The organism is Gilliamella sp. Occ3-1 (assembly GCF_001690655.1).
Classification (GTDB): domain Bacteria; phylum Pseudomonadota; class Gammaproteobacteria; order Enterobacterales; family Orbaceae; genus Gilliamella; species Gilliamella apicola_P.
The window spans coordinates 1-57,671 of record NZ_LZHQ01000027.1; the positions used below are offsets into that span (position 1 = coordinate 1).

General features: G+C 33.6%; 54 protein-coding genes, 4 tRNA genes and 1 pseudogene (1 of these 59 running past the window's edge). 20 read left to right on the top strand and 39 right to left on the bottom strand.

All coding sequences use genetic code 11. The annotated features are described in order from the left end of the window. Window positions 1-62: 62 nt before the first annotated feature. From A9G43_RS07435 to A9G43_RS07530, 20 genes and pseudogenes are all read right to left on the bottom strand, one after another. A pseudogene (locus A9G43_RS07435) lies at window positions 63-314 on the bottom strand (transposase); the annotation flags it as partial. A gap of 268 nt (window positions 315-582) precedes the next feature. Then, window positions 583-810, bottom strand: coding sequence for a ChaB family protein (locus A9G43_RS07440; protein WP_065607926.1), 228 nt, complete (start codon window positions 808-810; stop codon window positions 583-585). A gap of 278 nt (window positions 811-1,088) precedes the next feature. After that, the gene (gene acuI / locus A9G43_RS07445) at window positions 1,089-2,090 is read right to left on the bottom strand and encodes an acrylyl-CoA reductase (NADPH) (protein WP_065607928.1); all 1,002 of its coding nucleotides are present in this window, start codon (window positions 2,088-2,090) and stop codon (window positions 1,089-1,091) included. Between the two features lie 208 nt (window positions 2,091-2,298). Further along, window positions 2,299-3,555: a serine/threonine transporter SstT gene (gene sstT / locus A9G43_RS07450; protein ID WP_065607930.1), complete on the bottom strand. Its 1,257-nt coding sequence runs from the start codon at window positions 3,553-3,555 to the stop codon at window positions 2,299-2,301. 834 nt (window positions 3,556-4,389) lie between these two features. After that, entirely contained in the window at window positions 4,390-5,649 is a 1,260-nt protein-coding gene (locus tag A9G43_RS07455; protein ID WP_065607932.1) for an RCC1 domain-containing protein, read from the bottom strand. Window positions 5,650-6,331: 682 nt separating this feature from the next. Then, on the bottom strand, window positions 6,332-7,612 hold the full coding sequence (locus tag A9G43_RS07460; protein WP_065607934.1) for an RCC1 domain-containing protein: 1,281 nt from the start codon (window positions 7,610-7,612) through the stop codon (window positions 6,332-6,334). A gap of 230 nt (window positions 7,613-7,842) precedes the next feature. Further along, window positions 7,843-8,286, bottom strand: a complete 444-nt coding sequence (locus A9G43_RS07465; protein WP_065607936.1) for an A24 family peptidase — start codon at window positions 8,284-8,286, stop codon at window positions 7,843-7,845. Continuing rightward, on the bottom strand, window positions 8,286-9,545 hold the full coding sequence (locus tag A9G43_RS07470; protein WP_065607938.1) for an RCC1 domain-containing protein: 1,260 nt from the start codon (window positions 9,543-9,545) through the stop codon (window positions 8,286-8,288). Before A9G43_RS07470 ends, A9G43_RS07465 begins: the two co-directional genes overlap by 1 nt. Window positions 9,546-9,567: 22 nt before the next feature. Next, window positions 9,568-11,538, bottom strand: coding sequence for a VWA domain-containing protein (locus A9G43_RS07475; RefSeq protein ID WP_065607940.1), 1,971 nt, complete (start codon window positions 11,536-11,538; stop codon window positions 9,568-9,570). Between the two features lie 24 nt (window positions 11,539-11,562). Continuing rightward, a complete protein-coding gene (gene tadF, locus A9G43_RS07480; RefSeq protein WP_065607942.1) occupies window positions 11,563-12,336 on the bottom strand; it encodes a tight adherence pilus pseudopilin TadF in 774 nt (257 codons plus the stop codon). A 32-nt stretch (window positions 12,337-12,368) separates the two neighbouring features. Continuing rightward, window positions 12,369-12,833 carry a TadE/TadG family type IV pilus assembly protein gene (locus A9G43_RS07485; RefSeq protein ID WP_065607943.1) on the bottom strand — a complete coding sequence of 155 codons (465 nt, stop codon included), beginning with the start codon at window positions 12,831-12,833 and terminating at the stop codon, window positions 12,369-12,371. Between the two features lie 20 nt (window positions 12,834-12,853). Further along, on the bottom strand, window positions 12,854-14,023 hold the full coding sequence (locus A9G43_RS07490) for a hypothetical protein (RefSeq protein WP_065607945.1): 1,170 nt from the start codon (window positions 14,021-14,023) through the stop codon (window positions 12,854-12,856). 18 nt (window positions 14,024-14,041) lie between these two features. Then, window positions 14,042-15,466 (bottom strand): type II and III secretion system protein family protein, encoded by a 1,425-nt coding sequence (locus tag A9G43_RS07495; RefSeq protein WP_065607947.1) that lies wholly within the window; start codon window positions 15,464-15,466, stop codon window positions 14,042-14,044. A gap of 2 nt (window positions 15,467-15,468) precedes the next feature. Beyond that, the gene (locus tag A9G43_RS07500; RefSeq protein WP_065607949.1) at window positions 15,469-16,320 is read right to left on the bottom strand and encodes a hypothetical protein; all 852 of its coding nucleotides are present in this window, start codon (window positions 16,318-16,320) and stop codon (window positions 15,469-15,471) included. Between the two features lie 34 nt (window positions 16,321-16,354). Next, entirely contained in the window at window positions 16,355-17,770 is a 1,416-nt protein-coding gene (locus tag A9G43_RS07505; RefSeq protein WP_141674047.1) for a tetratricopeptide repeat protein, read from the bottom strand. A gap of 21 nt (window positions 17,771-17,791) precedes the next feature. Next, window positions 17,792-18,667, bottom strand: a complete 876-nt coding sequence (locus A9G43_RS07510) for a type II secretion system F family protein (RefSeq protein ID WP_065607953.1) — start codon at window positions 18,665-18,667, stop codon at window positions 17,792-17,794. A gap of 3 nt (window positions 18,668-18,670) precedes the next feature. Then, window positions 18,671-19,612: a type II secretion system F family protein gene (locus tag A9G43_RS07515; protein WP_065607955.1), complete on the bottom strand. Its 942-nt coding sequence runs from the start codon at window positions 19,610-19,612 to the stop codon at window positions 18,671-18,673. Continuing rightward, the gene (locus A9G43_RS07520) at window positions 19,609-20,916 is read right to left on the bottom strand and encodes a CpaF family protein (RefSeq protein WP_081298072.1); all 1,308 of its coding nucleotides are present in this window, start codon (window positions 20,914-20,916) and stop codon (window positions 19,609-19,611) included. The genes A9G43_RS07515 and A9G43_RS07520 overlap by 4 nt, the downstream gene beginning before the upstream one ends. 162 nt (window positions 20,917-21,078) lie before the next feature. Then, window positions 21,079-21,306: a Flp family type IVb pilin gene (locus A9G43_RS07525; RefSeq protein WP_218058636.1), complete on the bottom strand. Its 228-nt coding sequence runs from the start codon at window positions 21,304-21,306 to the stop codon at window positions 21,079-21,081. A 716-nt stretch (window positions 21,307-22,022) separates the two neighbouring features. Beyond that, window positions 22,023-22,907 (bottom strand): LysR family transcriptional regulator, encoded by an 885-nt coding sequence (locus tag A9G43_RS07530; RefSeq protein WP_065607957.1) that lies wholly within the window; start codon window positions 22,905-22,907, stop codon window positions 22,023-22,025. A 198-nt stretch (window positions 22,908-23,105) separates the two neighbouring features. Here A9G43_RS07530 and A9G43_RS07535 point away from each other — a divergent pair, with 198 nt between their 5' ends. The 3 genes from A9G43_RS07535 to A9G43_RS11150 all read left to right on the top strand — a co-directional run bounded on the left by A9G43_RS07535 (window position 23,106) and on the right by A9G43_RS11150 (window position 25,420). After that, complete coding sequence (locus A9G43_RS07535) at window positions 23,106-23,918, top strand: SDR family oxidoreductase (protein WP_065607959.1); 813 nt, start codon at window positions 23,106-23,108, stop codon at window positions 23,916-23,918. Between the two features lie 34 nt (window positions 23,919-23,952). Next, the gene (locus A9G43_RS07540; RefSeq protein ID WP_065607961.1) at window positions 23,953-25,098 is read left to right on the top strand and encodes an iron-containing alcohol dehydrogenase; all 1,146 of its coding nucleotides are present in this window, start codon (window positions 23,953-23,955) and stop codon (window positions 25,096-25,098) included. Between the two features lie 67 nt (window positions 25,099-25,165). Then, window positions 25,166-25,420, top strand: coding sequence for an aldo/keto reductase (locus A9G43_RS11150; protein ID WP_218058637.1), 255 nt, complete (start codon window positions 25,166-25,168; stop codon window positions 25,418-25,420). Between the two features lie 217 nt (window positions 25,421-25,637). On the opposite strand, the gene A9G43_RS07550 is transcribed toward A9G43_RS11150, so the two are convergent. Both A9G43_RS07550 and gap read right to left on the bottom strand, forming a co-directional pair. Beyond that, entirely contained in the window at window positions 25,638-26,222 is a 585-nt protein-coding gene (locus A9G43_RS07550; protein WP_065607966.1) for a TetR/AcrR family transcriptional regulator, read from the bottom strand. 50 nt (window positions 26,223-26,272) lie between these two features. Further along, entirely contained in the window at window positions 26,273-27,274 is a 1,002-nt protein-coding gene (gap, locus tag A9G43_RS07555; RefSeq protein WP_065608191.1) for a type I glyceraldehyde-3-phosphate dehydrogenase, read from the bottom strand. A 301-nt stretch (window positions 27,275-27,575) separates the two neighbouring features. Between gap and A9G43_RS07560 the strand changes: the two genes are divergently transcribed. Together A9G43_RS07560 and A9G43_RS07565 are read left to right on the top strand one after the other, a co-directional pair. Beyond that, the gene (locus A9G43_RS07560) at window positions 27,576-28,196 is read left to right on the top strand and encodes an MFS transporter (protein WP_065607968.1); all 621 of its coding nucleotides are present in this window, start codon (window positions 27,576-27,578) and stop codon (window positions 28,194-28,196) included. After that, window positions 28,144-28,695, top strand: a complete 552-nt coding sequence (locus tag A9G43_RS07565; RefSeq protein ID WP_081298073.1) for an MFS transporter — start codon at window positions 28,144-28,146, stop codon at window positions 28,693-28,695. Before A9G43_RS07560 ends, A9G43_RS07565 begins: the two co-directional genes overlap by 53 nt. 298 nt (window positions 28,696-28,993) lie before the next feature. On the opposite strand, the gene A9G43_RS07570 is transcribed toward A9G43_RS07565, so the two are convergent. The 4 genes from A9G43_RS07570 to A9G43_RS07585 all read right to left on the bottom strand — a co-directional run bounded on the left by A9G43_RS07570 (window position 28,994) and on the right by A9G43_RS07585 (window position 32,511). Next, window positions 28,994-29,069, bottom strand: a tRNA-Gly gene (locus A9G43_RS07570). Between the two features lie 72 nt (window positions 29,070-29,141). Then, window positions 29,142-29,399 (bottom strand): DUF1145 domain-containing protein, encoded by a 258-nt coding sequence (locus A9G43_RS07575; RefSeq protein ID WP_065607972.1) that lies wholly within the window; start codon window positions 29,397-29,399, stop codon window positions 29,142-29,144. A 3-nt stretch (window positions 29,400-29,402) separates the two neighbouring features. Further along, window positions 29,403-29,963 (bottom strand): 16S rRNA (guanine(966)-N(2))-methyltransferase RsmD, encoded by a 561-nt coding sequence (rsmD, locus tag A9G43_RS07580; RefSeq protein ID WP_065607974.1) that lies wholly within the window; start codon window positions 29,961-29,963, stop codon window positions 29,403-29,405. A 13-nt stretch (window positions 29,964-29,976) separates the two neighbouring features. After that, entirely contained in the window at window positions 29,977-32,511 is a 2,535-nt protein-coding gene (locus A9G43_RS07585) for a PBP1A family penicillin-binding protein (protein WP_218058638.1), read from the bottom strand. A 245-nt stretch (window positions 32,512-32,756) separates the two neighbouring features. Here A9G43_RS07585 and A9G43_RS11395 point away from each other — a divergent pair, with 245 nt between their 5' ends. Beyond that, entirely contained in the window at window positions 32,757-33,161 is a 405-nt protein-coding gene (locus A9G43_RS11395) for a protein YgfX (protein WP_081298074.1), read from the top strand. A 47-nt stretch (window positions 33,162-33,208) separates the two neighbouring features. On the opposite strand, the gene tusA is transcribed toward A9G43_RS11395, so the two are convergent. The 6 genes from tusA to A9G43_RS07615 form a co-directional block, all read right to left on the bottom strand. Then, complete coding sequence (tusA, locus tag A9G43_RS07590) at window positions 33,209-33,445, bottom strand: sulfurtransferase TusA (RefSeq protein ID WP_065589573.1); 237 nt, start codon at window positions 33,443-33,445, stop codon at window positions 33,209-33,211. Between the two features lie 20 nt (window positions 33,446-33,465). Next, window positions 33,466-34,272 carry a Cof-type HAD-IIB family hydrolase gene (locus A9G43_RS07595; protein ID WP_065607976.1) on the bottom strand — a complete coding sequence of 269 codons (807 nt, stop codon included), beginning with the start codon at window positions 34,270-34,272 and terminating at the stop codon, window positions 33,466-33,468. Window positions 34,273-34,391: 119 nt separating this feature from the next. Then, window positions 34,392-35,588, bottom strand: coding sequence for a secretin N-terminal domain-containing protein (locus tag A9G43_RS07600; protein WP_081298087.1), 1,197 nt, complete (start codon window positions 35,586-35,588; stop codon window positions 34,392-34,394). A gap of 133 nt (window positions 35,589-35,721) precedes the next feature. Next, window positions 35,722-36,093 (bottom strand): hypothetical protein, encoded by a 372-nt coding sequence (locus A9G43_RS07605; protein WP_065607979.1) that lies wholly within the window; start codon window positions 36,091-36,093, stop codon window positions 35,722-35,724. Then, window positions 36,090-36,563 (bottom strand): hypothetical protein, encoded by a 474-nt coding sequence (locus A9G43_RS07610; protein WP_065607981.1) that lies wholly within the window; start codon window positions 36,561-36,563, stop codon window positions 36,090-36,092. The genes A9G43_RS07605 and A9G43_RS07610 overlap by 4 nt, the downstream gene beginning before the upstream one ends. Beyond that, the gene (locus tag A9G43_RS07615; protein ID WP_065607983.1) at window positions 36,553-37,503 is read right to left on the bottom strand and encodes a PilN domain-containing protein; all 951 of its coding nucleotides are present in this window, start codon (window positions 37,501-37,503) and stop codon (window positions 36,553-36,555) included. The genes A9G43_RS07610 and A9G43_RS07615 overlap by 11 nt, the downstream gene beginning before the upstream one ends. A gap of 203 nt (window positions 37,504-37,706) precedes the next feature. Here A9G43_RS07615 and A9G43_RS07620 point away from each other — a divergent pair. The 3 genes from A9G43_RS07620 (at window position 37,707) to A9G43_RS07630 (ending at window position 37,977) form a co-directional block, all read left to right on the top strand. After that, window positions 37,707-37,782, top strand: a tRNA-Val gene (locus tag A9G43_RS07620). A gap of 34 nt (window positions 37,783-37,816) precedes the next feature. Next, window positions 37,817-37,892 (top strand) — tRNA-Val (locus A9G43_RS07625). Window positions 37,893-37,901: 9 nt separating this feature from the next. Continuing rightward, window positions 37,902-37,977, top strand: a tRNA-Lys gene (locus A9G43_RS07630). A 140-nt stretch (window positions 37,978-38,117) separates the two neighbouring features. On the opposite strand, the gene A9G43_RS07635 is transcribed toward A9G43_RS07630, so the two are convergent. The 6 genes from A9G43_RS07635 to A9G43_RS07660 all read right to left on the bottom strand — a co-directional run bounded on the left by A9G43_RS07635 (window position 38,118) and on the right by A9G43_RS07660 (window position 45,754). After that, window positions 38,118-40,073 (bottom strand): glycoside hydrolase family 3 protein, encoded by a 1,956-nt coding sequence (locus A9G43_RS07635; RefSeq protein WP_065607985.1) that lies wholly within the window; start codon window positions 40,071-40,073, stop codon window positions 38,118-38,120. Window positions 40,074-40,590: 517 nt separating this feature from the next. After that, entirely contained in the window at window positions 40,591-41,058 is a 468-nt protein-coding gene (locus tag A9G43_RS07640; protein ID WP_218058640.1) for a LysE/ArgO family amino acid transporter, read from the bottom strand. 118 nt (window positions 41,059-41,176) lie between these two features. Then, window positions 41,177-42,526: an APC family permease gene (locus tag A9G43_RS07645; protein ID WP_218058641.1), complete on the bottom strand. Its 1,350-nt coding sequence runs from the start codon at window positions 42,524-42,526 to the stop codon at window positions 41,177-41,179. Window positions 42,527-42,638: 112 nt separating this feature from the next. Further along, window positions 42,639-43,058, bottom strand: a complete 420-nt coding sequence (locus tag A9G43_RS07650) for an OsmC family protein (RefSeq protein WP_065607987.1) — start codon at window positions 43,056-43,058, stop codon at window positions 42,639-42,641. Window positions 43,059-43,635: 577 nt separating this feature from the next. Then, complete coding sequence (mltB, locus tag A9G43_RS07655; RefSeq protein WP_065607989.1) at window positions 43,636-44,709, bottom strand: lytic murein transglycosylase B; 1,074 nt, start codon at window positions 44,707-44,709, stop codon at window positions 43,636-43,638. A gap of 55 nt (window positions 44,710-44,764) precedes the next feature. After that, window positions 44,765-45,754 (bottom strand): 2-hydroxyacid dehydrogenase, encoded by a 990-nt coding sequence (locus A9G43_RS07660; RefSeq protein ID WP_065608197.1) that lies wholly within the window; start codon window positions 45,752-45,754, stop codon window positions 44,765-44,767. Window positions 45,755-46,028: 274 nt separating this feature from the next. On the opposite strand from A9G43_RS07660, the gene A9G43_RS07665 reads away from it, so the two are divergent. Together A9G43_RS07665 and A9G43_RS07670 are read left to right on the top strand one after the other, a co-directional pair. Further along, entirely contained in the window at window positions 46,029-47,291 is a 1,263-nt protein-coding gene (locus A9G43_RS07665) for an AmpG family muropeptide MFS transporter (protein WP_065607991.1), read from the top strand. 8 nt (window positions 47,292-47,299) lie between these two features. Continuing rightward, window positions 47,300-47,971 carry an NAD(P)H-dependent oxidoreductase gene (locus A9G43_RS07670; RefSeq protein WP_065607993.1) on the top strand — a complete coding sequence of 224 codons (672 nt, stop codon included), beginning with the start codon at window positions 47,300-47,302 and terminating at the stop codon, window positions 47,969-47,971. Window positions 47,972-48,035: 64 nt separating this feature from the next. On the opposite strand, the gene A9G43_RS07675 is transcribed toward A9G43_RS07670, so the two are convergent. After that, complete coding sequence (locus tag A9G43_RS07675; RefSeq protein ID WP_065607995.1) at window positions 48,036-48,221, bottom strand: hypothetical protein; 186 nt, start codon at window positions 48,219-48,221, stop codon at window positions 48,036-48,038. A gap of 363 nt (window positions 48,222-48,584) precedes the next feature. Here A9G43_RS07675 and trxB point away from each other — a divergent pair, with 363 nt between their 5' ends. From trxB to A9G43_RS07720, 9 genes are all read left to right on the top strand, one after another. Next, complete coding sequence (gene trxB / locus A9G43_RS07680) at window positions 48,585-49,538, top strand: thioredoxin-disulfide reductase (RefSeq protein ID WP_065607997.1); 954 nt, start codon at window positions 48,585-48,587, stop codon at window positions 49,536-49,538. A 15-nt stretch (window positions 49,539-49,553) separates the two neighbouring features. Then, entirely contained in the window at window positions 49,554-51,269 is a 1,716-nt protein-coding gene (gene cydD, locus A9G43_RS07685; protein WP_065607999.1) for a heme ABC transporter permease/ATP-binding protein CydD, read from the top strand. Further along, window positions 51,263-52,894: a heme ABC transporter ATP-binding protein/permease CydC gene (gene cydC, locus A9G43_RS07690; protein WP_065608001.1), complete on the top strand. Its 1,632-nt coding sequence runs from the start codon at window positions 51,263-51,265 to the stop codon at window positions 52,892-52,894. Before cydD ends, cydC begins: the two co-directional genes overlap by 7 nt. A 644-nt stretch (window positions 52,895-53,538) precedes the next feature. After that, entirely contained in the window at window positions 53,539-53,856 is a 318-nt protein-coding gene (gene rsfS, locus A9G43_RS07695) for a ribosome silencing factor (RefSeq protein WP_034909992.1), read from the top strand. A 4-nt stretch (window positions 53,857-53,860) separates the two neighbouring features. Continuing rightward, window positions 53,861-54,331: a 23S rRNA (pseudouridine(1915)-N(3))-methyltransferase RlmH gene (gene rlmH / locus A9G43_RS07700; RefSeq protein WP_065608003.1), complete on the top strand. Its 471-nt coding sequence runs from the start codon at window positions 53,861-53,863 to the stop codon at window positions 54,329-54,331. Window positions 54,332-54,349: 18 nt separating this feature from the next. After that, window positions 54,350-54,817 (top strand): rRNA maturation RNase YbeY, encoded by a 468-nt coding sequence (gene ybeY / locus A9G43_RS07705; protein ID WP_065608005.1) that lies wholly within the window; start codon window positions 54,350-54,352, stop codon window positions 54,815-54,817. Between the two features lie 101 nt (window positions 54,818-54,918). Then, entirely contained in the window at window positions 54,919-55,791 is an 873-nt protein-coding gene (corC, locus tag A9G43_RS07710) for a CNNM family magnesium/cobalt transport protein CorC (RefSeq protein WP_065608007.1), read from the top strand. Next, on the top strand, window positions 55,784-57,325 hold the full coding sequence (lnt, locus tag A9G43_RS07715) for an apolipoprotein N-acyltransferase (protein ID WP_065608009.1): 1,542 nt from the start codon (window positions 55,784-55,786) through the stop codon (window positions 57,323-57,325). Before corC ends, lnt begins: the two co-directional genes overlap by 8 nt. A gap of 226 nt (window positions 57,326-57,551) precedes the next feature. Continuing rightward, window positions 57,552-57,671, top strand: the 5' end (the start) of a protein-coding gene (locus A9G43_RS07720) for a glutamate/aspartate ABC transporter substrate-binding protein (RefSeq protein ID WP_065608011.1). The gene runs 789 nt beyond the window's last position; the window shows 120 of its 909 coding nt (coding positions 1-120); the start codon lies at window positions 57,552-57,554; its stop codon lies beyond the right edge, outside the window.

The window sequence follows — 57,671 nt, forward strand, 5'->3', positions numbered from 1 at the left end:
AACCGAATGATTTTGTTGTAGTTGCTGTGCCCACGTTTTACGTGCTTTTGTGGGCACTACAGCTTTTTTATGATTTCTTCCTGAAGCTGGGATTTTAAGCTCAGTTCGGCAAACATCTGTTTAAGCTTACGGTTTTCAGCCTCCAGCTCCTTTAAGCGTTTGATATCCGAAGTTTCCATTCCGCCGTATTTTTCCCGCCATTTATAGAAAGTTGAATTACCCATGCCATATTTACGACAGAGTTCTTTAACCGGAATACCCGCTTCAGCTTCTTTTAAAATAGCGACGATTTGATGTTCAGTCATTTTTTTCATGTTTAAATCCTCTTTACTTTTATCATAGAGAATTTTCTACTTTTTTGCTGTATTATTTTAGGGGAGAGTTACAGATACAATAAAGTGTCCTGACTTATAATATTTTTAAAAATAATCAATATGTTGTGATGAATATTTTTCTACTTCATTAATGGGTTTTACATAAGTAAGTGTATAAATAAACATAATATAGATCCTTAATAAATATACAAAAAATAAATTTTTCAAAATGTTAAGCTGTGTTGCTCAACTTAAACCATTTAAATATCTATTTAGCTACCCATTTACCATCTTCACCTTTGTGATAAACCTTTTCGACAGCAGCCCAAGCTACTTTAAAAGCAATAGTTTCTGGTGCACTATTATCACGCCGTTTATGCGAATCTTGATATTCCTTAATTGCACTATTAAACGCTTCTTTAAAAATATCTTGCGCATGTTCAGGCAAGACATGGCGTACTGAATCAGGTAAATCTGCACGTGTTTTATATGGCATATCACATCCCCTCATAAATTAATTTTGATGGCTGAAAATTTAAAATGGTAATAGTAAAAATAATACCCCACCTAACCAGGTTTCAGATATTATTCCGTTTACAAAATATTTGATTTTAAAATCAATAGTTATAACAATATATATTTATTAAATAATTTTATTTAACTTGCAAATTCAACAATAAAAATATTTGTATATAAACACCGCTAAATATTTAATAATGCATTTCTATCTAGCATTCTTTTAATTAAGCTAACAACAAAAATTGGACGTAAACGTTAAATTCGTTTGTTTACATCAACAACAAATCGCCCTTTTATTTGCCCTGCAATCATTTTATTTGCCACCTCAACACAATCATTTAGTGTGATTGTATTACTAATATGAGATAACACTTTTTCATCCAGATTGTGTGCCAATAAATTCCATGCTGCCACACGTTTATCATAATTTGCCATCACACTATCCACCCCAGCTAACGAAACACCTCTTAAAATAAACGGCGCGACCGTTGCTGGTAAGTCCATGCCTTGAGCAAGACCACAACACGCCACAATGCCGCCATATTGAGTTTGGGCACAAGCATTTGCTAAAGTGTGCGAACCAACCGCATCGACAACAGCTGACCACAGTTCTTTTTGTAATGGTTTACCTGTTTCTTTTAAGGTTTGACCATCAATAATATTTACTGCGCCAAGTTGTCGTAAATAATGATCTTCTTCAATTTTACTCGTTGATACGGTGACTTGATAACCAAGTTTAGTAAGTAATGCAACGGCAATTGAGCCAACTCCACCACTAGCACCTGTTACCAAAACCATACCATCTTGTGGTTTTACACCGAAATCAACAATACGTTGGACACAAAGGCCTGCTGTATAACCTGCCGTACCAATTGCCATTGCTTGATAATCTGTAAGTTTGTTGGGCAAGGGTATTAGCCAATCAGATTTTAAATAAGCATATTGTGACAAACATCCCCAATGAGTCTCGCCACACCCCCATCCATTTAATATAACTATATCGCCTTTTTGATAGCGACCACTACGACACTCTAGCACAATACCAACACCATCAATACCTGGTATCATTGGCCACTGTCTAACAACAGGACTTTTATTAGTTAAAGCTAGCGCATCTTTATAGTTAATACTTGAATAGGTTATTTGGATTAAGGTATCACCTTCTTGGGCTAATAACTGCTGTTTACTAATACTCTTTAAGGAGCATGAAAACCCCGTTTTTTCTTCTTTCGATAAAACAATGGCATTAAATGGCATAGTGTCTCCTCATCACATATAGTATCGGAACATCTAAATAATATAAGAAACCGCTTAAATATTAGATGTTTTTTAATAATAAAGAACCATTCAAGAAAAAGCAATGTGATATGTTTGGTTGTGAGGAATAAATAAAAACTGAGCTGATAATAACAAATTACCATGCTCAGTTATAAATCAGAGTTACCAATTAAATAGGCTTGAATACTTAATTTTTAATCGTATTATTTTGCTTTTTCTGCGCGGCTGATGAAACCGCACCAATAAACACAACATCACTTGATGAGTTCAATGCGGTTTCAACCGAATCTTGAATAACGCCAATTGCAATTCCAATCCCAATCACTTTAGCTGAAATTTCGTTTGGTATACCAAACATACTACAAGCGACAGGAATAAGCAGTAACGATCCACCCGCAATCCCTGATGCCCCACAAGCACATACTGAAGTTACAATACAAAGTAATACCGCAGAATAGATATCAACATGTATACCAGCACTAGCTGGCATTGAGTTGACGGTGGCTAGAGTTAAAACTGTTATAGTAACGGCAGCTCCTGACATATTAATTGCAGCGCCTAACGGTACTGCAACCGAATAAGTATCTTCATCCATTTTATATTTTTTACAGATCTCCATATTAACGGGAATATTTGCTGCTGAACTTCGGGTAAAGAAGGCTGGGATTGCACTCTCTTTTAAAGAGGTAAATACTAATGGATAAGGGTTTTTGTGCATAACTAAATAAGCTAATAATGGATTAATCACCAATGCAACAAACAGCATACAAGAAACTAACACAACCAATAGATGTGCATATTTCAGTAATTCACCAAAACCTGTTTCAGCTAGCGTTGAGGCCACTAATCCAAATACCCCTAAAGGAGCAAAGCGGATAATAATTCTTACAATAAAAGAAATAGCATAAGACAGATCATTCATCATGGTTTTAGTACTTTGGCTTGAGTGTCTTAATGCCAAGCCGATACCAACACCCCAAATGATAAGACCAATATAATTTGCATTAATTAGTGCATTTATGGGATTATCGATCATTTTTTCTAGCAAGGTTTTTAAAACAGCAGCAATACCGTTAGGTGGTGTAAGTTCAAGGTTATTTAACGTATCACCAAATGAAATCTGCGATGGAAATAAAAAACTAGTAATGGTTGCTATTAAAGCAGCTAAGATCATACCGACAAAATAAAGAGCAATTAATGGTCTCATATTGGCTTGTTTGCCATGTTGATGATTTGATATTGATGCAATTACCAAAATGAGCACTAGTATAGGAGCAACCGATTTTAAAGCATTAATAAATAGCCCACCTATAAGTGACATCGCTAATGCGGTATCTTTCGACACCGCAGCGAGAATAATACCAAATATTAAACCCAACAAAATCTGCGGTATCAGCCCTATTTTAAAATAAAAACGAACCAAAGGATTGGATGAGTGCGTCATACTACTTTCCTGTTTATTTAAGACAAGCTCAAAACCTTACCATATTTAAGCAATAAATTTATATAAAAAAAACATCACAATAAACTTTTTTTATATATTACTTTAATTAATCACTAAGTTTAATTATTAATTGAAAATCAAGTTAAGCTTAAAATCATCGCTTTTGGAAAAAATCATAGAAAAGCCGTAGCATAACTCAGGCACGAAAAACGTGAGAAAAGATGACAAATCATTCAATTTATCTCAATTACTATTAGTGATCTATAAATAAAATTGTATATTTGCTTATTTTTGAATTAAAACTAATTAGATAAAAAATGGACAAAAAACTAGGTAAATAGCAACAGTGCTAGCCAAAAGTATAGCTACAAGGAAATTACTCACTCATTCAAATTTAGACAGTCATAACCTAAAAACAAGGAAAATCTCAATACATTATTTGCGTATCTTTAGAAGATTCGCAAAGCAGTTTATGTCACCAATGTGATAGAATCTTTAAATAGTGTTGTTACTATCCCATCAAGAAACGTAAGATTTTCCCAACCAATAACTCAGTTTAAAAAATCGTTTATTTATAACAATCCAACTCACTTCAGAAAAATGGACTATGCTTATTCAAAACTAAAAAAGTGCAATAGGTCGCTTAGTGTAAAATTTGGTGACAGAATCAACCGTCACCTTTTGATGGCAAATACACAAAATTTAGAATGAGGTCTATCATTATGACGATTTTATTTTAGATAGTTTGGGATCTTAAATCCGTATAACATGAAAATAACAAACATATCCAAATAGCCAACATAATAATATCATTCACTAATTCTTGACTAATCATTATTGTCCTTGCCCCGGAATATAATCTGGACCATAAACCCTTTTCATTGCATCAACAACAAAATCAAGCTCTTTTCCCGGCCAATTTACATTTTCGCAGCTTTGTTGTGAAAATTTATGCCCAGCTCCGTATCCAACACCATAGGCTTTTCCCTCATCATTCCAATATATAAAATGCTCTTTACCACCATCAATTTTAGTCAAATTTCCATGATAGGTTCTTTCCGTTGGACTATTTCCATATATTTGTTTAAAATCAGATCCTTCTGTTGCCCCCCATGTCAATAATCTTTTATCTTTATCAATAGCAACACACCCATTATATCGACAATAAAGCGTATCTATGTTTGATTGGATGTGCGTAGGTGTTATCACATTTTTTCCAGGCTCCATACCAATCCCTATATAACTTCCAGCCCCCATACCATAAACATTACCTGACGAGGTTAAAAACGCGGTGAAACGATTGCCCCCAGTGATATGCACTATTTCCTTGCCACTAACGCCAGAGGGGAGATTTGTAATTTGTATTGGCCTGGTCTGATATACATGAGCAGCAGGATTGTAAAAACCAAATGCATTATCTTCGTCATCACCCCATCCAAAAATTTCACCAGCATCATTAATGGCATATCCACCTTCGTAAGCCGCGCCAAGTAATACCACTGGTCTATTGTTAAAATATTCTCGAGGAATCTGATAGAGATCATTCTTCGCTTCCAGTTCTCCGTTCGCCGTTTGACCAAATATACCATACCCCCAAGTATAAACATCACCGCTTTTGGTTAAAGCATAAGATGTATACTCTCCTGTACCTATCATAACAACATTTTCATTTTCTAAAACTAATACAGGCACGCTTGGATAAGATTTCGCATTACCATTACCAGATGCCTCATGATATCCATTTTGTCCCCAGCCCCAGACATTACCTTTTTCATCTAATGCAATAACATGATATATCCCTGCAGCTAATTGTGTAATAGTGATCCCGTTATTAGCAAAAAACTCTATTCTAGCAGGTGGATGATATACGCCATCATGCGGTACTCCATTACCCTGCTGCCCTGAATTTCTAAACCCCCAAACCCAAACATCACCGTTTTCTATTGTTATACCCGTATCAACGAAGTGAGTTTTTGAAATAATACTTATTGCTGACTTTGATTTTGATGTTAAAATTACAGCATCTGTATCTGCTTTCACTAATAATGAAAAAAACATACAGGATATGAATAATACTACTTTTTTTAATTTCATTTATTGTAACTCCTATTCAGTTATTCCTTATATTTACTTTTATTAATAAATTTGCCATCTCTGTCTGGATAATTTTTGTCAAAGCATCATATAATGTTTGATATTCTTGAACCTTAGATAAATTACCTCTCATTTTCTCGACAAACCATTTTCCATACCCTGTTTTATATTCATATCGTCTGCCTTGAAATTAGCTACATTTGGTACAATGTTTTACATGTTAGTTAACTATTACCATACTAAAATAGTGTATTGATGTTAAAAAATAGGCTACCACTAATTACAAGACAATAAGGTAATGTGATACTACTTTTATCAATTTTTTTAAGTGTTTATATATAATTGCTATGATTGCCATTGGTAAACCAAAAAATGTAATCACAACCAAGAAAAACAGAACGCGATCTGTTGGAATGGATATCAAAAGTACAGCAATTAATTTTATATACCCAACTATAATCGCCAATAAAAGAGAAACAGCCCACAGATTAGAAATATAGCTAATGCACCATAATTTGGCTGCTCTCTATCAAAAATAAAATTTAATATAGTCAAAACGAATATTATTATGGCGATCTTATTTTAGATAGTTTTAGGATCTTAAATCCGTATAACATGAAAATAACAAAACATATCTAAATAGATAACATAATAATATTATTCACTAATTCTTAACTAATCATTACTGTCCTTGGCCTGGAATATGTTTATTACCATAAACCCCTTTCATTGCATCAACAACAAATTTAAGCTCTTTCCCTGGCCAATTTACATTTTCATTGGTTTGTTGTGAAAATTTATGCCCAGATCCGTATCCAACACCATAGGCTTTCCCCTTATCATTCCAATATATTATATGCTCTTTACCTATATCAATTTTAGTCAAATTACCATAGTAATTTCTTTTCGTTGGAGTACGTCCATATAGTTGTCTAAAAGCAGATCCTTCTGTTGCCCCCCATGTCCATAATCCATTCTTTTTATCAATAGCAACACACCCTACATATCGACAAGAAAGCATCTTTATATTTCGTATGATAAGCATAGGTGTTGTCACCTTTATTTGAGGCCCCATATTAAGCCCTAAATAATTTCCTGCCCCCATACCATAAACATCACCTGACGAGGTTAAAAACGCGGTGAAACGATCGCCCCCAGTGATATGCACTATTTTCTTGCCATTAACGTCAGGGGGTAGATTTGTAATTTTTTTTGGTGTGGTTCGATATACATGAGCAGCTGGATTGTAAAAACCAAATGCATTATCTTCATCATCACCCCATCCAAAAACTTCACCAGCATTATTAATGGCATATCCACTTTCGTAACCACCGCCAATAGATACCACCGGTCTATTATTAAAATATTGTCGAGGGATCTTATAAACATCATTAACCACCTTCCTTTTTCCGTTCCCCATTTGACCATATACACCATGCCCCCAAGTATAAACATCGCCGCTTTTGGTTAAAGCATAAGATGAATATAGTCCTGCACTAATCATAACAACATTTTTTTTCTTTAAAGTTAAAAAAGGCCAGCATTGATAGCCCGCCGCATTACCATTACCAGATGCCTCATGATATCCATTTTGTCCCCAGCCCCAGACATTACCTTTTTCATCTAATGCAATAATGTGATATAACCCTGCAGCTAATTGTGTAACATTTAGATCTCTATCAGCAAAAAACTCCACCCTAGCAGGTCTGCTAAATCCGCTACTAGCATGGCATATTCCATTACCTTGCAGCCCTGTATTTCTAAACCCCCAAACCCAAACATCACCGTTTTCTAACGTTAAACCCGTATCAACTAAGTTGCTAGTTAAGGAAATACCTATTGCTGACTTTGATTTTAAATTTGCTAACTTTGTTGTTGGTAAATTTACTGCATCTGTACCTGCTTTCACTAATAATGGAAAAAATAAACAGGATATGAATAATGCGGCTTTTTTTAATTTCATTAAGTGTACCCCCCTAGTTGTTTATTCCTTATACTTTCTTTTATTAATAAATTCACCCGCTTCTATCTGAGTGATTCCTATCAAAGCATCATATAATGTTTGATAATCTTGAACTTTAGGTAAATTACCTTTCATTTTTTCGATAAACCACTTTCCATACGCTGTTCTATATTCAGCTGTCGTTACTCTTGGACAAATTTTACATATCCGTTAGCTATTACAATACAACGCTAAAATAGTGTGATAGACGTTAAAAAATAACTACCACTAATTGCAAGACCATAAGGTAACGTGATACCACTTTCGATCTTTTTTAAGTATTTATATATAATTGCTATGATTGCCATCGGTAAACCACAAAATGTAATCACAACCAAGAAAGACAGAACGCGATCTGTTGGAATGGATATCAAAAGTACAACAATTAATTTTATATCCCCAGCACCAACTAATCGGCAATAAAAAAGAAACAGGCCACAGATTAGAAATATAGCTGATGCGCCATAATTTAGCTGTCCTTTACCAAAAATAGAATTTAACATAATCAAAACGAATATTATTATGACGATTTTATTTGAGATAGTTCGGGATCTTAAATCCGTATAACACGAAAATAACAGACATATCCAAATAGCCAACATAATAATATCATTCACTAATTCTTGACTAATCATTATTGTCCTTGCCCCGGAACATAATCTGGACCATAAACCCTTTTCATTGCATCAACAACAAAATCAAGCTCTTTTCCCGGCCAATTTACATTTTCGCTGCTTTGTTGTGAAAATTTATGCCCAGCTCCGTATCCAACACCATAGGCTTGCCCCTCATCATTCCAATATATTATGTGCTCTTTACCCATATCAATTTTATCCAAATTTCCATTATAAGTTCTTCTCGTTGCAATAGATCCATATACTTGTGGGAAAGCAGATCCTTTTGTTGCCCCCCATGTCCATAATCCTTTATCTTTATCAATAGCAACACACCCTACATATCGACAAGAAATCATCTCTATGTTTCCTATGATGCGCCTAGGTGTTGTCACCTTTTTTCCATATGGTATACCCATCCCCAAATAACTTCCTTCCCCCATACCATAAACATTACCTGACGAGGTTAAAAACACGGTGTAACGATCGCCTCCAGCAATATACACTATATCCTTACCTCTAACGCCAGAGGGTAGATTTGTAATTTGTATTGGTCTGCTCCGATATACATGTGCATGTGGATAATTATCAATACCAAATGCATTATCTTCATCATCACCCCATCCAAAAATTTCACCAGCATCATTAATGGCATATCCACTTTCGTAAGCCGCACCAAGTAATACCACTGGCCTATTGTTAAAATATTCTCGAGGGACCTTATAAACATCATTAACTGCCTTCTGTTCTCCGTTCGCCATTTGACCATATATACCATGCCCCCAAGTATAAACATCACCACTTTTGGTTAAAGCATAAGATGTATACTCTCCTGTACCTATCATAACAACATTTTCATTTTCTAAAACTAAAATAGGTAAACTTGGATAAGCTCCCCCATTACCATTACCAGATGCCTCATGATATCCATTTTGTCCCCAACCCCAGACATTACCTTTTTCATCTAATGCAATAATATGATATATTCCTGCAGCTAATTGTGTAATAGAGAGCCCTTTATTAGCAAAAAACTCTACTCTAGCAGGTGGAGCCTTTTCATTGTTAACATGTGATATGCCATTACCTTGCACCCCTGCATTTCTAAACCCCCAAACCCAAACATCACCGTTTTCTAACGTTATGCCTGTATCAACTAAGAAAGTTTGTGAAGCAATGTCTATTACTGACTTTGTCGTTAAAATAATAGCATCTGTATCTGCTTTCACTAATAATGGAAAAAATGAAAAAGATATGAATAACACTACTTTTTTTAATTTCATTTATTATAACTCCTAATGGCTATTATTCAGACTCACTTTTATTAATAAATTTGCCTGTTTCTGTCTGGATAATTCTTGTCAAAGCATCATATAATGTTTGATAATCTTGAGCCTCATGTAAATATTGTTTGTTACCTTTCATACAATTGGTAAACCATTTTCCATATACTTTTTTATATTCATCATCTGTTTTCAAATTAGCTGCTTTTGGAGAGAGTTTTACATAGTGGATAGCCGCATTACTAGCTACCTCATCAATATAACCTTTTTCTTTATTGTCAGATGACGTTAATCCACTAGTTATTGCTTGACAAACACCGTTTTCCAAAAATTGATCTCTAAGGAGATCTGCTCCAGTATCATCTTTGCCATCTGTAATAATAATCATTATTTTATTACGAGCCGCATTACTTTTTGCTATTACTGGAACAGTCCTTAACAAAGCTGTAATAGTATCTGTCCCACCGCCTGGTCGCCAATTCGCTTTTTTAATATAATCTAAAATTTTAGAATTATGCTCTCTATCATCACTAAACGGAATTAAACGAGGCGATAATTTAAAGCTTTTTAGATTCTTTGCAGCTTCAGCAAATCTTTCAAAACTGCTTTGCATATTTATTATTTCTTCGCTCATAATTCCATTATTATATAATGGAGATTGGCACATTCCTTGAAATGGTGAAAAATCAGCGACAGTTGGCGAAATAGGTCGATTAAATGTTATAATATTAGTTTTCATTTCACTAAATAATGTATTAATAGTTCCTTTGACATCGACTGTTTCGGTATTAGCAAATGAATAATGCACATTGGGATGAGCGTCAGAAAACATATGATCATACTGTTCAACTATTTTGGCGTATTGACTTTTAATAATACTTTTATTCTTCTTATTTAATGGATAATCATCAGGATCTTTTAGATCACAAGCATATTTTGCTGTTCCATTATTAAGACTTTCAGTACTATTTTGAAGACGACATAGCCCTTTATCGACCAACGCTTCATTAGTATGTAGCCCTAAAGCAGGACCAAGTATTTGTGAATAATAAAGATAATAAAAATAATCTAAATTGTAATAAACCGTGTCTTCATAATTTCCAAGATAGTCATACTTTAAATAATCTTGAATAATCCCATTTTTTTCTAATTTACTCCATTTTTGATATGCAATATTTTTATTTGCCCAAAAATTATAATCAACAACATTGTAAGGGGATTTCAATTTGTACATTATCGAGCAAGAATAACTCTCTCCACCAGCTAGATTTTTAGTTTTGTTCTGGACAGGAACACCAATATCATAGGGAACCAATGCAAACTTATATTCTGGATATTGTTTAAACTTATTGATAATATTAGCAATTGCTGTTTTCATATAATGAAGACGCTCCTTGTCGGCATTTCCATTTTGCTGAGAGTAACGATTACAGTTATAGTCGTTATATAGGCATGTTGCTGAACCCGAAAAATCACTAATAAAAGCGATATCAACTGTTTCAATACGATCAAACTTTTTTGTATTTCCATAGCTTCCTGTTTTATTACTTACAAGGATAGATTGATTTGACTCATCGGGTTTTCCGTCTTCTTTCCCACTTATTAGAGAATCAAATTTTTGCTTATAGACAATACTATAGACTCTTTTATTTTTTTCATATTCTACGTCAATAGTGGCATCGATACCTTCTATAAAATCGTCACTAATTTTATGATTTATAAAATAATTAATATAGTTCAATGCCATTTTACGATTTTGTTCAATTGCAGATTGATCAACATTTTTATTGTTTAAAGCTACAATAGCTAACGAAGCTTCGTTAGTTGCTTCAGAGACTCGAGCTCGATTACGCATTGTTTGGGTATGATCTATTGAAACTACCATACAAAGAAACATAGCAGGTAACATAATCGCAAGACTTAAAACAATACTTCCTGAAGTACACTTAAAAAAAGATTTTTTATTGTTCTGGTTAGCTTTAATATTGCACATATAATCCTCGCAAAAGTGTGTTGATTAGAGATGATAAATTGGACAACTTGTTCTATTAGAACTCAAAATATCACCACAACGCGACAGCACAACAATATTACTACATAAATTTGGTAAGGTGTCCGTAGCCTTTCTGTTTGAGTTAATCCATTTTAAATAAAGGCTTTCTTCGTTAACAATACACATGCTAACGCGATATAAGGGAATCCAACGCCCTGCTAACCCCGAGGTAGGATCGGTAATTCGTGGAACATACGGAACAAGCTTGGAATAATTACTAAGTGAACTATTTGAATGATCGGTTATACTAGGTAATGAAGTAAAATAGTTTTCAATTTCATTATTACACGCACCAGAGGTGCAAGATTTAGCGCTTAATGTCGCGAATTTTGCGTCTTTTATACTTGCTGGATGATTAGTATCTTGGAAAATAAATAAACCATCTATTTTTAGAGCAACATCACGCCCATTTAATAATGAGCTTGCTAGTCGGCGGAGTTCTTCCACTTGAGTATTATCAAACAGCTCATGAGATTGAGAGCAGGAATTAGTGTTACTGCATAATGAAGATATATTACCTTGAATACTCGAGCCATCTATAACTGGGTAGATGGATGATCTTTCACGGAAAATAGAGGCTACAGTATAGTTTGCTCGTTCTAATTTATTTTGTAGCATGACACTACAGTAAACATCGTAGATAATAAATACTAAGACTGAAAATAAACAGAAACACGCTGCAAACTCAATTGACATAATACCGTCTTTATTGCGAAAAAAATTACCATAATATTTCATTTGCTATTTCATTCCTTTAATTATCAATTATTTTAATAAAATTCACGGTAAACAACAGTCTTTTTTTCCAAAGAGGTATCTAATATACGGCTAAACAAATTGGAGAATATGGCACGATAATCATATTTCAATTTAAACAATAGTATTCGAGTATCGTCGCTAGGAGAACCTTGACAATTATTCTTAATTGTCTCGTCGATTGTTTTACAATATGTCACGGCTATTTCAAATTTTTTTGGATCAGCTATATAAGGCCATAAAGGCACTTCAGTTCTGATCAACTGCTGTAATTTTTGATTATAATCATTCTTTTGCGAAATAGCCGTTTGTCTAGTTATTTCTGTAGTCACTAAATCCAAAGCAGAACCAATAAACATAATCCGGCTAAATTCAATTATAAACAAAAATAGAATAATTATATAAGGAAAAACAATTGCAAATTCTATCGGAACATTCGCATTTTTTTGACGAAAAAATAATTTCCAACATTTCAACATAATTTTTGCTCTACATTCTATTAAGGGTTAATCTTCTTTTTCTTTAATATTGAAAAAGATGTTTTCTGTTGTTTATTTTTCTTTATTTCCTTACTGCCAATAATAGCTGTAGCTATTTCTTTTATTTCATTACTATGATGCGCATTTTTAAATTTATCCATTTTAGGGATAAATTTACGCGTAAAATCAATACTTCTACCTAAAAAATCTTCAATATCCTCATCTCGTAAAGCATTTTTTTTATCATAAGGAAGATTTTCATTTAGACAGACCAAAAAACGCTTATTTAGTAAATTCTGATTTTGTGTAGTAGTACGCGAAATTTCATCCAGCAATTTTTTAGCAACTTTGACTGAGAATGGATCCCGATTTATTACGATAAAAACAATACTAGAAAACGTAATAATTTCCTCAAAATGCCTAATGGAGGAGGATAATCCCATATTTTGATCAATAACAGTGATATTGAATTGTCCTGAATTCAAATCATCATATTTCCAAGCCCGTTCACTGGATTCAATTTTTACTTGTAAAGACAGTCCAACATCAACTAATGAATCATCTTGGGGTATTGGCATTTCAAATAAAAAATCGGCATTAGGACTTGTAGTTGCGCCTTGAATATAAAAAAGAGGATAATTAGTTAGTGAACTGATATTTTTTAGTGTATGGATAGCCAATGATGAAGTACCAATTCCCCCTTTACAACCTAAAAATGTAATAATGCTACCCGTTCTTTGGCTTGAACCGGTGGTAATACTTCTTGAGTGTAATATAGTTGGAATCTTCTCTAATTGGCTATTTTCTAATAAAAAATGAATTCCTCTTTTTAATAAATATTCAGAAAACTGAATTGAATCATGCATACCAATGAGTATTGTCGTTGCCTTAATTGGAATATAACGATTAATAGTTTCAGATAATAACTCAGCATCATCTTCTTCTTTGATATCTATAATAATAGCATCGTATTGGTTCCAATGCGGCTCTTCTTTTAATTCAGATAAATCTAATGAGATGGTCTCTATACTTAATACATTGTAAAGGAAAAGTATAGAACGTATATTTTCGATCAATTCACTTCTTTTACTTAAAATAGCAATGTGAAAACCAGTGATACGTCCAGCTACAAATTCTTGTGAAGTCCCTTTTGCCATATCTATATCTTTTTTATTATCAAATAATTGCATAATAATCCCATTAACCTTTTATTCAATAAAACCCATGTCATTAATAAATTTTTCACTTTCATTAGAAATTGGTACTGTTTTACGTCGTTGTTTATCGACATTATTTTTAATGTTAAAGAAGCTATTAATTACATCTGTTCGTTCTAACATCGGTAATTCTACACCATTAAAACTATTATTAGGTGTAACTAAATTAACTGTTGCAAATACAACCATTTCATTCTTTTCACGAGTTGATGCTGCGCTACGTGCTAATGCTCCTAAAATTGGAATTTCACTAATAAAAGGAACACGAGATAATGCTTCTGAATCTTGTTCATTAATTAGGCCTGCAATAACAAAGCTGTCTCCATCAGATAAATCAATAGTAGAACTCGTTCTCCGAGTTTGTAAGGTGGGAATATTATAGTTATTGAAAGCATATGATCCTGCAACCGAACTCACTTCATTATTAATAAATAATCTAATACGTTTATCATTATTCACTTTGGTACTAATGTTTAATTTGATACCATACTCTTTATAAGTAACCTCTGATTCACCATCTTTATTTTTAGTCACAATAGGAATCTCACCACCAACTAAAAATGATGCACTTTCACCAGATAAGACAGATAAATTAGGTTGTGCTAGAATTTTAGCCAAATTATCATTTTTTATTGCTCGAACCATTGTTGTAATATTATGAATATTAAAGCCTTTTTTCAAACCCAACAGCGTAAATTCACCAACATTATTCATCTTAATATCATTCCCACCAGACATACTGTCCAAAGTTAAACTTTGCCATTCAATACCCAATGAATCAGTGAATTTTTTGCTAACTTCAACAAAGGTCAACTTTACATTAACTTGATACTCCTCAATCACTCTAATATTATCTATAATATTGTTATATACATAATAGTCTTGAAATGTGAGATCTTCATCTAATTCCGGTGCTTTGCTTCGTATTCGTTCAGCATTTTGACCTACAAGTGAACCCACAACCGCCATAATTTTACTTTTTGTTGTAGTATCTGGAGTGGTGCCATTTAGTACATAAACAAATTTACCATTTGGATCTCCATTATCATAACGATCAATTGTCACGCTACTATTCGGAAAATTTTGCGCTAATCTGTGTGTAATTTGAGATAAAAGTGGATCAACATTAATTGTATCATTAAGAATAATATTATTTGCATCATCATATACTAGCAAGCTAGTTCTACCATTTGATTTACCATATATAATTAATGATTTGCCATCTACAACTTCATAATTTGCTACACTGTCTTGGCTAATGAAAACAGTACCAACATTCTCAGGTAAAACAATTGATTTGCTTTGCCCAATCTGCAAATTATGGATGTTAGCAAAAACTAACGGGGAAAAGCTAATTGATAATAAGCAAACTAGCTGTCTGATTGTGTTCATAATTGGTTTAACTTTTATTAGCATCCTTAGTTACCTTTTAACAAATTAATCTGTCTATTCTTTGAAAATATAGCCTTATCAGTTAATGGCCAGCCCTTTTCTTTATCATTTAACAAATGTAATCCATCTTCAACATTGTTTTTAAAAGTGCTTGGGTAAATCATAATTGTTGAATTTGTCATTAATGTTCTTAACAATTTAATTTCTTGATTTGAAAGCTCTAATTGAATTTGATTTACACTTCTTTTCTGAAATCCTGAACCATCTTCATCAGTTTGATCAATATAAAGAATTTTTTTGCCGACAATAATCGGTTTTATACTATTCTTAACAAAATCATCACTAGGCGAAACTAATTTATTAAATTTTGATCCACCATCGCTATAAAATATATAAAGATCAACAAGATCACCAACCTTTAGATTTCTTACTAAATAAGAATCAATTTGTTCTAATTTGAATGGAAACATGTAATTGCCTTCTTTTACAGCTAGCAGTCTATAGTCATCTGAGTTGGGTGAAGCGACAAAACTATTTTCGATGAATGTATCTTTCGCTATATGATTCTTAGCAACATAAGAATCAATTGCTATCGCATCACTTATATATTTGGATTTTTCATTAGCTAAGGTATCAACTTCTATTGATTTAAAATAGTAATCATCCTTAGTCAATATTTTCGTTTTACTAATATCATGTTTTGCAACAGCTATTGTTATGCTCTCTCTTTTGGGTTCTTCCCTTACTTGTACTTGCATATAATCCCCTGGCTCAGCAACAGGCACCGGTGTAGGTTCAGGTGTCGATTTTGTAAACAATAATGCTAGTCCCACAACTAACATTAATATATATAAAATAATTATTTTTTTCTCTTTCATGCAAACTCCATATGATCTATATTTATTATTACATTTATTTATTTTCTAAATAAAAATCAAATGCAAAACAGTGATCTTTACCGTTAGAACAAGGACCAGCATCAAAATCCTTCACTGTTGAGTCCTGCTTTGTTTTTATTTGTAGAATTAATGATTTTTCTGCAGTTAAAGTTCCTGTTACCTTGGCAAAATCACGATCACTACGGGAAATTAGATTAATAATATGATTAATTCCCTTTTTAGGAAGTGTTACATCATAAAACGATAATTTAAATTCTTTTGGCGAGATTTTTTCAATCAAATATTGATTTTTATTCAATTGATTAAATGTTTCTAAAGTAATCCGACTAAATTTTTTGTGTTCACCTGATCGAACAGCTACAATAGCCAATTGGGTTGTCGCCTGACTGGCTAGACTATTTTGTTTAGAAGAAGTTAGATTAGTAACTGTTCTAGAATTAGTTACAGCAGCTTGTTGAGAGGCAATATTTGACCTATTTCCTGTTTCTAATTTACTTACATTTGCTAGTTTAGCACCGATTTCTGACTTAGAATTAATTTTTGAATTGGTTCCTTTTTTAGGATTAATAATGTAATTAGTTTTGGATACTTTCTGAGATGCTATTTTTTCAATTGTGTACTGCTTTTGGTTATTACTTTGTGTTGGTTTAACATCATTAAATTTAATCGCATCAATTGGTTCGATCTGTTTTAGTTCTTGAATTAAGATTTCTGGATCATTAGATAACCGATGCCCTAAACAAAATTTCTTAGCTAATTGCATTTTATTCAATTTTACCAGTGAGTACAGCAAATTGTGAAGAATGGTTTGATCACGAAATCCTTTTGTATATAAAATGTTTAGATGCTTATAAGCTTCATTATAATCTTTATTCAAAATAGATAACATTGCTAGATTATTTGTAACTTTATTCTCATCATAAAAGTTTTCTCTAGCTAAGTTGAATGAATATCGCGCAGCGTCATATTGTTTCTTTTTCAACAAAACAATACCTTTTACATTATATGCTTCGCCATTTTTACGATTAATTGCGATGGCTTTGTCTAAATATTCTAATGCAGTATCATTATTTCCCATTTTAGACTCAACATGACCATACAAAACAAAAATATTATCGTTTTTACTCCTACTTAAAACAGGCGTTAATGTTCTTTTCGCAGCCTCATAATCATTAGACAAGTAATAGACTTGAGCAAGTTTATATCTTGTATCTTCGGTATCGGAATTTTGTAAACGTTGTTTATAAAGCTCGATTAAACCACCGTAATTTTTAGTTGTTTCATGGATATAAATTTTTTGTTGCTCATTTAAATCATTTCTTACGGTACTGTTTTGACATCCAGTAGCAACAAACAACATTGAACATGCCACAATAAATTTTGGATTTATTAACTTTCTTGGTTTACAGCAGATTGAAAAATCGTTCATTATTTCTAGATCCCTATTATCCTAATTATTACTACTTAAAACTGATACAATATTCATCAAAACAGGCCCTGCAACAATAACAAGAACAGGCGTTAAAAAAAATACCATCATCGGTACTGTCATTTTAGCTGCAATAGCAGCAATTTTTTCTTCTATGGTTAACTTTTGTATCTCTCTAATTTCAGCTGATAAATCTAATAAAGCATCATAAATTGAGTTACCATAATTAATACTCCTTCTTAAGGTAATACAAAACATTCTGACTTCTTTACATGGTACTTCTTTCAAAATTAAATCAATAGCTAGTTCAATACCATTGACATCCATCATTAAACAAGCCCTATCTAATATAGTTGCCACATCCCTATTAATCGGTTTTACTCTTGTACTTAGATACCTAAAACCATTTTCAACAGTCATACCTGATTTAACCATAATTGCCATCATATCAATGATCAGCGGTAAGTCTTGCGAAATCTTTTTAATTCTTTTTGCAGTTTGTCTTTTTAACAGCTTATCGGGCAAAAAGATAACCACCACAATAAAAATAAATAAAGTTATCAATAACATACCTGAATCAATTTCAACAAATGAAAAAATTTGATTTACAAGATAAAAAAATGAAAATCCAATAATAACAGCATAGACTTTCCAACTATTTTTTTCTTGAAAGCGACGTAAAAAACCTAAGCTTAAACTATTTTTTGCAACAATTTTTTCAAAAGCAATATCCCTTTTGTTAATATCCCTTTTAGATATTTTCGTCTCTTGGCCTTCACTATTTATTAACAAACTGAGTTTTTCTTTTCTTTGATATAGCAAATAGGAGCATACCAACTCTCTACTACTGATACCAATTAAAATAATTGGGATTATTATATTTAGTAAACTTGTCATAATTTAAATGATCTTACTAATCATTCCTTTTATAATTAAAGAACCGATAACCACACTACCGACAACATAATACAAAAGATAGTGACCAAGTGTTGTATTAATCAAATACTCATAGTGTGTCTCTGAAAGAAATCTAAGTGCCAATATAAAAGCAAAAGGCATGCAAGCTAATATTCTCATTGTCATTCTTAATTCCGCAGTTTTACCGTCTCTAGTTTTGCTTAAAATTCTATTGTTTGTTAACATTTTTGCTAATCGACTCATGATTTCTTTCAGTTCCCCACCACTATCTAGATTAACCATTACTGTTAAAATAAAAAAGTAGTACTCTGGAAAAGGAAGCTGTAAATAAGATTTCATTAAAACTTCTTCAATATTTTCACCAATTTCTATTCGGTCATCCATTTCCTTCATTGTTTTACCGACTACTCCATCAATAGAGTCACCACACAACCTAAAGCTTGTAATTATGGCACCGCCAGATGACACAACACCTGTAATGGTATTTAATGCTTCAGGGAATGTATCGTAAAACTCTTTTTTCAACTTTCTTTTTTTTATAACAATGGTTATAACAATTGTGGCAATAACACTAACTAGTGCTGCAGTATAGCTATCATAATGAGTATAATTTGCATTTAATATGATACCTACAAACATACCTGCAAAAATGTAAACAAATAACCGTGCTTTAGATTGCCCTATTACAAATATATTATAATTAGATTTAATCATCAGGTTAGTCTCAAATATCATTTGATCCCAAAACGCACGAGCCCAAGACGATTGTCGCTTTTGTGATAGTTGGTTTTCAACCAAACTAGTCAATGAAGCATTTTTAACTTCAGTTTCATAAAAAATTTGCAACCGCCCTTTACGACGACGCAAATTCCAAATATTTATAATAGCTACAATGATAAGTACAATTGAAAGAATTAAAATCATATTTTTAAACCTGCTGCGTTTATCATTAGTTTTTCTAATATGTCCGACATTTCATAGTATTGGGCACTATCATAAAGTGCAGATCTTCTAACTAATCCATTACAAACAAATTCACCTCGAATCATACCTTTTTCACTTCTTTCTTCATGAATTTTAAATTGAAACACATCATGAGTAATAATATTTCCAGATTCTAATCCCATTATTTCAGTAATACTCATCACTTTACGTTGTCCATCTGGCAGACGAGAAACTTGAATAATAAAATTAACGGAAGAAGCTATATAATGCCTAACTGCAGCAATAGGTAATTCTGGCTGAGCCATAATGATCATGCTTTCTAACCGAGATAAGGCATCTTTAGCTGTATTGGCATGTAACGTCGACATTGAACCACTGTGACCAGTATTCATAGCTTGAAGCATTTCAAAAGCCTCTTCACCACGGCATTCCCCTAAAATAATCCGGTCTGGACGCATGCGTAAAGCGTTAACTAATAGATTTTGCATAGTTACTCTTCCACGCCCATCCTCTCCGCCTGATTTGGTCTCCATTCTAACCACATGATCTTGTTGTAGTTTTAATTCTGCAGCATCTTCGAGTGTAATGGTACGTTCATTGTCACCTATAAACCCAGATAATGCATTTAACATCGTTGTCTTACCTGAACCTGTCCCGCCAGAAACAATAATATTCATTCGACAACGAGTCGCAATAACTAAAAAATTAGCCATATCGTCATTTAGTGACTCATATTGTATTAAATCATGGAATGTACGACGACCATTACCAAATTTACGAATTGACATTGAGGTACCATCAATGGCAATCGGTGGAATAACAACATTAAGCCGACTACCATCGGGCATTCTAGAATCAACTAAAGGATGAGCCTCATCAATATTTTTGCCTACTTTATTTACTAAACGCCTTGCAATATCAATTAGTTGGCGTTCACTAATAAAAAATTTATTCGTTTTGCTGAGAATACCACCCCGTTCAACATAAATACTATGAGGGCCGTTTACTAAAATATCATTGACTGTTTCATCTTTCATCAACGAATCAATTGGACCATAACCAACGATTTCGTCACAAATCATACTTGCTAGCGTACCAGATTCATCCGGCGTGATATAAGCACTGCCGGAATTAACAATGTCTCTGATTATAGTTTGAATTTCACGCAAAATTCGGTTCGGTTCATTCTTTAATTGCTCAACTAAATCAAGATCAATTACTTGAAAAACCAAATCGCGAATCTTATTCCATTCATTAGAAAATTGAAATTGCTCATTAGCCATGTTTTTTTAACAACACCTTATCAAAATAAAAGCTACTGACTTTTCTTTTTATCAGTAACTTTTATTTTATAAAATAAGAATAATAAATTATCCTTGTACAACAATTCCAAGGGAGCACATAGCCATCAACCAGGCATGACTAATACCTCCTTGATATAATTATTAACCGCCAATAGTATTAATAATACCATCCATTTTGGATTTTAATTGGTTAAATGTACCACTTAACATCTGAGCAACTGGACCATCTGATTTAAAAATAACCATAACAACTACGGCTACACCCGCAGCTACAATTGCATATTCAATTGCAGTTACACCACGTTCACTTTTAACAAATTTACCTAAAAAATTTCTTGCTTTTGCGCGAACTGTTGATAAATACATCATTATTTTCTCCTTTTTATATATTTCATAAATATTCTGTAAATATTTACTTGTTTTTTAATGTTTTATTTACCTTCTTTTCAGAAAGTTTTCATATATTACACTGTTTAATGTAAAAAGGCTAGCAATTAATCAAAAAAATTTCAAATAATTTACTTTTAATATGTTGACTGATTAAAAAACGATCTATTTTATTAAAAAATTAAGGATATAGTAAAAAAAAAGAAAATATTTAATTGTCGGTATTGATGATTTTACATGTAAGGTTTATGTGTGAATTTAATCAAATAATTCTCAATTTAGCTTGACACAGTTTTGATTAATGATGTGTTAGCCCAATTTTTTATATTATTGAATGTATTTATTCCAATAAAAGACGTGAATATCAAGGAACAAGCTAACACTTATTTGTAAAAATATATAATAACTATCGTATCAGTCAAAAATTCACATAATCATCCTGTCTACAATCTTTTTTTATTTTTATATCAATAAATGATCGATACGATAACCAATTTATGGAGTTGTTTTGGAGGTCGATAAGTTATTCAACTGTGCTTATAAATAATTTTTATCTAATTTTTTGGGAAGGACATAAAACAAAACAGGCTATCCTTAACAAAAAGGTAATGATCAACTTTTATACCAGTCAATAGCTACATATCTTTTCAGAAGAGTTTAATAAGCATTAGGATGAATATAGTAACTATCCAAGCCTATCACTCATACTTTAACAAATCTATAATCAATTTAAAAACATTTGAATGTCCTTTGCGACTTGGATAGTAAAGGTAAAAAGAGTCATAAGTGATAGCAAACTCGGTTAACAACTCAACTAATGACCCCGATGTTAATTCCTTTTCAATATCGGCTTTAGCCGTCCAAGTGATGCCTAAACCATCTAAAGCCGCTTGCTTACGCAAATGATTATTAATCATAAATTGTGAATGAGGGTGATATTTAATCATCTTTCCTGCTTGCGTAAACTCCCATGGCAATTCAGTTCCGTGCTGTGAGGATATTCTCATACCAATTAAGCGATGTTCATCTAACTCTTTAATTTGTTTCGGTATCACTTTTCCGATTAAATATTCAGGGCTAGCAACTAAAGCCATTTTTAAGGGCGGTGATATTTTTACAGCAATCATCTCTTTGGCTAAATCACTTCCTAAACGACATCCCATATCAAAACCTTGTTTAACAATGTCAGCCCAACTATTATCGGCTTGAATTTCGACCTTAATCAGCGGATAACGGGGTAAAAAATCGCGTAATTTTGGATAAATAATATGTTCTACAGCGATACTTGGCGCGTTTATCCTGATCGTTCCTGAAGGTATATTAATAAAATTGTTTAGTGCGTTCACCTCTTGATTAATCGAGTCAAATAAAGGGGATAGCTTTCGGTATAGTTGTTCTCCTGCTTCAGTCAGTGATACATTACGAGTATTACGATTAAATAAACGCAAATTTAATCGGGTCTCTAGATTTCGCATACTATGACTTAACGCTGATGAGGAAATTCCCAATCGTTGCCCTGCTTTAACAAAACTGCTGGTTTGTGCTACGGTAATAAAGTAATTTAACTCATTAAGGTTGTACATAATTGCATTTTATTAGTGAATTTAATTCACTACACTATAAAACAACCACCCATTTATCTCAATAAAAGCTCTCGTTAAAATGACGTTATTATTAAATTAATAAATTAATCAAAAATCCAAGATATGCCATGCGTGAAAATTTAGGTATAGCCAAAGTTTAATTATTTGCGATATAACTAATTAAAAGGGAGCTCTACAATGTCAAAAGAAGTTATTGTTTTAAGTGGATCTGGGGCAATAGGTATAGCCAGGCGTATAGCGGTGGGTAAAGTACTGTTATTAGCCGATTTAAAAATTGAAAATGCTGAAAAACAGGCTCAAGAACTGCGTAATGCTGGATATAATACCCATACTATCGCTTGCGATGTATCAAATCGAGTATCGGTCAATAAACTGGTAGAGACGGCCACTGGATTAGGCAAAATAATGGGCTTAGTCAACACGGCTGGTGTATCGCCTTCCCAAGCATCTGCACAGCGAATCTTTGAAGTCGATTTATATGGTAACGCCCTGTTATTTGATGCATTTAGTGGGGTAATGGCAAAAGGTAGTTCGGCTTTGGTCATTGGTTCACAATCATCACATCGCTTAGACCCGCTTACATTGGAACAAACTAAAGCCCTAGCCTTAACACCCACAGAAGCATTACTCAATTTACCTTTTATTAAAGAAGTAAATGATAGTTTAAAAGCTTATCAACTAGCCAAAAAAGGAAATGCCTTAAGAGTGCAGGCAGAAGCGGTCAACTGGGGGCATCGTGGTGCAAGAATAAACTGTATTAGTGCAGGTATTATCCATACACCTTTAGCCAATGAAGAACTCAATGGCGATCGTAAAGATTTTTACCGCAAAATGCTTAAAGAATTACCAGTAGGTCGTGGTGGATCGCCAGATGAAATTGCTAACCTAGCCGAACTCATTATGTCCGAAAAAGGAGCTTATATTACTGGTAGTGATATGTTAATTGATGGCGGTGCCACAGCAAAATTTTGGTGGGATCTAACCGACTAATTTTTATTAAACGTCTAGTATAAGGAATAACACGATGTATGAATTTAGTTTTCAAAATCCAACTCGTATAGAATTTGGTATCGATAAAGAAAAAAACATGGGTCGCTATATGAAGGAGTTTGGTGCCAAAAGAGTATTAATTGTCTTTGGTAGTGATCGCATCAAACAATCTGGTTTATTTGATAATGTAACAGCAAGCTTGCGTGAATACGGCATTGAATTCACCGAATGTAGTAAAATTAAAAGTAATCCCATTTTAAGCAAAGTTCAAGAGGGGATCACTATCGCTAAAAAATTTGGCGCCGATAGCGTACTTAGTATTGGCGGTGGCTCCTGCTTAGATAGTGTAAAAGCGATTGCCGCTGGTAGTTTATACGATGGAGATGTATGGGACTTCTTTACTGGCTCCCCAGTAACCAAAGCACTTAATATATTTGATATAATGACCTTAGCTGCAACTGGTAGTGAAATGAACAATGGTGGTGTTGTCACAAACGAAAAAACTAAACAAAAATATCCAATTCATGGTTTTAGTTTATTTCCGAAAGTATCGGTAATTAATCCTCAACTTCAAACCACAATCAGTTGTGATTATCTAGTGTATTCGGCCGCTGATATTATCGCCCATTCCATTGAAGGGTACTTTACTGCATCGATACAGCCTGAACTCATTAATTTACTAATCGAAGCTAATATAAAAACCGTGATCCGTACCACCGAAATACTTCTACAAAATCCCAATGATTTAGATGCACGTGGTGAATTTGCTTGGGCGGCAACGCTGGCTTTAAATGGTTTAACCTATCTAGGTACAGCTGGCTTTAGCTACCCCAACCATATGATCGAACATGCAATGAGTGCAATCTGTGATGTACCACACGGTGCTGGATTATCAGTTGTTATGCCAGCTTGGATGACTTGGTATCACGATCGTAATCCAAAACAGTTCCAACGTTTTGCTAAAGAGATTTTTGGTTTATCAACGGCTGAACAAGGTATTGAAGCATTAAGAGCCTGGTTTAACAAAATAGGCACACCAACTACACTTGAGCAACTCAATATTAACCAACAGGATCTAAAACTGATCGTAGACAATGCAGCACAAAACGCTATTGATTGGCAAATGAGCGACATTTATAGCAAGCAGGTCATTGCTAATATTTTAAATTTGGCTAAATAATGAATGTTAGATGGATTTACCGTCCATCTAAAACAGGTCTTAATTTTTAAAATACGTCAGGTTGGCAATGCCATACAAAATGTGGCATTCCCCGCCAAGAACTATTATTACCACAAAAATATGGATCACCAACGCTAACTACAAAGCCAAGCAATCAATAGAAGAATCATTACGCAAATTAAAAACAGATTATATTGATTTATTATTAATTCACCAGCCATTTAATGACTACTATTATGCTTACCGATTAATGGAAGAAGCTTACGAAAAAGGCAAGGCTAAAGCCATCGGCGTTAGCAATTTTACCCAGATCGCCTTTTGAACTTTGCCCTTTCAGAACAAGAGATAAAGCTCATTACTACTTTAGATACTGGCATAGTTTTTTCTTCTCGCATCAAAATCCAAAAATGGAGGATTGGTTTATGTCCATTGCGAAATAGAAAAAAACAATAAATAAAAAATGAGTTACTTTATTGAGCTATAAATGACGGTATAATTATTTTATTGTTTGTAATCAACACAAATTAAACAAAAATAAATTATGATTTTGGCGTAAATATTTTCAATAGCGAATTGATTGTTAGATGAAAATAGGAATCATCTTGCAATCCTTTTGCTGAAATATAAGCGCCTTGCAAAGTGGATATGATCAGTGTTACTGCTTCTAACGGTGCAAGAATATTAGAAATACTTCCATCCGAAATTCCCATTCTTATAAGATTTTCTAACGTTTTTTTCATTGTCAAAAATCCGCGTGTAACTTCTGCCGCTAAATGAGGATTTGTCATAATAGACCGATCCCGTGCCATTTGACCAACTAAACAGCCTCGTTGTATATTACGAGGTTTTAATAGCAAATTTGACAGTTTATTATAAGCATTTGTATTAGTATTTAGTACTGAAGCATTGATACTTATTAACTGTTCTACATTATAAGTTATAGCATATAAGGCCAAATCTTCTTTACCGTTGAAATGGTGGTAAAGACTACCTTGTCCAACACCTGACCGCTTTAAAATATCTTTAGGGCTAGTATTTGCTAGACCTTTTTCTAATAAGAGATCAGCCATAGCAATAATGAGCTTTTCTCTGGAATTTTGTTTAGTTTTTTGTTCGTTATTCATATTGCTATAACTCAACACACCATCAATTGACGGTATGTTTAATTAACTAATTATTTAATTTGTAAAATGGTATCCACCAAACGATTTGAAAAACCCCATTCATTGTCGTACCAACTGACAACTTTGAGTAAAGTACCATCCATTACTTTAGTTAGCTTAGAATCAAAAATAGAGGAAGTTGGATTGCCAATAATATCAGAAGAAACAATTTCATCTTCTGTATAGGCAAGAATACCATCCATTTTTTTCAAGTTTACAGCTTTTTTGATAGTATCATTTACTAATTGTACTGTCACTTCTTTCTCTAGATTTAATGTAAGATCTATCATGGATCCAGTAATGACAGGAACACGCACCGAACCACCATCTAATTTGCCTTTTAATTCAGGAAAAACAAGTCCAATTGACTGCGCAGCACCAGTTGAAGTTGGAACAATATTTTGCGCTGCACTTCGTGCTCGCCTCATATCCCTATGCGGTGCGTCCTGAAGATTTTGATCCTGCGTATAAGCATGAATGGTTGTCATAAAGCCTGATTTAATTCCAAAATTCTCATGTAACACTTTAACTAAAGGAGCTAAACAATTTGTTGTACATGAAGCATTAGAAATAATGTGGTGTTCATCTTTGTTATATAAATGCTCATTCACCCCCTGAACAATAGTTAAATCGACATTTTTTGCTGGAGCAGAAATGAGCACTTTTTTAGCTCCAGCTTTAATATGAGACTGTGCTCTTGTGCCATCATTAAATACACCTGTTGATTCTAATACCACATCAACTTGATGTTTAGCCCATGGGAGAGACTCAGGATCACGTTCTTGATATACCGCAATTTCTTGACCGTCAATAATTAAACAACCTTTTTTTACATCAATACTTTTAGTAAAACGTCCAAATGTTGTGTCATATTTTAAAAGATGAGCGAGCTGATCAATTGAACCCAGATCATTGATCGCAACAATTTTTATGTCGTGTGAACAATCCTGCAATGCACGGACAAAACTACGCCCAATACGACCAAAACCATTAATTGCTACATTAGTCATTATTACCTCCAATTATATTAATAAAACATACTAATTGGTACGGTAACACAAAAAACACCCTATATACTAATTAAAATTAAAATAATTAATAAATGCAAATAATTCACTGAAATTTATTTAATTTTACTTATACAAATAAATAGAATACCATAAATCAAAACATACCAATTGGTATGCAATTAAGTAAGGAAAAATTAAATGGATAAAAAAAATAATTATCGTTGGTTTGTGCTTGGAATTGGTGTTCTGGCACAAGCAACATTTGCGATGGGTTTTGCTGGCATACCCATTACTGGAATTTTTAATGCGAGATACTTATCATTTTTCATTATACGAACTTGGTTTCGTTTTAGGAGCAATGGGATTAGGTGTTGCAGCTTCAGAGATAATTTGGGGGATCCTGACAGATAAATTAGGTGACAAAAAGGTTTTGATTTTTGGGTTATGGTCGTCAGCTATAATGTATGCCTTAATCGCTATATCACTCACGCCAGAAGCTTCACTTGGTGGTGTTAAATATTTACATTTGGGAGTAGCACTAGTTGTAACAGGAGCTTTCAGCGGTAGTATTAACTCATCATCAGGCAGAACTGTGATGTCATGGTTTGATGATAGTGAACGTGGATTTGCTATGAGTGTTCGTCAAACCGCAATCCCAGTTGGCGGTGCGATTGGAACTGGACTACTGCCTTGGTTATCCTATTCATATGGATTTGAACTGATGTTTATTGTATTAGCTACCACAGGCTTTAGCGTTGGTCTTGTAGTTGTATTGTTTATCAACACTAAACAGAGTGAATCAAAATATACACCAAAATCAACCCTCACTATCCCCTCCCCCACTAAAAACTGGGGCAGTTTGGAGGGTCGTTATGGCTGCGGGTTTTCTAACGGTACCTCAAATGGCAGTACTCACATTTGGTAGCATCTATATGCGTGATAACCTACATATAGATTTAACATCAATAGCTATTATTCTTATTGGTGTTCAGATTGGTGGTGGGCTGCTCAGGATCTGGTCAGGTTACTATACAGACAAAAAAAAGAATCGTATTGCCTTATTAAAATATTACGCCATACTTGGCGGAATGGCATCTTTATCTTTAATGCTTTGTTTAATGGTGAGTAATACATATATCGGCATTATATTTATTGTGTTAACGGGGTTATTTGGCCATGCGTGGCACGGTATTGCTTATACCGAGGTAGCAGTGAAAGCGGGCATTGAACGTGCGGGAACAGCCTTGGGTATGATTGGCACTACCGTATTTATCACTTCGTTTCTAACTCCTATTATCATTACTGATATCGCCCATAGCTACGGATGGCGAACGGTATGGGGCACTGTAACCATTCTGACATTTGCTTCGCTATTGTGTTTTATTTCATTGGCGAAAAAGGAAAAAGCGACGCTTTCAAATTGAAAACTAATTTAAAAGTATTTGTTCAGTTAAATATGATGATTGCCACTCACGCTTTAGCTATAAAAACAAAATTAGTTACTAATGTTTACGCTTTTAGCCTAATATCAGAATTACATTTAGTAGACTGACCAATAAATACTTAAGCATAATTTTAAGCTTAAAACATTTATATTATTTGCCATAAAATCGATCCTATATTACATTGATTTTATTTAATTTTTTACACTCAACTAATAACTTTCGTTAGTTAACACAGCATGGGATATAAATTTACTTTTATACTAAATAGATATTTTATTGGAGCGGGAAACGAGGTTCGAACTCGCGACCCCGACCTTGGCAAGGTCGTGCTCTACCAACTGAGCTATTCCCGCTTATTGAAGTGCTTTGTAAGAAGTGGTGAGCATTATACAAAAATTTTTGTATCTCGCAACCTCTTTTTATTATTATTTTTTGTCTTTCCAACTAAGTGATTCAAAAACACCAAATAAAAATAACCGTAACACTTTAAATTTGTCTTGTTGTTTTTCTTGTTTGGTCATGGTTGAGTTTAACATCCAAGCTTGTAAGCCATGAGTAACAGTAAAGGCGATTAGGCCAATATTGGCAACAACATTTGCCGGTTTTGGATATGGGTAGATTAAGTTAAATAATAAAAATAACCACATTAATGAATATAAGGTTTTACCAATAAAGATGAACATTAATTATTTTTCTCGTATAAATAGATAGCTGTGAACTTGCCCTGCAGTCTTTTCACGATGTAGGCGCCAGTTAGTTGGAATATAAGTTGTTAGATCATGCTGTATTTCTATTTCAATATAAATATAAGCTGACGGCTTTAGCCAGTTATTATTCTCAAGCTCGCTAACCGTTTTTTCGACTAATGATTGATGAAATGGCGGATCGATAAATACAATATCAAACTGTTTTACAGCAGGTCTGTTTAGCCACTGTAAAGTGTCGGTATGATAAATATCGAGTGCGTCGCTAGCAATAATCTGTTTATTTTTGATAAGTAGTTGCGCTACTTGTTTATCTTTTTCAAGCAAAGTAACTCTTTGGGCACCTCTTGATGCGGCTTCAAAGCCTAATGAGCCACTACCCGAAAAGCAGTCCAAACAATCACTATCATGTATAACTGGCATTAACCAGTTGTATAGGGTTTCTTTGATTCGATCGGTAGTTGGGCGTAATCCTTGTTTGTCTAGTACCGACAATTTACGCCCGCGCCATTTTCCGCCAATAATTCTTATTGAACCATTCATGTTAAATCCTTTATCAGAATAGTTCAGAAGTATTACCTTCTGAATCTGTTACTTCCGTGCCCACCTCTTGGATCGCATAAGTTGTCGGTTCGGTACCTTTTATAAAGTACTCTGACATTTTTTTAGAGCCTGATTGAGGTAATAAACCCGTTTTTTGATCGATAGTGACAGAAATTACATTTTGTGGTTTTACATCTTCTATTACTGGTACATCTTTTAGAGCTACTTTCATATAATCAACCCATATTGGATTTGCAGTTACTGCGCCTGCTTCTGCTCGAAAAGTTCGACCCAACTCACGGCGGTGATCATCAAATCCCATCCAAACAGTGGTCACAATATTACCACCAAATCCAGAAAACCAAACGTCCTTAGATGAGTTAGTTGTTCCCGTTTTACCACCTACATCTTTTCTACCCAATTCTTTTGCACGCCATGCAGTACCTTGCCAATCTGAACCACCAAATACGATAGAGCGAAGACCATCTTTCATAATAAACGCAATACCACTATTTACTGTGTGTGGTGCATATTTTGGCATTACATCAGTGTTAATATTATCAGTGTTAATATTAGGTAAGACTAAATTATCATCTGCTTTTAAGTTTTCTTTGTCTGGCTCTTCATTAATATTTGATTCACTTTTAACATTAGCAAGTGATGCTGGTGTTGATTCAGCAATGATCTCATCATCAGCACAATTGTGACAAGCAATCAAAGGTTGATGCTGATAAATTACACCATTACCATCATTTTCCTCAATTTTTTCAATTAAATATGGTGTTATTAAATAACCTCCGTTAGTGATAACCGAGTAAGCTCTTGCCACTTGCAATGGCGTAAATGAAGCCGAGCCTAAAGCCAACGATTCATTATGAGAAATGTTTTCTTTAGGAAATCCAAAACGCTCTAAATAAGTTGCGGCATAATCTATACCAACTGCACGCAATGCTCTTACCATCATTACATTTTTAGACATTCCTAGCCCAATTCTTAAACGTAGAGGCCCTGCATAGGTAGGTGGTGAGTTTTTTGGACGCCATATTGCACTACCTGCAGAACGGACAATAGGTGCGTCATTAAGAAGTGTCGCCATTGTTAAACCTTGCTCTAATGTTGAGGTATAAATAAATGGTTTAATATTCGAGCCTAATTGTCGAATTGCTTGCGTTGCTCGATTAAATTTACTCAAATTAAAATCATAACCACCAACAATTGCTTTGATCGCACCATTGTCTGAATCAAGTGATACTAGTGCAGCATTAACAGCTGGGATTTGTGATAATTCCCAATTATCACCAGTTTTTTTGACCCAAATTAACTGTCCTACCTTTATGGTGTCAGAGACTTTTCTTGGGTAAGCGCCTTGTCTTGTATCGCTAATAAATGGGCGAGCCCATTTCATATTTTCATATGCTATAGTAATATTACTTTTATCAGATAATACCGCTGTTGCTTCTTTATCTGAAGATGTCATCACTACAGCTGGACATATGCCAGCATAGCATATGTATTTATTAAGGGTCTGATGGATCTGTTCAAAATCCCATGGAGTTTCGTTCGGTTGCCATAATACTTTTTCAGCACCACGATACCCGTGCCTGATATCATAATCAATAATATGCTTTTGCACCGTTTCTGTTGCGGCTATTTGATCAGTTTTTGATATAGTCGTATAGACCTTATAGCCATCTGTGTAAGCATTTTCGCCAAATTTGTCATACATGAATTGACGTGCCATTTCGGCAACATAAGGCGCCGAAAACTCAATTTGTGGTGAATGGTAGTTAGCACCTAGCGGTTTTCTAATCGCTGCGTAATATTCTGCTTGAGTAATATAGGATTGATCTAGCATTCGTCCTAGTACCCAATTGCGCCTTGTTAATGCGCGTTCTGGATGTGAAATTGGGTTGTAAGCTGATGGCGCATTTGGTAAACCGGCTAATAAAGCCGCTTCATCAACAGTTAACTGATCAGGTGTTTTACCAAAAAAAGTATAAGATGCTGCTGCAACACCATATGCTCTAGAACCAAAGTTAATCATGTTAAGGTATAGTGCCATGATTTCTTCTTTTGATAACTCTTTTTCCATACGGATAGCTAAAATCATTTCTTTGACTTTACGCGTTATGCTTTTTTCAGGTGTTAAGAAAAAGTTCTTAGCGACTTGTTGCGTAATTGTACTTCCACCTTGAGAAAATCCTTTCTGCTTTAAACCAACATACATCGCTCGAACAATACCAATTGGATCGATACCAAAATGCTCATGGAAACGGGCATCTTCGGTTGCAATAACAGCATTAATAACTATTGGGGGAATTTTATCATATCTCAAAGGAGTCCTGCGCCGTTCTCCAAAAATGGCAATTATTTCTCCATCCTTACTTAATACTTGCATTGGTGTTTGCAATTTAACATTTTTTAATGTTGCAACATCGGGAAGATCCTTCGAATAATGAGCATAACCTGCAATGCCAATAATCAAGCCGCAAAGAAATAAGCCAATGAATAATTTTAGAAGAAAATTTAACACTCTAATTAATATCACAAATCTTTCCTTTCTAAATTTTAAGGCAAAAATAATGGCACGAGAATTCTCTCTGCGCTAAATTTAGTAAAACTGCTTTCAGGTCAAGATCATCACATTGACATTAAAAGAAATGCTAATGGCCGATGTCTTGTTTATTAAAACACGCTAAAATTATGAGCATTATCTCCCATCTTTATCTTTATTTTAAGTGATTTTTTACCAAATAATGAAATAATTCTAATTTAACCAGTAAAGACGGAATTATGTGGAGCATAAAACTTAGCATATCAAAGATACAATTACTGATCTCAACTCTTTTTTACTCAGTGTTAATCGCACTTTGTTTAGTTATGTTTGCTAACACATCCTTAAATTGTTATACCTTTGTTATTATTCTATTATTAATAATAGAATACTGGCACTGCCTATGTTATTTCAAAACTATTAAAGGCGAATTTGCGTTATTTCACTGTATCAATCAAATATACTGGCACAAACAACGTTGGTACTTAATACATAAACCGTTGATATTTCGTTATATCATTATTTTGAATTTAAAATCCCGACATAATGGCAAACGCTGTACGCTGTTATTAATGGTTGATAATCTTCAACCTAACTATTGGCGTACATTACGTTTTTACTTAAAGCAAATCGAATTAACTTGACACAAACACCTACTTTCCTGAAACTTTTTGTCATAAAAATCGTTACATTAATGAGATTTTTTGATCCAATACTGATAAGGTTGAGATTCTATTTGCAATGACAGTAATTGATGATCCATATGGCGGCAAAAGCTAGGTACATCACGAGTAGTTGCAAAATCATCAGCGATCACATAAAGAACTTGTCCTATAGATAGTTCTCGGATCGCTTTTCTAATCAACATAATAGGTTCAGGACAACGCAATCCAAGCGTATTGAGTTCTTTGTCAATAGTTATATTCATCTTTAAATGATATTTGATAATTATAAAAAAATATTACTTAGATAATGGGTCACAGCATCTTGAGCATTTGATCCAATAACCTCTAATTCGGGCAATAATGCTTTTAATTCCGAGCTTCCATTTTGCATTATACAGCCTTTACCCGCGACTTTTAACATTTCGTAGTCATTCATACCATCACCAAAAGCAATGCTATTTTTTAAGCTATAACCTAATTTTTCTACCACTTTTTTTAGTGCGCTGCCCTTAGACACATTTTCTGCCATTACTTCAAGGCAATTTAAAGTTGAAAAAGCAACGCTAAGCCTGCCACCAAATTTTGCATCAAGTCGATTTTTTAATTGAACCAAATGTGGGTAAAGTGCATTATCTGTAGTAGTAAAATAAATTTTAGCAACATCGCTGGTATCAAAATTAAGTGGATTAAATAATTGATAAGTAAAATTTGTCTCTCGATAAAATTCTAATGAATATGAATCTTCTTTATTAATTAGCCAATGATCACCTCGATATAAATGAGTATAAACTAAAGGATCATTCATGCTCATTTTTGCTACCTCACTGACAAGCGATGGTTCAATACTTTGACTAAAAATTAGATTGCCTTCGCTATCATGCACCCTAGCACCATTTGCTGTTATCATGAATGCATCAATTTCCATATTTTCTCGCATTTGAGCGACATCAATGTGGTGTCTACCAGTAGCAAAAACAAAATGAATACCTTTTTTACGTAGCGCTTGAAGAACTTGTTTGGTATAAGGCGATAAGCTATGTTCAGGAGTTAATAAAGTGCCGTCTAAATCAGAAGCAACAACATGCATAATATTCTCTACTTTTATAATAATCGTAATAATAATGACTTAAATAAGATACTTTAAAATACAAATCACTTATCAAAGCAAACGCTAAAATAAGTTAAAGTATGATACAACTCTGTTGACATTTACTCAACCAATTGAGGTGTAATAAAAATAACTAGCTCTCGTTTTTGTTGTTTATTACTGTTATGTCTAAATAAATTTCCAATAATTGACATGTCACCTACACTAGGTACCTTTTCTTTACTTTTAGTATTAAATTGTTGAAATATTCCCCCTAATACTACTGTTTCGCCATTTTTTATTTGAACTTGTGTTTTGATCTCTTGCGTATCAATAGCTAGCGCTTCACCACCATCACTACGCTTTATTGAGCGACCAGCTGTATTTTGCGTAATATATAAATCTAAAATTATCCGATTATCTGATAGTATTTTAGGAGTAACTTCTAACCCCAAAACCGCAGACTTAAATTCAATAGATGTAGAACCATTATTACCACTAGAAACCTCGTAAGGGATTTCAGTGCCTTGTTTTATCGATGCCATATTTTGATTAGCTGTTAACAAATTAGGACTGGCTATAATTTCAAGTTGATTTTCTGATTCAAGTGCTGACAATTCTAAATTAAGTAAATGACCAGATATTTTAGTTAAATTAAAACCTACAGTTGTAGTGGGGTAACTAGCGCCAAGCCCCACATCAAACTTATCTAATAGTTGCGATGATTTTCCTGAATATCCCCATTTTATACCCAGCTCTGACATACTCTCTTCATTCATGGTAACAATATGCGCTGAAATATGAACTTGAGGCATTGGTTTATCCATCGTTTTAACTAATTTTTGGATATTAGCAAATTGTTTAGCTAAATCGGTAATAATAAGTGAATTTGTCCGCTTATCGATCGCAACCTTACCCCGTTCTGATAATAATCCTTGTTGTTGAATTGTTTCAATTAAGGTGGTTGGGTCTGCATGATTAACTGCTATAGGCAAAGAACTAAGTGGCTGGTTTAATTCTTTCTCTTTTTGTTCGGATTGTTGTTTTTTTAATGAAAATTCTGGTTCTATCGCTTTAGAAACGAACAAAATATTATCATCAACTTCGGCTTGTAAATTTGCCGAATCCAATATGATCTTTAGCGCTTTGTGCCAATCAACATCGTTGAGTTTAATAGTTTGCTTAATTGGTATATCTTCGGACATGACTAAATTCATCTGCTGACTATCGGCTAAAGCTTGTAAGATAATTGCAATGTCGGTTTGGTAAAATGTCATTGAGATATTTTTTTGCGAATCGACATTTACTGATTTCTTCATATTAGCATGAGTTGCATTTATAACCATTGTTAAAAATATAAAAATTATTATAGTTAACAAACTTATTTTTGCTTTAGTCAATCTGCAAATACATTGATCTAACCATTGATACGTTTGATTTTTACTATTGTTATTATTCATTTAGCGACATTGTCCATGATACAGTACTATGGCAATAATCAGGTAAATCGGCTTGCCACGTTATTTTATTGTTTAATAAAGATTGCAAACGCCAAGGAAACAAAACGTTAGGCACCACATCATCGGTTATAGCTAACCATTGATTTTCAGATATTAACCAAATTTGCTGATAATTCTGATCAATTTGATTCATGCTTCCCCTAAAATGCCAAACTTGAATTTGTTCAAGCAGTAACGCCGTTTGCTCACTACAAGAAACAGAGTTATTTTGTTGAAAAGGATCTCGTTCTAAAGACATATCAGCCTTTAGTTCAAAACAGATAGCAATTAATAAGTTAATAAATTGATAGAGATAACGTTTCACTTTATGCCTTTTTTAAATAATAGCGTAAACATGATCTGTAACTGCTGTTCTTGCTTGCTGATTTTTAGATTCTGAAAATCAAGATAATAAAAATCATCCGTTAATGATGAAATTAAAGCCATAAAATCAAAAAATTGCCCTTCTAATTCAATATCCCAATTAACCGTATTGTCAGTTTGATAATGTTTAAAGGAACTTAATGCTAAATGATTTTGTTCGATAACCTGTGCTAGTTCTTTTTCAGATATCAAACTATATAAACTATTTTTACTTGACTGATAACGCCTTACTTTTGCCTGTAACGATTCAATTTCAGTAATCTTTTGCTGATATAGCTTGGCCTTTAGCGCAGCTTGTTGCTGGTTTTCTTTAATGAAAAGTTGATAAACAATAACAAAAAATATCAAACAGCATAAAATACACAAGGCATATTGTTGCCAAACTGGGCGATAGAAAAAATCACGGTTCATTAAGTTCCATTTCCATTTCAAAAAATAAATTATTTTTATTGGTCGATACTGTCTTTATTTGACTTTTAGCGATACTTTTTAGCATTAACAAATTTTGATTAAAATGAGTAAGTTCGACATAACTAAAGCTTTGCCCTTCTATCACTAATTTTTTAGGTTCATAATAGAAAGAATCAAGCCAAATTACTGAAGGTAACTGCGCTGAAAGCAATAATAGGGATTGCTGAATTTGTTTTTGGCTTAATGACGGATTAGGCAAATAATTAGCTAATTCTTCAGTTAATTTTTGTACTATCTTTTGCTGGTGTAGTAATTTTTCATCATAAGTTTGTAAATCATTTTGAGCTTGTATCCACAAATAACAGAGCAAACAACTTATTATGCCCATAAATCCAATAACCACTCCTATCAATTGTCGTTGATGTTTTGCATGTTTTTCTTGCCGCCAAGGTAAAAAATTAACTTTATTATTTTCAAATCGACAACCTACAAAGGTTAATTGTCGTTGATGCTTTTTAAAAAGATTGACCCAATTTTCAATATAATGACGTTCAACTATCATCACTGTAATTTGTTTTTTATGTTCAGTTGAATAAACAAAATCAAAAAACACACTTTTAGTCGGTACTTGGAATAATTTATAGATGTTAGCTTCAACATATAAAATCAATTCATTTAAATTTAGCTTTACATCAGGTAAGGTTAATTGTTGTATTTGAATTAAATTAATATCCAAATTAAGTTCAAATATTGTACGCACAGAATTTTTTTTTCGTAACTCATCAATAAAAACATCTATATCAGTTTCATTTTGATAATTAAATACAATAAAACCTTTGCTAGTGGCTGTTGTAGCATTTTTCTTGACTGAATTTTCAATCCTATAGCGTAAAATAGTAGGTTCTATATAAATAATGACGCTACTTTTATTAAAAATCATGATGGATTATCTTCTAGTTTCTGGTAACAGAATCGCTTAATCATAACCATCTTTTCCTAAATAAAAACCGACAAAAGCGATTTTTGCGAACCATCACCCAAAAAACGTCTAAAATTAAATCGAACGAAGCGAATTTTAGAGAATTTTAAAAAAAAAGGTTGACTGAAATAAGACGTGCCTTATAATGCACATCCACACGGTAAGGGTGATTAGCTCAGTTGGGAGAGCACCTCCCTTACAAGGAGGGGGTCACTGGTTCGAACCCGGTATCACCCACCAATCTTTACCGTGACGTTTCAGTAATGAAACCTTGGGGTGATTAGCTCAGTTGGGAGAGCACCTCCCTTACAAGGAGGGGGTCACTGGTTCGAACCCGGTATCACCCACCATCTTTAGATGGGTCGTTAGCTCAGTCGGTAGAGCAGCGGACTTTTAATCCGTTGGTCGAGCGTTCGAATCGCTCACGACCCACCATTTTATTGAATAGTTCCTAAATAAATCCAATCAATCTAATTAAGAAATACCAACATGTCGTTTCGAATGAGTGAGAAACATAACATGTCAAATAACCAAGCTTACGACCATCTATTTTCTTTTAGCTATACTTATTATAATTAATCAATTAAACCATAACCAAACTGATATAGTGTTTTCATATCGTTTGGTAAATCTGAGTATTGTTGTTTCACACTATCCATAGAATCAGGTAATGAAAATGGCATTTTAGCTACATAAGGTTTATTATCAAATAATCTATCAAATAGTACCACATCATTTACCCCAAAATTGGCAATTATTGCGCTAGAATATTGTTTTAAAGGAGTAAGAATTGCTGGTCTATCTAAATAAATAGTAACAATGACAGGATGCGTTTTACTTGCATACTCAATAAATTCAATATTTTTATCGTTAGGCTGGAATGCTAATGAGCCCTCATGATGCTCTAAACCAAAAAAGTAACCTTTATGATTTTGTTCGTAAGGTGCGTTTATTCTAACTACTATGACATCAGCTTGTTCTAACTTATCTACTATATTAACTTTATTTTTTAAAAGATTTCTAGTATCGGGTAAAAAACCATGTAAATAGATTTTATTATTGAAATTTAACGGTAGGATTTTTTGTTTATTTTCAAGTAATACAAGTGAATTATATTGAGCTTGATTAGCAACTTTTTGAAAATGCCTGTTACCAACAAAACTTGTTTTGCTCGGATCAACATAAGAGTTTTCAAATTGACCTAAAGAAAATTTTTGAATCAAAATAGCTAAAACTGCTTTATCTATATATTCTTCATCAATTTTTTTATTATTAACAGCAGTTACAATAATTGAACTATCACTAACTCCACCAAATTGTTGAATGCCGGCTTGAATAGCTTTAATAAAACGCTGCTCTTTGGTTAAATTTTCCACACCCCACGGCATCCCTTCTACTTTAGGTTTAACTCCTTGAGGAGTACCATTAATACAAACTTCATTACAATCATTTGTAATATTCCAATCACTCATAATAACACCTTTAAATTTATAGGTATCGCGTAACAAGTCTTTTAATAAAAAAGAATTAAATCCGCCGCCAACAGCATCAAGTTTATGATTATTTAATTCGGCATTTTTTAATATAGAATAAGTTGGCATAACACCAGCAACGTTTGCTTCAAAGGCGCCAGTAAATGGGATGATATGCTCCTTTAAACTATCTTTTTGTGTAAAAAGTGCATATTTACCATAAGCACTATGACTGTCAAAACCATTTTCGGCAGCGCCATACCCCACCCAATGTTTAACAACAGCGGCTACACTTCGTGAATTTAAACCATCTACACCTTGTATTCCTGATATATAACCTCTAACCATCTTTTTACTTAGTTCAGGATTTTCACCAAACGTACCTTCAAAACGAGCCCAACGAGGTTCGGTAGCTAAATCCGCCATTGGCGATAATGCTTGCGTTACTCCTAATGCTCTATATTCTTGCCGAATAATATCACCATATTTATTGATATCTTTTTCACGACCAATAGCCGCCATTCCTAATGTACCAGGCCATTGGCTAAAACCACTTTTTATACCTAATTCATTCCCATAATAAAACGTATTTCTAGGATCAACACTTATAGTCAATGGGATGGCTAAACGAGAGGATTCAGCTATTTTTTGTAACTGATTATTTTGCTCTGCTAAATCTTTAGGGTTAACCTCTAATCGGGTAATAAAGCTGTTAACCTTATCATTCAAAATTAATACGGTAAGTTTTTCGAAATCGTACTTATCACCACGCCCGATTTCATTATTTAAACTTGGCGCATTACCATGCATCATTACCCCTGCTTTTTCTTCTAATGACATTCTTGAAAGAAGATCCTGCGCACGTTGTTGTGGTGATAAACGCCAATCCTCATATGGCGTTAGTTTTCCATCTTTATCCATATCCTTAAACTCAAGATTATCCACAATGATTTTTTTTAATTGATAACTCTCAAGTTTGACTTGATCAATCGCAAATAATGGACTTGTTGTTAGAATAGCACTAATTAATAGCGCTGGTTTTGAAATATTTCTTTTCATCTTATTTCCTTAAGTGACGTATTACACACATTTATTATTAATATTAAATTTTTAAAATAGCTGATTTGAATAAACAATAACAAATGATCTGATAATCTATACTATGATGAATTATGTTGCTTATTTTTACCTGTATAACTAACTGAATATACAGTAATAGTCTAAATTCATACTATGTAAATTATCACTAATAAGTTAAAGAAGATATCCTATAATTTAACAATTGAATGTAATTGTGATAATCGTCACATTCTTAATTTGTAGAAATTAATCGCATTATTTGTTGTAATTAGAGAAAATACTGTAATAAATATATAAAAACAAAACTAACAACTTATCACGGGCAAACGATATAATTAGTTTTTATAAATCAAATCGATTAATAATTTACAAGCGATATACATCATTACAGCACCAATTATCCTGTCCAATATTACCCACATTCTTTTCTTTCTAAATAGCGGTATGAGTAATTTTGCACCATAACCAAGACTAAAAAAACCAGATGAATGAAACACTAACTGCACCAATCAAAAAATGCAAATTTTTGTTCATTAGTTAATGTGCCAGCAATTCCACCCACAATAACAACAGTATCCAAATAGACATGAGGATTAAGTAGTGTAACAGCCAAAGTTGCCAGTACAACTTTTAATAAGTTGTTATTGTTTAGTAAGTTAGATTCTATTTGCATGCTACTTGTGCCTTTAATTGCATTTTTAAACGCACAAAAACCATACCAAACTAAAAAAATCGCCCCAGAGATTGCTAAAATATTAGTAATTAAAGAATTGCTACGAATAAAAGTACCTACCCCAAAAATCACAATTGACATTAAGGCAAAATCACAAACAAAACAAATTGCCGACACATAAAAGATATGATTTTTTAATAATTCTTGCTTGAGTACAAATAAATTTTGAGCACCAATAGCAATAATTAGACTAGCTGAAATAAAAGCACCACGTAATATTTCTAATAGCATTTAGTTATAACACCAGAATAAAGATGGGATAATTTATTATATAATCTAAATGCTATAAGTTTATAACAAACGTATTGAATTTGTTATTTGTTATTTGTTATTTGTTATTTGTTATTTGTTATTTGTTATTTTTCTCTAACCACAATAGCTTGGTTTTATTTTTGTTTAAATAGAGAATGATCATTCCAATAACTAACCAAATAATACCGACCATTTTTGCGTCATTATCAATATGTAATAATACAGGTAATAGCACTAAAATACCTATAATAGGCATAAAGACATCTAAAAACCACGAAAACCATCCTTTTGAGCCTTTTTTAAACTTAAAATAGCCAATTACAGATAAATGTAACATGATAAATGCAGTTAATGCTCCAATATCAACAAATGAGACTAAAGTTGGCAACCCTTTAGCATTATTAGCAGCAATAACAACTAAACATAAATTAAATAGCGCTGCAAATATAATAGCCATTGTAGGTACACCACTTTTTTTTCCCACTTTTGCAAAAAATGAAGGTAAACGTTTGTCACGCCCCATACTGAATAAAAGACGACTTGCTGCGGCTTGTCCAACCATTGCTGCAAATGATGCACCAATAGCTTTCATTAAACCTAGCGCCCATCCTAACCATAAATTAATTTCTTGATTAACAATATGATAGTAAACTTTACCTTGTAGTTCTGGATGACTACGCAAATATTCAGGGTTATAAGGGTTTAGTAAGCTACCGACATAAATTTGTAGCACAAATAAACAACCAGCTAAAATTAAACAACATATAATCGCTTTACTAACTAAATTATGAGGTCCGCCATTTTCTTCTGAAAAAGTAGCAATAGCGTCAAATCCCAAATAAGATAGTACAGCAATAGACACAGCATTAAATAAATTACTCCAACTGAATAAATCACCACCAATAAAAGGTAGTAACCAATCTCTGTTACTACCATTAGTGGCTATTATCCAAATACCAACAGATAACACAGCAAGTAATATAATAATTTCAAATATCAAGATGATTAACGTAATTTTAGTCGATTTTCTAACACCAACTAAATTCAGCGTAGTAGTTAACATAACAGCTAAACATGTCCATACCCATATTGGTACTTCGGGAATCAATGCATTGAACGATATACCGCTAAATAAGTACGCAACCGCAGGGATAAACATATAATCAAGTAACAGCAACCAGCCTACTAAAAATCCAGCACTAGGATGAATGCCAATAGAACAATAAGCATAAACAGCTCCCGCATGCGGTAAAGCGTTTGCCATTCTGGCGTAAGAAAGCGCGGTAAATGCCATTACAAAAGTTGCTATGATATAAACCAAAGCAACTGCACCATCACTTATCGCATCTAAAACACCAAATAATCCTACAGGTGCTGCTGGACCAATAAAAAGCAATCCCAGAATGACTAAATCCCGGAATCGCATATTTTTATTTAACTGTTGCATAATCATTCTCTAGCGCAATTATCAGTAATTGATGAAATATTAAATGATTAATTCACAACGTGCTAAGATCAGCTTGTTATTAGATTATAATTATTTGTTATAAAAAAATACTTTAGTGATATTCTTTAACCTCATAGGTATAAGACATTTTTGCTGTTTTACCAAGCATGATAGAGGCACTGCAATATTCTTCTGATGCAAGTTTTACGGCTGTTTCGACTGTTTCGTTATCGATATTAATACCCGTAATGACAATATGAAAATTAATTGACGTATACACTTTAGGAGAGGATCCTGCTTGAGTTTTATCAATATCTATCCAAAGATCACGAACATCTTTTTTTTTATTTTTTAAAATCGCAATAATATCATAAGCCATACAACCAGCTGCACCATGCAATAAAAGCTCCATAGGGCGAGATCCACGATTACGACCGCCATGTTCAATACCGCCATCCATCACTAGCGAATGCCCACTTGCTGTCTCACCTAAAAAACCAAATTCATCAATCCACTTTAAACGATCTTTCATAATTATCTCCTTTAAATTTATCTTTAAACTTCTTACTAGTTACAAATTTATTAAATAACATAATCGTTTTTAACCAGTCTGTCATTATTTTGATTATTACTTTATTGATCAAATATGACAATGTTAGTGAACTTTTTACTAAGAGAATCATTAAGATCTTTTAAATTATTCAGGTAAAATCACTGTATTATTTGCAACAAATAATATTAGTAATGTGTAATTAAAATCTATGTTCTAATCTTAATCTTTGCTTAATAAATAATTATATAGATTGGGTTACCCTACTCTAAGGATTGAATATGATTTTTAAGTTTATTATCTTCCTTTTGATAGGATCCTTGGCTGGATTATTAGCTAGTATTTTGGTGGTGATGTATTAGTTATTATGCTAGCAAGCATCTCGATGGCTAAAGTAGGTGTACAACTTGCACAAAAATTATCGATTAAAAAATTAATTAAATTTTTTGGTATATTTTATTATTGCTTGCAACGAAATTAATCATTTCTTAAACATCATTAACAAATAAAAAGGCCGCAAAAGCGACCTTATCAGTTTTGATGCAATACCATTAAATGACTATCTTGCTTCTTTAACTGCAAGTCCTAATTGCCAAACAGCCATTGCATAATGGGTGCTATGGTTATAACGAGTAATAGTATAAAAGTTCGGTAATCCATACCAGTATTGATAACGATCGCCCATATCAAGACGCAATAAACTAACTTTTGTATGCCCATCTAATGAACTTTGGGGTTTTAATCCAGCTTTTGCCAATGTTTTAATTGAGTACTTAGTACTAAACCCAGTATCAAGTGATAGTGCTTGACCATCGGCCATCACAGCCACTTTTTTACCTCGTTGCCAACCATGTGACTTAAAATAGTTTGCCACACTACCAATGGCATCAACGGGATCCCATAGATCAATATATCCATCATGATTAAAATCAACAGCGTGGCTTCTAAATGCTGATGGCATAAATTGACCATATCCCATAGCACCAGCAAATGATCCACTCAAATCAAAGGGATCAACGCCTTCATCTCGGCACATAACTAAAAAATCTTCTAATTCGTTAGAAAAATATTGCGCACGTCTTGGATAGTAAAAGGCAAGAGTTGACAAGGCATCAATGATTTTAGTTTTTCCCATCACTCTACCCCAACCTGTTTCAACGCCAATAATGCCAACAATAATTTCAGGTGGCACTCCATATTCATTATAAGCACGCTGTAATTCTTTTTGGTATTGGTTCCAAAATTCAACACCACGAGGAAGGTTACTTGGTGTAATAAATTTATTTTTATATCGAATCCAAGCACCATTTGGTGCCGTTGGCGAGGTTGTTTTTGGTGCTTGTTTATCCATTAAATTAATTACCCAATCAAGCTTATTGGCTTGAGCAAGCACATTACGGAGTTGTTGACGATTAAAACCATGCTTACTGACCATTCTATCAATAAATTTTTCTTTATCTAAGTCTAATGAAGCACTAGCGATTTTAGATTGATTATGATCTTTTTCCAGATAAACACCGCCTTTAACATTTGCATGTCCACGGTGTTCTTTCATGGGAGATGTTGAAGATCTATTACTACTACAAGCTGCTAGCAATAAAATTGTAATAATAAAGATGGCAATACGCTGCATAAAAAACCCATATATTAAATAATTAAAAATCGAAAACATCATAAGATATTAGTTGTTATTTAACAATGTTTGGGCATGGTTTCCCATCCACAACTTGTTTGATATTATTTAAAGTCGTATCAGAAATATTTAATAATGCTTCTTGTGTTAAAAAGGCTTGATGCCCCGTGAAAATAACATTATGACAGGAAGATAAGCGACGGAACACATCATCTAAAATAACATCATTAGATTTGTCTTCAAAAAAGAGATCACGTTCGTTTTCATAAACATCCATGCCTAAAGCACCAATTTTTGTTTTCTTTAATGCATCAATAGCTGCGGTTGCATCAAGTAATGCGCCACGACTAGTATTGATAATCATCACACCGTCTTTCATTTTTTGGAAAGAATCTTTATTCAATAAATGATAATTTTCAGGTGTCATAGGGCAATGTAACGTAATCACATCAGATTTTGCATATAACTCATCTAACTCAACGTATTGCGCTCCTAATTCAACTGCAACATCATTAGGATAAGGATCATAGGCAAGAATATGCATACCAAAACCTTTCAAAATGCGAATAACTGCTTGACCAATTTTGCCCGTACCAATAACACCAGCAGTACGATTGTGCATATTAAAGCCAGTTAATCCATCTAACGAAAAATTAGCATCACGAGTACGCTGATAGGCTTTATGCGTTCTTCTATTTAACGTCATCATTAAAGCTACTGCATGCTCTGCAACCGCTTCAGGCGAATAAGCTGGCACACGCACTACTGTAATACCTAACTTTTCAGCCTCAGCTAAATCAACATTATCAAATCCAGCGCAACGAAGTGCTAAAATCTTAATACCATAACTTGCCAATTTTTTTAGTACTTTTTTATCTGCTTCATCATTAACAAATGCACAAACCACATCATAACCTTGGGCTGTAACCACTGTTTTACAGCTAAGTTTATGTTCATAATATTCGATATCAAAGCCATATTTTTTATTAGCGATCTCTAAATGTTCTTTATCATAATGCTTGCTACTAAAGACAGCCACTCTGATTGAACTTTTCATATTACTACACCCCCTCTTAATGGTAGTTTGTTAATTTATTATTGACATTAATTTTATACTGAAACACATAGTTACCGGAAACTTTTTAACAAAGAACAGCTAAAATAATGAATCTCTAGCTTTAAAAAAGCTATTGCACATAACTTTCTTATATTGAAAACATAACTTTGGATAAAACGATCAATCTTGGCTTGCAGAATTATTTTTTATATGTTGTGTGCTATGATAACACTTTGCCAAAAACTAACAATAAAGTTAAATAATGAATGATTCGCAAAATTCACTTTTAAAAACCATTTTTACTACCAAGATGCTGATCTGCATTTTTACGGGTTTTGCTTCTGGGCTTCCTTTTTATTTATTATTACAACTATTACCGGCTTGGTTGGAAAGTGAAAGTATAAATATCAAAACGATAGGTATTTTTTCATTAACACAAATTCCCTATATTTTAAAATTTATCTGGTCACCATTTATGGATGGCTTTTCATTGTTTAATTTAGGCAGGCGACGAGGTTGGATGCTTGGTTCTCAAATAGTACTTATCTTTTCAATTGCAATATTGGGATTTTTTTCGCCATCGTTAGACATCTGGTTAATCGCAACTATCTCCTTTATTATTGCTCTGTTTTCAGCAACGCAGGATGTTGCTCTCGATGCTTTTAGACGAGAACTATTACTTGATAAAGAATTAGGCCTTGGAAACAGTATTCATACTAACGCCTATCGGATTGCTGGATTAGTACCAGGTTCATTATCACTTATATTATCAAACTCTCTACCATGGAATAGTGTTTTCATCATTACCGCACTATTTATGCTACCTGCTATCATAATGACACTACTAGTAAAAGAGCCGATTAGTCAAACATGCAAAAAACATGATTTCGAAGATGTTATCATTAAACCATTTAGTGAATTTATTACTCGAAATGGACCTAAAACAGCAATATTGATTTTAACATTTATCTTTTTATATAAATTGGGCGATAGTATGGCTACATCCTTAGCCACACCTTTCTACTTACAAATGGGCTATAGTCGCCCTGATATTGGTTGGATTGCCAAAAATGCTTCTTTGTGGCCAAGTGTATTTGGTGCATTAATTGGTGGCATTTTGATGATAAAAATAGGCATAAACCGAGCATTATGGTCTTTTGGTGTTGTCCAAGTTATATCAATTTTAGGATTTATTTGGCTTTCTATAGAAGGACCTTTTAATACAATAGGAATATTTCAAAAAACGTTATTAGCCATAGTGATAGGGATTGAATCGCTTGGTGTCGGTCTTGGTTCGGCTGCTTTTGTAGCGTTTATTGCTAAAACAACTAATCCACTTTATACCGCTACACAATTTGCTTTATTTACCAGCATTGCTTCAGTGCCAAGAACTCTAATTAATGCATCTACCGGTTTTATGGTTGAACACTTAGGATGGACAAACTTTTTTTGGTTATGTTTTATTCTTGCTTTTCCCGGTATGTTATTATTGTTAAAAGTTGCCCCGTGGAATAACCAATCTTAGGAGAAAATATGGACAAACTAACCCAAGCATTCGACTTTAGACATGCATGTAAAAAATTTGATAATACCAAAAAAATTAATGATGATGATATTAAATATATTTTAGAAGCGGGTCGTCAATCTCCTTCATCATTTGGCATGGAGCCATGGCATTTTGTGGTTGTTGATAGTCACAAGATAAAAGTTGAATTACGTAATGTTTGCTATAACCAAGAACAAGTTACCAGCTGTTCACATTTTGTAATTGTACTTTACCGCAAAGCCAATAATTTTACGTTACAGAGTGATTATTTGCGACGTTCAATTGCACGCACTTTACCTGATCCAGATAATCAAACTACTATTGACATCGCCTGCCAAGCATTTATCAATTTTTGTGAACAAGGACTCGCTGACGGTTTAACAATTAATCACTGGTCAGAAATGCAAGATTATATTGCTTGCGCCAATATGATGACTGCAGCGGCATTTCGTGGTATTGATTCATGTGCTATTGGTGGATTCGATCATGATAAAGTCATAAAGATTCTAGAAAAATATATTCCACAATTTGGTGGCGACTCATTCGGGATAGGACTTTGCTTAACTTTTGGTTATCGAATTAATGAACCAACAGCGCATATCCGTTGGCCACTTTCAGACTTAACAACGTATCTATCTGATAACAGCGAAACGAATTAAACAATGAACACCTTCAAGCAAGCAACGGCGAATGAAGGTGTAGATAAATAGAAAAAGATTAATATTATTCTATTGTTTGATAAAGCGCTTCGGCTTCAGATGAAGCTGAATCCATAATAAAGGAAATTCCAGATAAAATATTACCTATCTGAGGATCAGTAATATTTTGTTGTACTGAGTTTAAAATCTCTTGAGCCCAATTAATTTTTGTAAGTACAGCTTCGACACTTTTTTTTGAAGGATTACTCATCTTCTCTCCTACTGTTAGGATGTTAACTAAACCAATAATCAAAAATATCTTATTAAATAATAAAAAATTTCAGATAAAGGATATCAGAATAAGAAAATCGCATATTCTAAACAGTAAAAACAAAAACAAAAATTAATGTAGTTTAAATAAAGAATAAATGTATTTAAAATAATTGAAAATAAAAAGATAAACTTTTAGTTTAATGAAAATTAACGCAATACAAAAAAGCCTATTATGATTACCTATTGCTACAATAAACAATTCTTTTACATTATAACGATTGATAATGTTAGACTTATTGGCAATAAATTGCGTTAATTTTGCCTAAAATTGTCAAAGTTTTAAAATAAGTAAGGATTTAAAATGAAAACCAAACATGCTCGTTTATTAATACTTGGCTCTGGTCCTGCCGGTTACACTGCTGCTGTTTATGCTGCACGAGCTAACCTTTCCCCCGTGTTAATTACTGGAATGCAAGAAGGTGGGCAACTAACAACCACAACCGATCTTGAAAACTGGCCAGCCGGTGCTCCTGATTTAACAGGACCAGAATTAATGGTTAAGATGAAAGAACATGCAGAAAGATTTAATACTGAAATTATTTTAGATCAAATTGATCGTGTTGAGTTTAGCACAAAGCCATTTAAGCTTTATGGTAGCGAAACGCAATACAGTTGTGATGCGCTTATTATTGCAACTGGCGCATCAGCGCAATACCTTGGTTTACCGTCAGAAGAAGCATTCAAAAGTAAAGGTGTGTCGGCTTGTGCTACCTGTGATGGATTTTTCTATCGCAACCAAAAAGTTGCCGTAGTGGGTGGTGGCAATACTGCGGTTGAAGAAACGCTTTATTTAGCCAATATCGCGAGTGAAGTACATTTAATTCACCGTCGAGATATCTTTAGAGCAGAAAAAATCTTAATGGATCGCTTAGATCAAAAAATTAAAGAAGGTAAAGTTATCCTACATACTCATCGTGTAGTTGATGAAGTTTTAGGGGATAACATGGGAGTAACTGGAGTTAGAATCCGTAGCTCACAACATCCTAATATTACCGAAGAGTTATCGGTTTTAGGCGTGTTTATCGCTATTGGTCACAAACCAAACACCGCTATATTTGAAGGTCAACTTGAACTAAATGGCGGTTATATCAAAGTACAATCAGGCACGCAAGGCAACGCTACTCAAACCAGTGTCGAAGGGATTTTTGCTGCTGGTGATGTAATGGATCATGTCTATCGGCAAGCAATCACTTCAGCAGGTACAGGCTGTATGGCTGCTTTAGATGCAGAACATTATTTGGATAATTTAAAATAAGCAGTAAAGATCTTTATGTCATTAGATAAAAAACGCCAGACCTATCTACTTGGCTGGTTAAAACAGCAAGCAAAAATGCATAAAACTAATTTTCGTGCTTCAATTTTAACCAGTTTTGTTTTAACTATATTAGTCATTATTCAATCTGCATTGCTCGCTGTAATTTTGCAAAAAATTATTATTGAACAACACTATTTTGTGGATATTCTGCCTTTTTTGGGCGCACTAGTTGCAGTGTTACTTGGTCGAGCAGGTTTAATTTATCTACGCGAAAAGATCAACTTTGCCATAGGCAAAAAAGTTCGTCAGCAAATTCGACAGCAATTAATTGATCAACTTGAGTTGCATGGGCCTGCTTATTTAAATCAAAGCACGATCGGCGCATGGAGTACGTTGCTTATTGAACAAGTTGATAAATTGCATGACTTTTTTGCCCGTTATCTTCCCCAAATGCGATTGGCAGGCATGGCACCGATTTTAATCTGTATTGCTATCTTCCCATTTAACTGGGCTGCTGCTACAATTTTGCTGTGCACCGCCCCCCTAATTCCTATTTTTATGATTTTAGTGGGAATGGGAGCCGCTGATATTAATCGTCGTCATTTTAAAGCGCTCGCATATTTAAGCGGTCATTTTTTAGATCGTTTAAAAGGACTCAATACCATTCGATTATTCAACCAAGGCGAAAAACAAACTAACGAAATAGCCATTGCCTCTGAAGATTTTCGTATTAAAACTATGCAAGTGCTCAAAATAGCCTTTTTATCTTCAGCCGTATTGGAGTTTTTTACTTCTATTTCAATCGCCATTGTGGCGGTTTATTTTGGATTTTCGTATTTAGGCGAATTCGATTTTGGTGCATATAATGGAACTGTTACTTTATTTGCTGGTTTTTTTGCGCTAATGTTAGCCCCTGAATACTTTCAACCTTTACGTGATTTGGGCACTTACTATCATGCCAAAGCTGAAGCAATCGCAGCAGCAGATAATATCGAAACTTTTTTAAGTAAAAAAATCGCACCAAAACAAGCCAATGATAATATAACAAACATAAAATTGACTGAGCCATTAAAAACAATTAAAGCAGATAATTTAATTGTATTATCTAACGAACAACAACCTATCGTTGGTCCATTATCGTTTAGCTTGCAAGCACCATTTAAATTAGCTCTAATAGGAACTAGTGGCGAGGGTAAAACTTCGTTAATACAAGTACTACTCGGCTTTTTACCTTATCAAGGCTCACTAAAGATTAATGGTATTGAATTTAATCAATTAGATATTAGTGATTGGCAACTGCAAGTAAGCTGGATTGGTCAAAATCCTTACTTGATTAATGGTACTATCCGTGAAAATATTTTATTGGGTAAACAAAATGCAACCAACCATGAACTGGATAACGTGATAGCCAAAACCCAATTGACCGAAGTTATTGCTAAATTACCACAAGGCATCAAAACCCAAGTTGGCGAAGATGCAGTACGTTTATCAGTTGGACAAGCACAGCGGATCGCCTTAGCCAGAGCAATGCTAAAATCTTGTCAATTATTGATTCTTGATGAACCAACTGCTAGTTTAGATAAACAAACTATCCAAAATTTGGATCAGCAATACATTGCCCCTAATAGCATTACAATTACTCATCAAACAGATGACATGCAAGATTTTAAACAAATCTGGCAATTGGCTAATGGTAAGCTACACTGTGATATCAAGGGGGATTTATGCTAGCTATATTACGCCCTTATATCGCACTATATAAACACTATTTTGGGCAAATTTTATTGGGATTATTTTTGTCAATTCTTACCCTATTTGCCAGCGTATTCTTGCTATCATTATCAGGCTGGTTTTTGGCTTCTACCGCTTTTGTTGGCGTTGCAGGTTTGTATACTTTCAATTATATGTTGCCTGCTGCTGGTGTTCGTGCTGCGGCAATTATTCGAACCGCCGCTCGCTATATGGAGCGTTTAGTTGATCATAATACTACATTTAAAATCTTAGCTTATTTAAGAACGTTAGCTTTCCGTAAGATTTTGCCCTTAAGTGCCAATCAATTAGCCCACTACCAACGGGCTGACTTGCTTAATCGCTTTATTGTCGATATTGACGCACTTGATCACTTATACCTAAAACTTTTTTCACCTATTGTAACCGCACTTGTTACCATTGTTGTTTTGTTTATTGGGTTAGCAAATATAAACTTACCTATTGCGTTAATTATTACTATTATCCTTACAACCACCTTACTTGTGGTTCCGGTCATTTTTTATCAAGCAGGAAAACAACTCGGCAAAACACTAGCTAAACAACAAAGTGAATATCGTTTATTATTAATTAATTATCTACAAGGACAAGCTGAACTTATCCTATTTAATGCACAACCACGCTATCGTGCTAAACTTGATAAGCTTGAATCAAACTGGCTTTATAACCAGCAACGTCAATCAACATTAATGGCACTATCAAGCGCATTGATTGTGCTGATTGCTGGATTTTTAACGTTGCTTGTTCTATGGCTAATTACCCAATACACCCTATCCCCTTTAGTAGCACTATTTGTATTTGTTAGTCTTGCAAGTGCTGAAATACTCATGCCAATTCCTAGCGCATTTATCTTTTTAGGGCAAGTACTGACTTCCGCAACACGCACAACGGGTATTTTTAATCAAACACCCGACATTCAATTTGTTTCTAAAGGTAAAGCGATAGATTTAACTACGGCAAAATTAAAATTTGAACAAATTAATTTCAGCTACCCAAATCAACCTTTTGCGATATTAACTGATTTTTCCTTAACGGTTGAACAAGGTGAACATATTGGAATAATTGGTAAAACAGGTTGTGGTAAATCAACATTATTAAGCCTAGTAAATCGGACTTGGGAGGCAAGCTCCGGCAATATTTATTTTAATGATACCCCAATAAATCAACTGGATGAAAAAACTTTGCGACAAGCCATTGCAATGGTTCCGCAAGTTATTACTATTTTTAGTGAGACTTTACGGAAAAATTTACTCATTGGTAATCCTAATGCAACTGATCAACAGCTTATTGAGGTTCTATATCAAGTTGAATTGGACAAATTACTAACTACAGAACAAGGTTTAGATATGCTAATTGGACAAGGCGGACGTACTTTATCTGGCGGTGAAATTCGCCGTATAGGCATTGCAAGAGCATTACTGCATAATTCCCCTTTAATTTTAATGGATGAACCAACAGAAAGCCTTGATCAACGAACAGAACAACAAATTATCCAATTGATAAAACAAACATGCAAAGATAAAACACTAATCATGGTTACGCATCGTTTGACTGATAATCCGCTGTTTGATCGAATTATTTCGCTTTAATAAATGGTTTAATTTATATGTCATTCATTGCTGATAAAGGGCAATATTAACTTTCGGAAATTGTAAAAAACTAAAAGTTTTCCTTATAAATATGTTCAGGTAAATAATTAATTTTTAATTAAATCAGAATATTATAATAAAACAACTTAAATGTAGCCTCTTTTTTTGGGAGTAAGTTGTGATATTTAAAATAGTTACACGAAACCTTTCCAAAATCCGATTAATATTTTGAAAAGAAAATCAAATTTTTCTTTTTTTGTTTAAAACTAATATTACGGAAGCTGCATCCTTTAGGATGCTTCCACCTATGTGTCACAATTACAACCCATATATCTATGTTTATTAGCTATAATTTCAGCAGTTTTCTTCTATGTGGTTTTATTGTCGTTAACAAAGGTGCTAACTGAATTTAGAATAAATAGAGAAAAAAGAAAACAGATAATTAAAAAATCGCCTTTTCAGGTAGATTTAAATAATACTATTTTGCATTAGCAAACAAATATTAATAAAGGAGTATGAATTATATTGCTCAATATCGATATATTTTGTCACCTCCAAATAAATACATACACAAATTATTCATCACCGTTATTTTTAAAATATATGCTATAATGGCGCTTTATTTTTAATAAATAAGAGAGATTATTTTGCAGCAGTCGTTACAAGATTTTATTATTGATAAGATTGATGATCTAAAAGGAAAAGACATTGTTACCCTTGATGTTCGTGGAAAATCAAGTATTACCGATTATATGATTATTTGTACTGGCACTTCAAACCGTCATGTTTCCTCTATTGCTAACCATTTACTTGATGAAGCAAAAAAACAAGGTCATTTGGTGTTAGGTAGCGAAGGTAAAAGTGATGCCGATTGGGTCGTAGTTGATATGGATGCGGTCATTGTACATATAATGCAAGAAGAAAGCCGTCAGCTTTACGAACTTGAGAAGCTTTGGAGTTAATCACGTGAAGATACAGCTTATTGCTGTTGGCAATAAAATGCCAAACTGGATTACCACTGCTTTTAATGATTATCAATCACGATTTCCTAAAGATATGCCTTTAGAGCTTATTGAAATCCCCGCTGGAAAACGTACCAAAAATGCAGATATTGTACGGATCTTAGATAAAGAAGGCGAAGCAATGTTAAGTGCCTGTGGTAAAGGCAATCGCATTGTAACTCTTGATATTCCAGGTAAACCTTACACGACGCATAATTTAGCTGAACAATTAGAACGTTGGAAAGTAGATGGCCGTGATATGAGTTTATTAATTGGTGGCCCTGAGGGGTTATCTCCTGCTTGCAAAGCGGCGGCGGAACAGAGTTGGTCACTGTCGCCACTTACCCTACCTCATCCTTTAGTGCGGGTTATTGTAGCTGAAAGCCTTTACCGTGCATGGAGTTTAACCACTAATCATCCTTATCATCGTGAATAATAAAGTAAGGTGAATATGATGAGCGCAATTATTTTAGATTTGCAAATTGCTACAGAAGATAACCAAAATTTGCCTACCGAAGCGCAAATTATGCAATGGTTAGAGGTTATTTTACCTCAGTTTATGGATAACGCCGAGCTCACTATCCGTATTGTCGATAAACAAGAAAGTCAGCAATTAAATTGTACCTATCGTCATAAAGATAAACCAACTAACGTTTTATCTTTTCCGTTTGAATCCCCAATCGAGATCGATGTTCCTTTATTGGGTGATCTAATTATTTGTAAGCAAGTGGTTGAAGCTGAAGCTGAGCAACAACATAAATCATTAACTTCGCACTGGGCACATATGATTGTACATGGTTGTTTACATTTACTCGGTTATGATCATATTCTTGACGAAGAAGCTGAAGAAATGGAAAATATCGAAATTGATATTATGCAACAATTGGGATTTGAAGATCCTTATCAACCCGTTGATGAATAAAAATACTCAATGGGCAGTTTAGTTCGATGGCAATTTAGCTAACTAAGCAAAATATATAAAATAATTTAAATTAATAACAAAGTAAGAAAGGAAAAGAGCAAATGAGTGATGATAATCACCGGAGACCTAAAAAAGGGTTTGCATTATGGTTAAGTCAGTTATTTCATTCAGAACCAAAAGATAAAGAAGAACTGATCGAAGTGATCCGCGAAGCCGAAGAAAACGAACTTATCGATCCTGATACCTTAGATATGATTGAAGGGGTAATGGATATAGCAGAACAACGCGTTCGCGATATTATGATTCCTCGCTCTCAAATTGTTACCATAAAAGACAATTATTCACTTGATGAGTGTCTAGATATTATTTCTGAACATGGGCATTCTCGTTATCCTGTTATTAGTGAAGATAGGGATCACATAGAAGGCATTTTATTGGCTAAAGATCTTTTGATTTTTATTCGCCAAGGTATTGATAATTTCGATCTCAAAAAAATTCTCAGACCAACCGTTGTTGTTCCCGAAAGTAAACGTGTCGATCATATGTTAAAAGAGTTTCGTATGCAGCGCTATCATATGGCAATGGCTATTGATGAATTTGGTGGTGTTTCGGGGCTTGTGACTATTGAAGATATTTTAGAACTCATCGTGGGCGATATTGAAGATGAGTATGATGAAGTTGAAGATCGCGATATTCGTCGCTTAACGCAATCGGTTTATACTGTGCGAGCCCTCACTCCAGTGGAAGATTTTAATGAAATATTTTCAACTGATTTTAGTGATGATGAGATGGATACCATTGGAGGACTGGTAATGCAACATTTTGGACGCTTACCCTTACGCGGAGAAACCATTACCATTGACGGCTATCAATTTAAAGTTACCATTGCAGATCGAAGACGAATCATTCAATTGCATGTGACTATTCCTGATGGGGCTACCGTGCCTAATTTAGAGTTACCTGAAAATGCTTAAAAAAATATTATTAAGCCTAATTTTTGGTGGTATAGCGGTTTTTAGTTATGCTCCATTTCATATTTGGCCTCTAGCTTTTGTATCGTTTGCCGGTCTTTTATGGCTTATTGCTGATAGTTCTAAAAAACAAGCTATGTTACTGGGATTAAGTTGGGGCATTGGCTATTTTGCCGCAGGGATCCATTGGGTTTATATCAGTATTAAGCAATATGGAGAGTTACCCGCTCCCATTGCCATTATCATCTTAGGCCTTTTAATCCTATATTTGTCGCTTTATCCTATGCTATTTGCTTTTCTATTAAGGATGGCAAATCGTTTTGCTGGACAATTTTCATTTAAACAACTTATATTTCTTGCTCCTGTGCTTTGGCAATTAACCGAATTCTTACGAGGGTATATTTTAACCGGATTTGCTTGGTTGCAACTCGGTTATAGTCAACTAGATAGCCCATTAAAAGGCTATTTTCCTGTATTGGGGATTGATGGAGTCAATTTACTGCTAACAATTTTGTGTGGATTATTTGTTTATTGCATAAAAACAATAAATAACAAAATGCACAGGAAGCATATACTTGGTGCATTAATTGCACTACTTGCGATCTTATTTGCACCGGTTTTATTCAATAATATTAATTGGACTAAAGTTAATGACACACGTTCAGCTAATTTTGTTTTAATTCAGGGGAATATTTCGCAGTCAATTCGTTGGACAAAAGAGCAACTTAATGACACATTACAAACCTATACAAAACTGACTAAACAAAACTTTGGTAAAGATAAAATTATCATTTGGTCAGAGGCCAGTATCACCGATTACGAAATAAATCAACAATCTTTTTTACAATATCTGGATAACGAAGCCCGAGCCCATGATTCTGAAATAGCTGTTGGTATTATTGATTATCGCTTTGGTGAATATGGTTATCAATCTAATGGATATATCTACAATACTTTATTAGTATTAGGAGAAAAGGAACCTTATCAATATCCAACTATCAACCGTTATAAAAAACACCATCTAGTACCCTTTGGGGAGTTTACACCGTTAGAATCAGTACTTGAACCAATTGCTGAACTGCTCAACATTCCTATGTCCTCAATGAAATCTGGCGAAACAAAACAGCCTCAATTACAAATAAAAGGCTTTAAATTTACCCCAGCCATTTGTTATGAAGTGATTTTATCTAATTTAATATGGCAAAATTTTTCTCCAGATACAGATTTTTTACTTACTGTTTCAAACGATGCTTGGTTTGGTGATAGTATTGGACCTAAACAACATTTACAAATGGCGCAAGCTAGAGCGCTTGAATTTGGTAGACCATTAATTCGTAGTACTAATACGGGAATTACTGCAATTATTGATCCACATGGTAATATTGTTAAAAAATTACCGCAATTTGAAACAGGCGCATTATCTGCATCTGTATCACCAACAACTGGCCTAACGCCTTATGCTATATGGGGGAATTGGCCTTATTTAGTAGTAATGGCATTAATGTTTATTTCACTTTTTATAAAAAAACGTTCATAGTTCAAAATATTGGCATAATTATTGCTTAAATATAACCAAGGTTTAATAAGTCTTGTTATAATCAATAATCTAATATTGTGTTAATCACTGGTTACATCTAGCTCCAATGATAGATAAATAACTAGTAAAAAGTACTTTTATGCTAAAAAATAAGTTATAATATACACCCTTTGTAAAAATATTAAAATTATTTAATATGATACAAACCAATCAGTAGGAGACCAGTATGAACAAAAAGACAAAATTAACCAAATTAGTATTATCATTTGCAATGTTAGGACTAATGACCGGTTCGGCTGTTGCAGAAGAACTGAGTGGTACATTAGCAAAAATTAAAGATAATGGT

Coding starts and splice junctions, on each gene's coding strand:
- A9G43_RS07645 (WP_218058641.1), bottom strand. CDS start 42,526: ATGCAACAGTTAAATAAAAATATGCGATTCCGGGATTTAGTCATTCTG.
- A9G43_RS07465 (WP_065607936.1), bottom strand. CDS start 8,286: ATGATTAGTCAAGAATTAGTGAATGATATTATTATGTTGGCTATTTGG.
- A9G43_RS07475 (WP_065607940.1), bottom strand. CDS start 11,538: ATGTGCAATATTAAAGCTAACCAGAACAATAAAAAATCTTTTTTTAAG.
- A9G43_RS07550 (WP_065607966.1), bottom strand. CDS start 26,222: ATGAATAACGAACAAAAAACTAAACAAAATTCCAGAGAAAAGCTCATT.
- A9G43_RS07635 (WP_065607985.1), bottom strand. CDS start 40,073: ATGAAAAGAAATATTTCAAAACCAGCGCTATTAATTAGTGCTATTCTA.
- A9G43_RS07560 (WP_065607968.1), top strand. CDS start 27,576: ATGCGAGATACTTATCATTTTTCATTATACGAACTTGGTTTCGTTTTA.
- A9G43_RS07505 (WP_141674047.1), bottom strand. CDS start 17,770: ATGAACGATTTTTCAATCTGCTGTAAACCAAGAAAGTTAATAAATCCA.
- A9G43_RS07650 (WP_065607987.1), bottom strand. CDS start 43,058: ATGAAAGATCGTTTAAAGTGGATTGATGAATTTGGTTTTTTAGGTGAG.
- tadF (WP_065607942.1), bottom strand. CDS start 12,336: ATGAAATATTATGGTAATTTTTTTCGCAATAAAGACGGTATTATGTCA.
- tusA (WP_065589573.1), bottom strand. CDS start 33,445: ATGAATATAACTATTGACAAAGAACTCAATACGCTTGGATTGCGTTGT.
- A9G43_RS07565 (WP_081298073.1), top strand. CDS start 28,144: ATGGCTGCGGGTTTTCTAACGGTACCTCAAATGGCAGTACTCACATTT.
- A9G43_RS07525 (WP_218058636.1), bottom strand. CDS start 21,306: ATGATGTATTTATCAACAGTTCGCGCAAAAGCAAGAAATTTTTTAGGT.
- A9G43_RS07610 (WP_065607981.1), bottom strand. CDS start 36,563: ATGAACCGTGATTTTTTCTATCGCCCAGTTTGGCAACAATATGCCTTG.
- A9G43_RS07670 (WP_065607993.1), top strand. CDS start 47,300: ATGGACAAACTAACCCAAGCATTCGACTTTAGACATGCATGTAAAAAA.
- cydD (WP_065607999.1), top strand. CDS start 49,554: ATGTCATTAGATAAAAAACGCCAGACCTATCTACTTGGCTGGTTAAAA.
- sstT (WP_065607930.1), bottom strand. CDS start 3,555: ATGACGCACTCATCCAATCCTTTGGTTCGTTTTTATTTTAAAATAGGG.
- A9G43_RS07495 (WP_065607947.1), bottom strand. CDS start 15,466: ATGCTAATAAAAGTTAAACCAATTATGAACACAATCAGACAGCTAGTT.
- A9G43_RS07520 (WP_081298072.1), bottom strand. CDS start 20,916: ATGGCTAATGAGCAATTTCAATTTTCTAATGAATGGAATAAGATTCGC.
- A9G43_RS07665 (WP_065607991.1), top strand. CDS start 46,029: ATGAATGATTCGCAAAATTCACTTTTAAAAACCATTTTTACTACCAAG.
- lnt (WP_065608009.1), top strand. CDS start 55,784: ATGCTTAAAAAAATATTATTAAGCCTAATTTTTGGTGGTATAGCGGTT.
- A9G43_RS07615 (WP_065607983.1), bottom strand. CDS start 37,503: ATGATTTTTAATAAAAGTAGCGTCATTATTTATATAGAACCTACTATT.
- A9G43_RS11150 (WP_218058637.1), top strand. CDS start 25,166: ATGCCATACAAAATGTGGCATTCCCCGCCAAGAACTATTATTACCACA.
- A9G43_RS07490 (WP_065607945.1), bottom strand. CDS start 14,023: ATGCAATTATTTGATAATAAAAAAGATATAGATATGGCAAAAGGGACT.
- A9G43_RS07575 (WP_065607972.1), bottom strand. CDS start 29,399: ATGTTCATCTTTATTGGTAAAACCTTATATTCATTAATGTGGTTATTT.
- A9G43_RS07460 (WP_065607934.1), bottom strand. CDS start 7,612: ATGAAATTAAAAAAAGCCGCATTATTCATATCCTGTTTATTTTTTCCA.
- corC (WP_065608007.1), top strand. CDS start 54,919: ATGAGTGATGATAATCACCGGAGACCTAAAAAAGGGTTTGCATTATGG.
- A9G43_RS07600 (WP_081298087.1), bottom strand. CDS start 35,588: ATGAAGAAATCAGTAAATGTCGATTCGCAAAAAAATATCTCAATGACA.
- A9G43_RS07500 (WP_065607949.1), bottom strand. CDS start 16,320: ATGAAAGAGAAAAAAATAATTATTTTATATATATTAATGTTAGTTGTG.
- A9G43_RS07470 (WP_065607938.1), bottom strand. CDS start 9,545: ATGAAATTAAAAAAAGTAGTGTTATTCATATCTTTTTCATTTTTTCCA.
- trxB (WP_065607997.1), top strand. CDS start 48,585: ATGAAAACCAAACATGCTCGTTTATTAATACTTGGCTCTGGTCCTGCC.
- cydC (WP_065608001.1), top strand. CDS start 51,263: ATGCTAGCTATATTACGCCCTTATATCGCACTATATAAACACTATTTT.
- rsmD (WP_065607974.1), bottom strand. CDS start 29,963: ATGAATGGTTCAATAAGAATTATTGGCGGAAAATGGCGCGGGCGTAAA.
- A9G43_RS07440 (WP_065607926.1), bottom strand. CDS start 810: ATGCCATATAAAACACGTGCAGATTTACCTGATTCAGTACGCCATGTC.
- A9G43_RS07535 (WP_065607959.1), top strand. CDS start 23,106: ATGTCAAAAGAAGTTATTGTTTTAAGTGGATCTGGGGCAATAGGTATA.
- A9G43_RS07455 (WP_065607932.1), bottom strand. CDS start 5,649: ATGAAATTAAAAAAAGTAGTATTATTCATATCCTGTATGTTTTTTTCA.
- A9G43_RS07530 (WP_065607957.1), bottom strand. CDS start 22,907: ATGTACAACCTTAATGAGTTAAATTACTTTATTACCGTAGCACAAACC.
- A9G43_RS07675 (WP_065607995.1), bottom strand. CDS start 48,221: ATGAGTAATCCTTCAAAAAAAAGTGTCGAAGCTGTACTTACAAAAATT.
- A9G43_RS07640 (WP_218058640.1), bottom strand. CDS start 41,058: ATGCTATTAGAAATATTACGTGGTGCTTTTATTTCAGCTAGTCTAATT.
- A9G43_RS11395 (WP_081298074.1), top strand. CDS start 32,757: ATGTGGAGCATAAAACTTAGCATATCAAAGATACAATTACTGATCTCA.
- A9G43_RS07510 (WP_065607953.1), bottom strand. CDS start 18,667: ATGACAAGTTTACTAAATATAATAATCCCAATTATTTTAATTGGTATC.
- ybeY (WP_065608005.1), top strand. CDS start 54,350: ATGAGCGCAATTATTTTAGATTTGCAAATTGCTACAGAAGATAACCAA.
- acuI (WP_065607928.1), bottom strand. CDS start 2,090: ATGCCATTTAATGCCATTGTTTTATCGAAAGAAGAAAAAACGGGGTTT.
- A9G43_RS07485 (WP_065607943.1), bottom strand. CDS start 12,833: ATGTTGAAATGTTGGAAATTATTTTTTCGTCAAAAAAATGCGAATGTT.
- mltB (WP_065607989.1), bottom strand. CDS start 44,709: ATGCAGCGTATTGCCATCTTTATTATTACAATTTTATTGCTAGCAGCT.
- A9G43_RS07540 (WP_065607961.1), top strand. CDS start 23,953: ATGTATGAATTTAGTTTTCAAAATCCAACTCGTATAGAATTTGGTATC.
- A9G43_RS07515 (WP_065607955.1), bottom strand. CDS start 19,612: ATGATTTTAATTCTTTCAATTGTACTTATCATTGTAGCTATTATAAAT.